Raw genomic sequence first — 56,778 nt, 5'->3', positions numbered from 1 at the left:
CCTCGAACTCGCCTTCCACGGTGCGGGTTTGCGCGCCCTGGAGCTGGGCGGTGCCGAAGTCGGTGACGACGACGCGACGGTCCGGGCCGAGCAGAACGTTGGCCGGTTTCACGTCCCGGTGCACGATCCCGACGGCGTGGGCCGCGCGCAGGGCGCCGAGTACGGCGAGGCCGATGCGCGCGGCCTCGGCGGGTTCGAGGCGCTCCCGGCCGAGGAGCTCGTGCAGGGACTCGCCGCGCACCAACTCCATGACGGTCCAGGGGAGTCCGTCCTCCCCCTCGCCCTCCACCACCACGTCATGGACGAGTACGGCGGACGGGTGCTCGACGCGGGCCGCGGCACGGGCCTCGCGGTAGAGCCGGTGGGCCGCCCGCCGGTACACCTCGTCCCCTGGCACCCCGGGCAACCTCGGCCGTTTGAGCGCTACTTCACGGTCCGTCAGTTCGTCGGCGGCCCGCCATACGGTGCCCGCGCCGCCCGAGCCGATCCGTTCGAGCAGCCGGTAGCGGCCGCCGACCAGACGTCCCTCGCGCACCCGTTCGCCGACTTCGCTCATGCCCCATCAGTACCGCGCCGGAGACAACCTTGTCGACGCCGGACCCACCGGTGCGTGAGGGGTGCGCCGCCCTCCCGGCGCACCTCGGCCATCGGCATCGCGCCGAAGCGCGCCGGAATCCGGCACAGCGGAGGATGACCTCAACTGCCGTCATTGACAACCCGGTTGCGGGCGCAGGGCCCCGGCTCACTGGGCCCCGGCTCACTGGGTGTCGACGTCCAGGTTCGCGATCGCCGCCCGCGCCACTTCCCGCCCGCGCGCCACGAAGTCGCCGTCGCCGGGATAGCTGACCGTGAGCTTGTACATGTCGCCGTTCGAGGTCCGGTAGTAGAAGAGCCGGACCTCACGGGGGCGGGGGTCGAGACTGTCGTCGGTCGTGTACCTGATCGTGTTCTCGGCGGACGGCCTGCCCCGGTAGGAGCCGGTCGACCGGGGGGCGGTGTGCGGGTTCTTCGGCATGTCGAGGCTGACGCTGCCACTGTCCGTGAAGTCGCCGTTGTCGTCGTACATCTGGGCGGCGGCGGAGTCCTTGACGCTGTCGAGGGTGTCCTCGGACTTCTTCTCCAGCGAGAGGCCGATCCAGATGCTCCCGCTCCAGTCGGTGTACGTGATCCAGTGCCCCTTGTCCGAGGAACGGTCGGGCAGACCCGGCTGGTACTTGGCGGGCACCGCGAGCGTCGCGGCGACATCCGCCACATGGTGCTTCTTCCAGCCGTCCGGCAGTGGCCCCGCGAACGGGTCCGCCAGCACCAGATACGCCGCCACCGCCGCCGCGGCGGCCACCGCGCCGGCCGCCGCGGCGAGGCCGGCCCGCGCCTTGCGGCCGAGGCGGGCGCCTCCCCCGGGCGCCGTCACGTACCGCACCTCCTGCGTCGGCGCGGCGGCCGGCGGGTTCGCGATCGCCGCCAGCCGCGCGCGGACCTCGGCGGCGTCCGGGCGGCGCGCCGGGTCCTTGGCCAGCAGGGCGGTGATCAGCTCGGCGAGCGGGCCCGGCGCCGAGGCGGGCGGCGCGGGGGTGGCGTTGAGGACGGACTGGAGGGTGGCGGGGGTGTTGCTGCGGCGGAAGGGCGAGACGCCCTCCGTCGCCGCGTACAGGACCACGCCGAGCGACCACAGGTCCGACGGCGGGCCGGGTCGCTGGCCCAACACCCGTTCCGGCGCGATGTATTCGGGCGAACCGACGAACCCGCCGGTGGCGGTCAGATCGGTCTCGCCGTCGATCTGGGCGATGCCGAAGTCGGTGAGGACGACGCGGTCGTGGCGGCCGAGCAGCACGTTGTCCGGTTTGACGTCACGGTGCAGGATGCCCACCGCGTGCGCGGCCTCCAGGGCGCCCAGCACCTCCAGGCCGATCCGGGCCGCCGCGCGCGCGTCCAGCGTGCCCTCTTGGAGCGCGTCGCCCAGCGACCGGCCGGTCACCAGTTCCATCACGATCCACGGCCGTCCGTCGACCACCGCGACGTCGTGGACGTTCACCACCGCCGGGTGGTCGAGCCGGGCCGCCGCGCGCGCCTCCCGGCGCATCCGCTCGAAGGCGTTGGCGCGTTCGCGCTCGGAAAGGTGGTCGGGGACGCGAGGTTCCTTCACGGCGACCTCGCGGTCCACCGTCTCGTCCTGGGCCCGCCACACCGTGCCCATCCCGCCGTGCCCGAGTTTGGCGCGCAACCGGTACCGCCCGGCTATGAGCCGGCCGGTGCCGGGTTCCGTCGGCGGTACGGGGGCCGCGTACGGATTGTTCGGGTGCGGCACCGCCGCCTGCGGGTGGGGCGGTTGCAGAACGAAACTCGTCGGCTCGTCGACTCCGTGTCGGGCTCCCCCGTCGCTGCTCATGAGTCCATCCCTATCGCGACCGGGACGGCCGCATCCACCTCTGACGGTTTTCGGTCACAGACCCGTGACCCGAGCCGTCACCTATCTCCGCTATGTCCCATATCGCTGACGCATCCACGGTCTCCGGTACGCCCGATGCCCACCGGTCAGGTGAGGACGAACGTGTCGAGCGCCACGTCGAAGTACTCCTTCGCCTCGCGCACCTTGCCGACCGGCGCCGACACCCATACGTCGTACATCCGGCCGCCCTCCTCCCAGCACAGGTCGTAGGTGTGCCGGGGGCCCTCCGCCGCGCTGAAGCCGTTCCAGCTGAACTGCCAGAGCGCGGCGGGGTGTCCGTAGTGGGTGGTGTCGGTCACCTCACCGTCGTGGTAACCGGGGTTGGTGACCGCCCCCTTGGCGGCCGCGCGCCGCATCACGCCGAGCGGGCCGCCCGTTCCGGGCGCGGCCACCTTGACGCCGAGGCGGAAGGCCGCGCCGGGTGACATGTAGAAGACGCGCTCGCCCTGCGGTTCGCGGGTGAAGTCCTCCGGTACGGCGAGCGAGAAGCCGTTGGGGTCATGGGCTACGCGGTAACCGGAGGGAGCTGAGGGCGAGTTCACGTTCCGCGACGAGGACGAAGAGGTCGAGGTCGAGGAGGTCGAGGAGGTCGAGGACGCCGAGGACGCTGAGCGGCTCGGGGCGGCCGGAGCGTCGGCGGAGACCGGCTCGCCGCCGCCCGGCGCGGTGTGCGACGCCGAACTCGTCGTAGCGGCGCCGCCGTTGTGGCCGTCGCCGTCGCCCCGGACCAGGAGCGCCGCCGCCGACACGCCCGCGCCGGCCATGGCGGCGACCAGCAGTCCCGCGACGAGCACCCCGCGCGTGGAGCGCTGCGCGGATGGTCGCTCCGCCGAGCCGCCGTCGGTCGCCGACGGCATCGACGCTGCCAAAAGCCTTCTGGGTACGTCCAGTTGGGTCGGCGTGTAGCCGCCCGGCCGCTTCGGTGTACGGCCGGTGTCCAGGTAGGCGCGCAGCATCCCCTCCGCCTGCGCGGTGTCCAGCCGCCGGTCGGGATCCCGCTCCAGCAGCCCCAGTACGACGGGAAGCAGCGGTGCGGCCTGCGCGGGCGGCCGGATGTCGTCGGTCACGACCGCGTGCAGGATCCCGCCCAACGAGTCGCGCCGGAACGGTGATTCACCGCTCAGGGCCGCGCAGAGCAGCGCGCCCAGCGACCACAGATCGGCCTCGGGGCCGGTCCGCGCGCCCGACATCCGCTCGGGCGCGGTGTACTCGGGCGAGCCGACGAACACCCCGCTCTCGGTGAGCGTGGTCGCCCCCGCGACCCGGGCGATCCCGAAGTCGGTGAGGACGACCCGGTCGGTGCCCGCCTCCATCAGCACGTTCGCCGGCTTGATGTCGCGGTGCAGGATGCCCGCCTCGTGCGCGGTGCGCAGCGCGCCGAGCAGGGCGATCCCGATCCGGGCGGCCTCCGCGGCGCCGACCGGGCCGCGCCCGGAGATCCGGTCGGCGAGCGAGCCGCCGTCGATCAACTCCATGACGATGTACGGGCGTTCGTCCTGTACGACCACGTCGTGCACGACGATGATGTGCGGGTGCCGCAACTGCGCGACGGCGCGCGCCTCGCGCAGCGTCCGGTCGCGGTGCGTCCGGGCCTCCGCGTCCGGGAGGGAGTCGTCGCGGGCGAGTTCCTTGACGGCGACCCGCCGCTCCAGGAGTTGGTCCTCCGCCTGCCAGACGACGCCCATCCCCCCGCGCCCGAGCCGCGCCTGAAGCCGGTAACGCCCCGCGATCACCCGGACGCTGTCCCCCTCGATCCCCATGCGCCCCATCATGACGCACCCGGACCGAACGGGTCCGGCGCCGGTGCGGCGCCGGACCGGATCAGGACACGTACGTCAGGTGTGCTTCGGGCGCCAGTTCTGCAGGACCGTCTTGAACTGCTCGTACGTCGTCGCCCAGTCCGCCGCGGGCGCCGAGACGTAGATCGCGTACTCCACGCCGTCCCGGGTGAAGTACGTCTCCTCGATCGCCCGGCGCGGCCCGGGGAACGAGGTGTCCTTGGCCAGCGCGGTCCAGGTGTAGTCCCACTCGGAGCCGGGGCGGTCGCGATAGATGTTCTCCTCCAGGGTCACCCGGTGGTAGTCGACCAGCCGCTGGAGCTGCACCTCCAGGTCGATCTGGTGCTGGTGGGGGTCGTTGTCGTCGGGCGCGGTGTCGACGGCGATACGGACGAAGTGCTCGCCCTCGTCCGGGGAGTAGTCGATCTGCGTGAGGCCGCCCTTGTCGCCGAAGACCGTCCGCTGCCAGCCCTTGGGCAGCGAGAGGCCGAAGCCGGCCGAGTCGTCGATCCGGACCCAGCCGTCCGGGGCGGAACCCGCACCGCTGTCGCTCGCCTTCGGTGCGGCCGTGGGGCTGTGCGAGGCGCCGGAGGAGGCGGTGCCGCCCTGGCGGTCCTGGTCCCACTTCTGCAGCGCGGCCACCGTGCCCCCGCCGGCGAGCGCGGCGAGGACGACGACGAGAGCCAGCGTGCGCCGCCTGCGCCGCTTCGCCGGGACCGGCCCGAGGCCGGAACCCGCCCCGGTCGTCTGGTGGGAGGGAAGATGGGTGGTCGCGTGCGAGGTCGGATGGGCGCCCTGCGGGTACGCCGGCCCGTGCGCCGGCGGGTACGGGGTGGAACCGGCGCCGTCCGGCCGCGGGCCCTGGTCCGTACCGCTCGCGTAGGGCGAACCGGTGCCGAACGCCCCGGTGTGCCGCGGACCGGCGTGCTGGGTCGGCACATACGCCTGCGCGGAGTTCGGCCGGCGCCCCTCCGCCGCCTCCGCGAGCATCTGCTCGGTCTCGGAGGCGTCGGGCCGGGCGGCGGGGTCCTTGCGCAGCAGCGCGGTGATGACCGGTTCGAGCGGGCCCGCGTTCAGCGGCGCGGACGGCTCCTCGTCCACGACGGCCTGCATGGTGGTCAGCGGTGAGGTGCGGCGGAACGGCGACCGGCCCTCCACCGCCGTGTACAGCGTGGCACCCAGCGCCCACAGGTCGGAGGAGGGGCCCGGGTCGGCACCGCGGACACGCTCGGGGGCGAGGTAGTCGACGGAGCCGACGACCTCCCCGGTACGGGTGATCGTGGAGTCGCCCTCGATCTGCGCTATGCCGAAGTCGGTGAGCAGGACCCGCCCGTCCTGCGACAGCAGCACGTTGCCGGGCTTGATGTCACGGTGCAGGACGCCCGCGGTGTGCGCGGCCCGCAGGGCGCGCAGCACCCACAGACCGATGCGGGCGGCCTCGGCCGGTTCGAGCCGGCCCTGCTCCTTGACCTCGTCGGCCAGGGAGTTGCCCTCGACCAGCTCCATCACGATCCACGGACGGCCGTCGTGTTCGAGGACGTCGTGCACGGTGACGACGGCGGAGTGGTTGATCCGCGCGGCGGCGCGCGCCTCGGCCCGGGTGCGGGCGAGCAACCGCGGCTGGTCGCTCTCGGAGACATAGAGCGCGGCGGTCAACTCCTTGATGGCGACCGTCCGGTGGAGCACCTCGTCGTGCGCCCGCCACACCCGGCCCATACCTCCGCTGCCGATCGTTTCGGCCAGCCGATAGCGCCCCGCGAGGAGCAGGCCCTGCATCTGATTCACGTTTCCCCGCAATGCTCTTGACAGGGTCAGCGTAAGGACCGGCCCACGCCCAGGGAACCAGCGGGGTGCCAAGGAGACCGCACTGTGACGGTTGTCGCTTCTCCCTCCGACCGGGAACCGAACTGCCCCCTCGTCGCTGACCAGGTGACTCGCCCGCAGTCGGCTCGCGGTCAGCCCGTGTACTCGTACGTCGACGAAGCCTGCGTGAACAGCGCCGTCACCTGGTCCCGTTGGGACTCCGGGCCGAGCACCTGCACCACGTGGTAACGCCCGCCGATGAGGATGGCGACGTTCCGCACGAACAGTTCGCGTCCCTGGCCGTCGGTCCAGGTGAACTGCCCCTCGGCGCTGACCCGCGCGCCCACCGTGACGGTGTTGAGTCCGGTGGCGGTGGCCCAGCTGGAGTCGCGGTAGGGCTGCAACTCCCGTTCCTTGTCACGCTGGTAGACCATCGGGTCGCTGCCGTACTTGGAGGCGCTGTCCCGGCCTGGCACCACGATGAGCTCGAAGTCGCCGTGCGCGTAGACGACTTGGCCGTTCCCGTTCTTCGGCGTACGGGACCAGCCCTTGGCCACGGCGATCTGGAAACCGGCGGCGTCCTTGCGCAGGGCGTAACCGTCGGCGGCGTCCGGAGCGGTGGTCTGCGTCTGCGCCGAACCGGACGACTCCGAGGGGCTGTTGGTGCCGCCCGGCGTGGTCCGGCCGGAACCCGGAACGCTGTCGGCGCCCGCACTCGACCGCGCCGGGGCCGGACCGGCTCCTCCGGCGCTCCCGGTCCGGGCAGTCGCTCCGTCCTCGCCGGTCTTCGGCATGTAGAGCACCGCATAGGCGACCGCGGCGGCCAGCACGACCAGGATCAGCAGAAGCAGCGTGCGGCCCAGCCTGCGAGGCGACGGCGCCTCCTCCCTGGCCCGCTTGTGCCGCCCGTGCGGACTGTTCGCGGGCAGCCCGGCCCGCCGCCTGCGCACCAGCTCGCCCCGCCGCCGTACGATCGGCAGCCGGCGTGGGTCGGCGGGGGGCACCGCTATCACCTCGGTGCCGGCTTCCGGCTCGGGCGCGGAACGCACCAGCGACCGCAGCCAGCCGCGCGCCTCCTCGAACTCCAGCCGGTCGGTGGGGTCCTGCCGCAGCAGCGACTCCACGACCGGCCGCAGCGGACCGCACTCCTCGGCGTAGGCGGGCGGCTCCGCGCAGACGAGCTGCACCAGCTCGGCCGTCGACTCCTCCGGATACGGCGCGTGCCCCTGTACGGCCCTGAAGAGCAGCGCGCCGAGCGCCCACAGGTCGGTCGCGGGGCCGATCGGCGCCGCCAGCTGCCAGTTCTCGTGGACGGGCCCGGCCTGCTCGGGCGCCCACCGCTCGGTCACCGGCCCCACCACGGTCATCCGCACCTGGCGGGCCCGCTCCGCGTCCAGCGCGGTGGCCGGCCCGCGGCGCACCGGCACCCCGGCGCCGAGGTCGTCCCAACGGGCGCGCGCGCCAGGCGTGTTGGCGTCGGCCGCGGTGCGCGCGGACGGAGTTCCGGTCCCGTTCTCACCGGGCGGCAGGGCCATGCCGTGCTCCCGGGGCGACAGCGCGACCCCGCCGCTCTGCGCGGGCGGAAGCACCGGACGCTGCTGCTGGGCACCCGGAACCGGTGCCTGAGCCTGAGGCGGTACGGCACCGGGTCGAGGGGTGGCGCCGGGCCGGGGGGTGGCGCCGTACCAGGTGCCGGCGCCGGCCACACCGTAGGGATCGGCTATCTGACCGGGCGGCCCGGAGGGTGTGGTCCCAGGGGTCCCGGACAGGGTCCCCGGTGTGATGGCGGGGGTGTTCGCGGGTGCGTTCCCGGGTGCTGTTCCGGACGGGGTGCCGGACGCAGTGCCCGGCGGGTACGGCGCACCGGGCCCGGTGGCGTACGGCGACCGCGGTGCCGAACCGCCCTCGTACGCACCGCCGTTGTACGCGCCGCCGTCGTTCGCGCCGCCGTGGTCCCCCTCGGCGGCCGGCCGGCCCCCGGGCAGTGCGGGCCGGCCCGCCTGCTGGGTCTCCTGCACCCGGGCGGCGGCCCGCGCACCCGCCCGGTACGCCGCTATCGCACCGGCCCGCGCGGCCCGGACGTCCCCGCCCGGCTCCAGCGCGCGCCGGGCGACAGTGCCAGGACTCCCGCCCTCGGCCGGCGACTCCACACCCGCGGGCGGCAGCCCTCCGGACGTCCGCGCCTCGATCGCGGCCCGCCGAGCGGCCTCGGGATCCCCCTCGGCCGGACCCGCCCCGCCGGCAGCGGGAACGGGGCCGGAGCCAGGTCGTGCCGCGCCGCCGGTTCCCGGCCGGGCACCCGCGTCGGCCCCGACGACTCCTCCGCCGCCGAAGCCGACGGCCCCGCCGGAGAAGCCCCCGCCGCCCCGCGTGCCCGCCCCACCGAAGCCGGGCGCACGGCCCGGGCCGTCCTGGCCGCCCGCACCGCTCGGGTCGAATGATCCGGCGCTTCTCCGGCCGTCTCCGGGGCCGGGACCCGGCGCGCCCGGGCCGTCCTCCACGTCCTGCGTCGGCACCGGGTCATACCCGCACAGTGCCTCCTCCGCCGCGCCCACCGCGAGCCCGGTCAGCATCACCCGGCCGTCGTCGCAGACGAGGACCGTGCGTGCGGTGATGTTCCGGTGCACCCAGCCGTGCGCGTGCAGCACCCGCAGCGCCATCAGCACGTCGGAGGCGACCTCGGCCGCCCGGTACGGCGACAACGGGCTCTCCGCGAGCAGCGCCGCCAGCGGCCGGGCGGACACCAACTCGCTCACGATCCACAGCGACCCGCCCTCGGCGAACACGTCGAAGACCTGGTCCAGCCGGGGATGGTCGGGGATCCGGGCGGCGGCCTGCGCGGCCTCGACCGCCCGCCGGACCGCCGGGTCGGCGGGCCGCCGGGTGGCCGCCCGCCCCGCCGGGGACCGCCGGGTCCCGCGCTCACGCGCGGTGAAACCGTCGGGCAGCCCGTCCGCGTCGAGCACCTCGGCCTCGACCACCTCGGGCAACGGCACCTGCCGTACGAGGACTTCCTGCCCGCTGTAGGTGTCGAAGGCCCGGGTCTCGGTGAGTTCGTACTCGTCGGACGGCGGCAGCGGCAGGCGGTAGCGGTCGGCGAGCACCCGTCCCGCGTAGTCGTCCACGTTGCCTCCCCCGGCCGCCCGGTTCCGCCCGGTTGGTCAAATCCGTTCGTCTGGCGCACCGTTCCGGCTGCGTACGGTCCGCGGCCACTCACGATACGTGCCGGAGGCAACCTGCAAAGAGGGGATGACACATCTCGCGTCCCAAACCCGGGACGGCCCACTTCACGACCGCGGTTCGAACGTCTTCGTCAGCGTCTTCCAGGTGTCCTTACGCAGTTCGGTGTTCCAGTTCGAGGCTTTCGCGGTGTACATGAGCGCATAGCCGAGATGGTCGTTGACGACGAACCCGCGGTCGATGGTCCGGTATCCCGTACCACCGTCCTGGTAGGTGAACTCCCAGTCGGCCGCGTTCCAGCCGCGGTAGCTCACCTTCTCGATGCCGATCTTCTGGTACTGCGAGCGCGTCATGTACCGCTCTTGGTTCTTCCAGTCCGCGACCGGGTCGCCCTTGGGCGTGCTCGTCCACGCGACGAGCAGCTTCTGGCCGTCGGGGCCGGTCAGCCTGGCCCCCGCCGAGTCGGTCGACTGGTACGACCAGCCGGCCGGCAGCCCGATCGAGAACCCCTGGCTTCCCTGGTACGTCTTCACCACCGGGGCCGCCTCGGAGCCGCTCGCGTCGTCGTCGGACTTGCCGGACCCGCTCCCCCCGGAACCCGGCTCGGCCTCCTTCACCGAAGCCGAAGCCGAAGCCGAGGGGCCGGTCCCGGCGCCACCGGTACTGCCCGAACCGGTGCCCGTCCCGCCCTTCTTCGCCCCGGCGCTCGCACTCGCGCCGGCGCTCGCGCCGGTACCCCCACTGCTCCGGGAGTCCTTCGACTTCTTGTCGTCACCACCGCCGAGCGTGAGCGCCAGCACCGTGCCGATCACCGCCAGCACGACCACCACCGCGATGACCACCAGCGTGCGGCGCGGCACCACGTCGGTGAGCGGGGCCCGCCGCACCGGCCGCGGCGGCAGGTCCGGCGGCGTCATCACGGGCCAGCCCGAACTCCGTTTGCCCGCACCGGAGTCGGAGCGCAGATCGGCACTCACCTCACGGGTCCGCGCCTCGTGCGCCGACGCCGCGGAACCGGTCGCCTCCCCGGCACCCGCCGTCCCCGCACCGGAGCGGGCCGCGGGCACCTGGGGTGTCCGGGGCTCCGCCACCGGCGCACCGCCGGCACCGGCCTTGTCGGCGTCCCCGGCACGCGTCCCGGGGCTACCTGCGGCGACACCGGCGTCCGCGGCGGGACCGGCGCCGGCTGTGGCCCGCACGTCCGACCCGGAGCCCGTGTCGGAAGTCGTCGCCCCGGACCCCACGGCCGCGGTGGACCCAGCGGCGGCGTCACCGGCACCGCCCGTGTCCGCGCCGACGGCACCCGAAGTACCCTCCGCGGCACCGGACTTGGTGCGCCCGGTGACCACCGAGGTCACCGCTCCCGCCGACACCGCCGCCTTCCGTACGGAGCGCAGCGCCCCCCGGAACCGCTCGCCGCTCCCCGAACTCCCCTTGCCGCCGCCCCCGTCGGGCTGCGCCGGCAACGGCACCACCCGGGTCGCGTCGACCGCCGGCTCCGGCTCGGCCGGCCTGGGCGCCGGTGTGTGGAGCACGGCGTTGAGCATCGCCCGGGCGCCCGCGTCGTCCAGCCGCTGGGCGGGATCCTTGTTCAGCAGGCCGTAGATGACGTCCCTGAGTGGGCCCGCGTTCTTCGGCTCCTCCAACGGCTCGGTCATCACCGCCGTGAGCGTGGCGATCGCGGAGCCCTTGTCGTACGGCGGCGCTCCCTCGACCGCCGCGTACAACAGGCCGCCGAGCGACCAGAGATCGGCCGCCGGACCCGGTTTGTGGCCACGGGCCCGCTCCGGGGAGATGTAGGAGGGCGCGCCGACGAGCATGCCGGTGGAGGTGATGGAGGGGTCGCCCTCGACCTGCGCGATACCGAAGTCGGTCAGCACGACCCGGCCGTCCTCGGCGATCAGCACGTTCGACGGCTTCACGTCCCGGTGCAGGATGCCCTCACGGTGCGCGGACCGCAGCACGTCGAGGACGGCGAGCCCGACCTCCGCCGCGCGCTTGGGCTGGAGCAGACCGTCCTCGCGGATGACCTCGGCGAGCGACTTGCCCTCGACCAGTTCCATCACGATCCACGGCCGGTCGTCCTCGTCGACCACGTCGAAGACGGTCACCGCGCTGGTGTTGCGGATCCGCGCGATCGCCTTCGCCTCACGCAGCGTCCGCGTGATCAGCCGGCGCTTCTCGTCCTCGTCGATGCTGGACGGGAACCGCAGCTCCTTCACAGCGACGGTCCGCCCGAGGGTTTCGTCCTCCGCACGCCACACGGTGCCCATGCCGCCGCGGCCGAGCACCTCTCCCAACCGGTACCGCCCGGCGAGGAGACGTTCGCTCTTGTCCTGACGGGATGTCCCCGCCCGCTCCGCCTCCGACATGCGTCCCCTCATGCAACCCGCCCTGACAGAGCCTCCATTGTCCCTCACCCGACAAGTGCCCAACGCCCAGGGGCCCTCTCGCCCGCCCCGTGTGTACCGCCCGGCCCGCCGCCGGAGCGGCACGGGTCGGACATCGGACGTCGCGCACAACCGACCGTGACCGCCTCGCACCCCCGGCGACCTGGCACGGGACCCCACAGACAGGTCCTGCATCATGTGCCGGAACGAGCCGGAACCGACCGGAAACAGAAGGAGAAAGAAAGGATCGCGATGCGCATGTCGCCGGCCGCACTGTCCACGCTTCGGACACTGTCGGCGCTTTCGCTCTCCCTGCTCCTCCTCTGCGCGGCCACGAGCGGCTCCTCGGCCCAGTCGGCGCCCACGGTGGACGGTCTCCTTCCGCTGCTGATCACGCGGGGCGAAGTCCCCGCCGCGGCGCTACTGTTCCGAGACGGAACGGGTTCCCGCGCCTCGACGAGCTACGCCCGGGCCGGCACGGGAATCTCCCGCGCCGACCACTTCCGCGCCGGCAGCATCACGAAGACCTTCATCGCCACGATCGTCCTCCAACTCGCCGCCGAACAACGGCTCTCGCTCTCCGACACCGTGGAGCGGCACCTGCCCGGCCTGGTGCGCGGAGCTGGCAACGACGGTCGCGCGCTGACCCTCCGCTCCCTGCTCACCCACACCAGCGGCCTCTACGACTTCACCGCGGCCAGCCGAGGCAGCGTCCCGCTGACTCCGCTTCAGGCCGTACGCCTCGCTCTCACCCACTCCCCGGCCCCCATCGGCCTGTTCTCCTACTCCAACACCAACTACGTGCTGCTCGGCATGGTGATCCAGCAGGTCACCGGCGCCTCCTACGCCACCGAGGCCGAGCGCCGCATCATCGCTCCGCTGCGCCTGACGGGCACCTCCTTCCCGGGCTCCCGCACCACTCTCCCCGCGCCGCACGGCCGGGCCTACGCCACCGACGGCTCCGACGTCACCGACCTCGACCCGCGGGTGGCCGGGGCCGCGGGAGAGGTGGTGACCACGCTCGCCGATCTGGACCGCTTCTACGCGACCCTGCTCGGCGGTGCGCTGCTGCCCCCGCGCCGGCTGCGCGAGATGCTCAACACCCGTACCGCACATGGCTCGTACGGCATGGGGCTGTTTCCGGTGAAGCTGTCGTGCGGCACCACGGTGTGGGGACACAACGGCCGGATCTCCGGCAGCTACGTGCGCACCGCGGCCACCGTCGACGGCCGACGCGTCCTCACCTTCCGCGTGAACACGACGGCGATCGCAGATCCCGGCCTCGAACCGGCCCTGCTCGCCGCCGAGTTCTGCCCCCGCACCTCGTAGAACGGCCGGGTTCCGCGCGAAGATCCCGGTTTGTGACACTCGTTCGAGTGAAGCCGGGCGGGGTGGCGCCCGGCTCCCCGCACAGCGGCTTACCGCGGCTACAGCGGCACTATGTCCGGCGCGCCCAGGCGTGCCGCGTCCGCCGTCAGGTCGTCGGGCTGGCGCTGCGACTCCCGCTCGGCCTCCACCCGCTTCTCGTAGTGCTCCACCTCGCGCTCGATCTGGCCCTTGTCCCAGCCGAGCACCGGTGCCATCAGTTCGGCGGCCTCGCGGGCGCTGCGGGTGCCCCGGTCGAAGGTCTCGATCGAGATGCGGGTGCGCCGGGTCAGCACGTCGTCGAGGTGCCGGGCGCCCTCGTGCGAGGCGGCGTAGACGATCTCGGCGCGCAGGTAGTCATCGGCGGCCTGGAGGGGTTCGCCGAGGGAGGCGTCCTTGGCGATGAGGTCGAGGACCTCCTCGGCCATCGACCCGAAACGGTTCAACAGGTGCTCCACGCGCACCACATGGAGACCGGTCCGGGCGGCGATCCGCGCTCGCGCGTTCCACAGCGCGCGGTAGCCCTCCGCGCCGAGCAGCGGCACGTCCTCGGTGACGCACTCGGCGACCCGCATGTCGAGCCCGTGCACCGCCTCGTCCACCGCGTCCTTGGCCATCACGCGGTACGTCGTGTACTTGCCGCCCGCGACGACGACGAGACCGGGTACCGGGTGCGCGACGGTGTGCTCGCGGGAGAGCTTGCTGGTGGCGTCCGACTCGCCGGCCAGCAGCGGCCGCAGTCCGGCGTACACACCTTGGACGTCGTCCCTGGTCAATGGAACGGCGAGGACCGAGTTCACATGTTCCAGCAGATAGTCGATGTCGGCGCTGGACGCCGCGGGGTGGGCCTTGTCGAGGTCCCAGTCGGTGTCGGTGGTGCCGACGATCCAGTGCCGGCCCCAGGGGATGACGAAGAGCACGGACTTCTCGGTACGCAGGATCAGCCCGGTCGAGGAGTTGATGCGGTCCTTGGGCACCACCAGGTGGATGCCCTTGGAGGAGCGGACGTGGAACTGTCCCCGCTCCCCCACCATCGCCTGCGTGTCGTCGGTCCACACGCCCGTGGCGTTCACGACCTGCTTGGCGCGGATCTCGTACTCCCCGCCCCCCTCCACGTCCTGCACCCGGGCACCGACCACCCGCTCGCCCTCCCGCAGGAAACCGGTGACACGCGCGCGGTTGGCGACCTTCGCGCCGTACGACGACGCCGTGCGCACCAGGGTCGCCACATAGCGGGCGTCGTCCATCTGGGCGTCGTAGTACTGCAACGCTCCGACCAGCGCGTCCTTCTTCAGTGCGGGGGCGACCCGCAGGGCGTGACGGCGGGTCAGGTGGCGGTGCCCGGGCAGGCCGCGTCCATGGCCGCGGGCCATCGACATCGCGTCGTAGAGCGCGACGCCCGATCCGGCGTAGAGGCGCTCCCAGCCCTGGTGCTGGAGCGGATAGAGGAACGCGACGGGCTTCACCAGGTGGGGTGCCAGCCGCTCCAGCAGGAGTCCGCGCTCCTTGAGCGCCTCGCGGACGAGGGCGAAGTCGAGCATCTCCAGATAGCGCAGACCTCCGTGGATCAGTTTGCTGGACCTGCTCGACGTGCCCGACGCCCAGTCACGGGCCTCGACCAGCCCTGTGGACAGGCCCCGGGTCACGGCGTCCAGCGCGGTCCCCGCGCCGACCACCCCCGCGCCCACGACCAGTACATCCAGTTCACGCTCGGCCATCGCCGCCAGTGCCTCGGCCCGCTGCTCCGGACCCAGTGTCGCTGTCCTCACCGCTGCCACCCGCTCTCGGTCGCGCCGGCCGCACCCGTACGGCGAAGCCCGGTTCGTATCGCTCCTGCCCAAATTCTGACCGGGTTGCCTGACTTCAGCCACCACTCGCTCCCAGCCTGTGGACAACCGTCACGGGAGCGCCGAGAAACACAGCCCTCCAATCCCGCATATCGGTCATATTTACTCCTAGTCTGACATTGCGCTCGCTCGTTCTGTCCACAGGGCTTGCGCACCTGTCCCGATTCGGTTACTGGGAAGGACGGCCCACGCCATGCCCGCAGATCTCGCCGTCATCGGACTCGGTCCTCTCGGCCTGCCCCTGGCCCAGGCCGCCGTCGCCGCCGGCATCCCCACGGTGGGGTTCAAGACCGGGCCCGAGGCGGGCTCCCTCAGCCCCGCCGAACTGCGCCGGATGCTCTCGGGGGGCTTCCGGACGGCGGCCGGCCCGGCCGAGCTGGGCCGGGTCCGCACCGCGGTCATCTGTGCCCCCACCCCGCGCGCCGCGGACGGCGGGCTCGACCTCGGCCAGGTCGCCTCGGCGGCCCGGACACTCGGCGCGCAACTGCGCCCGCACACCACGGTGATCCTGGAATCGCCGGTCCACCCCGGCACCACCGAGGACTTCCTGCGCCCCCTCCTCGAAGAGGGCTCCGGGCTCCGCGCGGGCCGCGACTTCCACCTCGCCTACTCACCCGGCCGCGTCGATCCCGGCAACCGGGACTTCACCCCGGCCAACACGCCGAAGGTCATCGGCGGACTCACCCCCGCCTGCACCGAGTCGGCAGCCGCCTTCTACGGCCGGCTCACCGACAAGGTCGTCCGCGCGCGTGGCCTGCGCGAGGCGGAGACCGTACAACTGCTGGAGACCAACTTCCGGCACGTCAACATCGCCCTCGTCAACGAAATGGCCGTCCTCTGCCACGAGTGGGGCGTCGACCTGTGGGACGTCATCCGCTGCGCCGAGACCAAACCCTTCGGCTTCCAGGCCTTCCGGCCCGGCCCCGGCGTCGGCGGCCACACCGTCCCCCAGGACCTGACCGGCCAGGGCGGCCGCACCCTGCGCATGGTCGAACTCGCCCAACAGGTCAACAACCACATGCCCCGCTACGTCATCCAGCGCGCGGCGGCGCTCCTCAACGAGCACGGGAAGTCGGCGCGCGGGGCACGGGTGCTGCTGCTCGGTGTCACCTACAAGGCCGACCTGGCCGACCAACAGGCCACCCCCGCCCAGGAGATCGCGGTCCGCCTGATGGAACTCGGCGCCTCCGTCAGCTACCACGACCCCCACATCCCGAGCTGGAGCGTCCTCGACCGCCCGGTCCCCCGCGTCGACTCCCTCTACGAGGCCGCGGCCGACGCCGACCTGACGATCCTTCTCCAGCAGCACCGCACGTACGACCTCCAGGGCCTGTCGGTGAAGGCCCAACTGCTGCTCGACACCCGGGGGGCGACACCTACGGGGGCGGCGCACAGGCTGTGACGGGGGCGCACGGGGCGGCCCGGGCCCCGGTGGCTGGTGGCTGGTGGCTGGTGGCTGGTGGCTGGTGGCTGGTGGCTGGTGGCGTACGGGATGCTCCGCCGGTACCGTAAGAAGTAGGTGGAGCCCACCGCAGCGGTCACTGCGGCAGGCTCCTGATGGTTCACGGAGTGTCCGCCCCTAGTGTGTGTGGGGGGGGGTGGCCGCTCACCATCCAAAGATCCGCAAGATCCACCTCCTCCGGCACTTCACCATCCACAGATGGATTCGGTCCCAGCGGGTCAGACGCAGAGGGGCCCGAGCCGTATCGGCTCGGGCCCCTCTGCGGTGTCGTACGGGTGCGGCTACCGCTTGTGCTGGGCGTCCGCGACCGTCACCTCGACGCGCTGGAACTCCTTCAGGTCGCTGTAGCCGGTCGTGGCCATCGCGCGGCGGAGGGCGCCGAAGATGTTCATCGAGCCGTCCGGGATGCGCGACGGGCCGGTGAGGATCTCCTCGACCGTGCCGACCGTGCCGAGGTCGACCTTCTTGCCGCGCGGCAGCTCCTCGTTGACCGCCTCCATGCCCCAGTGGTGGCCCTTGCCGGGCGCGTCCGTGGCGCGGGCCAGCGGGGATCCCATCATCACGGCGTCCGCGCCGCAGGCGATCGCCTTGGGGAGGTCGCCGGACCAGCCGACGCCGCCGTCCGCGATCACGTGCACGTACCGGCCGCCGGACTCGTCCATGTAGTCGCGGCGGGCCGCCGCCACGTCCGCGACCGCCGTGGCCATCGGGACCTGGATGCCCAGCACGTTGCGCGTGGTGTGCGCCGCGCCGCCGCCGAAACCGACCAGGACGCCCGCCGCGCCGGTGCGCATCAGGTGCAGGGCCGCCGTGTACGTCGCGCAGCCGCCGACGATCACCGGGACGTCCAGCTCGTAGATGAACTGCTTGAGGTTCAGCGGCTCGTGCGAACCCGACACGTGCTCCGCCGACACCGTCGTACCGCGGATCACGAAGAGGTCCACGCCCGCGTCGACGACCGCCTTGGAGAACTGCGCCGTGCGCTGCGGGGAGAGCGCGGCGGCGGTGACCACGCCCGAGTCACGCACCTCCTTGATGCGCTGCCCGATCAGCTCCTCCTGGATCGGCGCGGAGTAGATCTCCTGGAGGCGGCGGGCCGCGGTGTCCACGTCCAGGCCGGTGATCTCGTCGAGCAGCGGCTGCGGGTCCTCGTACCGCGTCCACAGCCCTTCCAGGTTCAGCACGCCGAGGCCGCCGAGCTCCCCGATGCGGATCGCGGTGGCCGGGGAGACGACCGAGTCCATCGGGGCCGCCAGGAAGGGCAGCTCGAAGCGGTAGGCGTCGATCTGCCAGGCGATCGAGACCTCCTTCGGGTCCCGCGTACGGCGGCTGGGGACGACGGCGATGTCGTCGAAGGCGTACGCCCGGCGGCCGCGCTTGCCGCGCCCGATCTCGATCTCAGTCACGTGTGTGGCCTTTCCTTCTGCGTCTCAGCGTCTTCCAGTATCGCCGACGGGTACGACAGAAGCGGCCCCGGAACCCCGGGACCGCTCCTGTCCACACCTCACGCGCGCGTGCGGCTCACTTGCCGCGGCTGTAGTTGGGGGCTTCGACCGTCATCTGGATGTCGTGCGGGTGGCTCTCCTTGAGACCGGCCGACGTGATGCGGACGAACCGGCCCTTGGTCTCCATCTCCTCGATGGTGGCGGCACCCACATAGCCCATGGTCTGGCGCAGACCGCCGACGAGCTGGTGCAGCACGTTGCCCAGCGGGCCCCGGAAGGGCACCTGACCCTCGATGCCCTCGGGCACGAGCTTGTCGTCGGAGGCGACCTCGGCCTGGAAGTAACGGTCCTTGGAGTACGACCGCGCCTGGCCGCGGGACTGCATGGCACCGAGCGAGCCCATGCCGCGGTACGACTTGAACTGCTTGCCGTTGATGAACTGCAGCTCCCCCGGGGACTCCTCGCAGCCCGCCAGGAGGCTGCCCAGCATCACCGTGTCGGCACCGGCGGCGAGCGCCTTGCCGATGTCGCCGGAGTACTGCAGACCACCGTCGCCGATCAGCGGGACACCGGCCGCGCGGGCGGCGAGCGACGCCTCGTAGATGGCGGTGACCTGGGGGACGCCGATGCCGGCGACGACCCGGGTCGTACAGATCGAGCCGGGGCCCACGCCCACCTTGATGCCGTCGACGCCGGCGTCGACGAGGGCCTGGGCGCCGTCGCGGGTGGCGACGTTGCCGCCGATCACGTCGACGGCCACGCTCGACTTGATCTTCGACATCCAGCTGAGGGCGTTGCTGTTGTGCCCGTGCGAGGTGTCGACGACCAGGAAGTCCACACCGGCCTCGGCGAGGGCCTGCGCGCGCTCCAGCGCCTCGGGGCTGGCGCCGACGGCCGCGCCGACGAGCAGCCGGCCCTCGGCGTCCTTCGCGGCATGCGGGTACTGCTCGGCCTTGACGAAGTCCTTGACCGTGATGAGGCCCTTGAGGACGCCCGCCTCGTCGACCAGGGGAAGTTTCTCGATCTTGTGGCGGCGCAGCAGCTGCATGGCGTCTGCGCCGGAGATGCCCACCTTGCCGGTGACCAGCGGCATCGGGGTCATGACCTCGCGCACCTGACGGGACCGGTCCGTCTCGAAGGCCATGTCGCGGTTGGTGACGATGCCCAGCAGCTTCTTGTTGCCGTCGGTCACCGGGACGCCGCTGATGCGGAACTTGGCGCAGAGCGCGTCGGCCTCGCCGAGCGTGGCGTCCGGGTGCACGGTGATCGGGTCGGTGACCATGCCGGACTCGGAGCGCTTGACCAGGTCGACCTGGTTGACCTGGTCCTCGATGGAGAGGTTGCGGTGCAGTACGCCGACGCCGCCCTGCCGGGCCATCGCGATCGCCATGCGGGACTCGGTCACCTTGTCCATCGCCGCGGAGAGCAGCGGGATGTTGACCCGGACGTTGCGGGAGATGCGGGACGAGGTGTCAACCGCGCCCGGGAGCACCTCGGAGGCGCCCGGCAGCAGCAGCACGTCGTCGTAGGTCAGCCCGAGTGTCGCGAACTTGGCGGGCACTCCGTCGACGTTGGCAGTCATGACACCTTCCCCAAATGGCCTTGATCGGTGCGGATGTCCATGCTAACGGGGAACACGGTCCCCGAATTCCACGATTCCACGGCTCGGCGTGACATCGGGCTTCGTACGTTCGTACGGGTCCGGTCGGCCGCCTGTTCAGGGGAGGCGCCGCGCCGACGGGTGTTACTGCTCGGCGAGCGCGCGCAGTCGGCTCAGGGCGCGGTGCTGGGCCACCCGGACCGCGCCGGGTGACATTCCCAACATCTGGCCGGTCTCCTCGGCCGTGAGGCCCACCGCGATGCGCAGCAGCAGCAGTTCGCGCTGGTTCTCCGGCAGGTTGGCCAGGAGTTTCTTGGCCCATTCGGCGTCGCTGCTGAGCAGGGCGCGCTCCTCGGGGCCCAGCGAGTCGTCGGGGCGCTCCGGCATCTCGTCGGAGGGGACCACCGTGGAACCCGGGTGCCGCATCGCCGCCCGCTGGAGGTCGGCGACCTTGTGCGCGGCGATGGCGAAGACGAACGCCTCGAAGGGCCGGCCGGTGTCCTTGTAGCGCGGCAGCGCGAGGAGGACGGCGACGCAGACCTCCTGGGCCAGGTCCTCCACGAAGTGCCGCGCGTCGCCCGGGAGCCGGGACAGACGGGTGCGGCAGTAGCGCAACGCCAGAGGGTGGACGCGGGCGAGCAGGTCATGGGTGGCCTGTTCGTCACCGTCGACCGCGCGGAGGACGAGCGCACCGATCGCCCCGTGGGCACAGGCAGCCTCGTCGTCACGCATCGGTCCATGGTGCCCTGGGGCCGTACGGTCCGTGGCACCGCGTCCGTCGTTGTGCACCGAAGCGTTATGAGCAGGTGCGCCGGAACTCATCCCCTGCGCCCTCCCCTTCCGCTCGACCGAATCGTCCCCGAGGAACTCCACACCTCAAGGATGCGGCATCCGCGCCGAAACGAGCAGCGGGCATCCGGCGGACCCTTGTGCCACCCCCGCCCGCCTGGTGGCAGGCGGGGACTTCCCTGCCCCCGCTACGACCCACGCGACCACCTCGGGGCCGCTTCAGCGCACCAGGCCCCAGCGGAAGCCGAGCGCCACGGCGTGCGCGCGGTCCGAGGCGCCGAGCTTCTTGAAGAGCCGCCGGGCGTGGGTCTTGACGGTGTCCTCGGAGAGGAAGAGTTCACGGCCGATCTCCGCGTTGGAGCGGCCGTGGCTCATGCCTTCTAGAACCTGGATCTCGCGCGCGGTGAGCGTCGGCGCGGCGCCCATCTCGGCGGAGCGCAGCCGGCGCGGGGCCAGTCGCCAGGTCGGGTCGGCGAGGGCCTGGGTGACCGTGGCCCGCAGTTCGGCGCGCGAGGCGTCCTTGTGCAGGTAGCCGCGGGCGCCGGCCGCGACCGCGAGGGCCACGCCGTCCAGGTCTTCGGCGACCGTGAGCATGATGATGCGGGCGCCCGGATCGGCGGAGAGCAGTCGCCGCACGGTCTCGACACCGCCCAGGCCGGGCATGCGCACGTCCATCAGGATGAGATCCGAGCGGTCGGCGCCCCAGCGGCGGAGGACTTCCTCGCCGTTGGCCGCGGTCGTCACGCGCTCGACACCGGGCACGGTCGCGACCGCCCGGCGGAGCGCCTCTCGGGCAAGCGGGGAGTCGTCACAGACGAGGACGGATGTCATGGCCGCCCTCCGCAGCTGATGCGCGTCACCTTGAGCCTCCAGGCTGGTACGAAATCGTCACCTGTGCGGTCGACCGCCTCGGACGCGTGTCCGAGCGCTTGTGTTCTCAACCGCCTCGCACTCTCAACGATGGTCACTCGAAAGAGTTACGGGGCCGTGCGTCCTCTTCGGCACTCTACGTGAGGGTGCGGACACGGTGCAGACATGCGACGCGGACGCACAACGTTTCATCACAAGCAATGCCCCATCTGGACCCATTTCTTCCCATTTACTGGTGTCTGAGGCTAGATTCGCAATGAGTCATATTTTCATCTCCTTAGATCGTAGATGTACGGTCGTGGACACCGTATCCGCCCAGAACGGCTACAAGGGGTCACGCAATGGCAGATTTCTCCCGGCTTCCCGGACCGAATGCCGACCTGTGGGACTGGCAGCTGCTGGCCGCCTGCCGTGGGGTCGACAGTTCGCTCTTCTTCCATCCCGAGGGCGAGCGCGGTGCGGCACGGAGCGCTCGCGAGAACTCGGCCAAGGAGGTCTGCATGAGGTGCCCGGTCCGCGCCCAGTGCGCGGCACACGCGCTGGCGGTGCGAGAGCCGTACGGCGTCTGGGGCGGCCTGACCGAGGACGAGCGCGAAGAACTCATGGGGCGGGCCCGCAACCGGCTCGTGTCGGCGTCGACAGTCGGCGGGAACACCGTCTCGAACAACTGAAGGAACGTTTCTCCAGTGCCGGCGCCTCCACGCGTGCCCCGGTTCCGGGCGCCCCGCGCGCCTACTTCTTGTGTGCCACCCGCGCCAGCTCGTCCAGCGTCGCCGCCACGGCCGGCACCCGGGCCAGGTCCGGCAGGGTCAGCGCGACGATCTCCCGCCGCACCGCCGGCTCCAGCGTCAGCACCCGCGCACCCCTCGGCCGTACGGACTCGACGGCGAGCTGGGGCAGCACCGCGACGCCCAGACCCGCGCCCACCAGGCCGACGACCGCCGGATAGTCGTCGGTCGCGAAGTCGATGCGCGGGGTGAAGCCCGCGCTCTCGCACACCTCGACCAGCCGGCCCCGGCAGCGCGGGCAGCCGGCGATCCAGGGCTCCCGGGCGAGTTCACCGATGGCGACGGAGCCCGAGGACCCCGTACGGGCCAGCGGGTGCCGCTCCGGCACCAGGGCGACGAGACGGTCGCTGAGCAGCGGCCGTACCACCAGGTCGGCCCACTCCCCGGTGGCGGCCGCGGCCTCGTAGCGGAAGGCGAGTGCCACGTCGCAGTCGCCGTCGCGCAACAGGCGCACGGAGTCCGGCGGTTCGGCCTCCTCCAGGGAGACCCGGGTGCCGGGGTGGGCGGCACGGAGGGCGGCCAGCGCGGTGGGGACGAGCGTCGAACTGCCGCTGGGGAAGGAGACCAGCCGGACCCGGCCGGCCCGCAGGCCGGCGATCGCGGCCACCTCCTCCTCGGCCGCGGTGAGTCCGGAGAGGATGCCGGCCGCGTGCCGCACCAGGGCCTCGCCGGCCTGGGTCAGCCGCATCGCGCGCCCGCTGCGGACCAGCAGCGGGGTCCCGACCGAGTTCTCCAGGGCCTTCATCTGCTGGCTCACGGCGGGCTGGGTGCAGCCCAGTTCCCGCCCGGCGGCCGAGAAGGAGCCGGTGGCGGCGACGGCGCGCAGGACGCGGAGATGACGGGCCTCGATCACTCGTCGAGCATAAGCGAACCTTGGGCACGGCGACGGATATCGCGTCGACACTATGGGGTGCCGTCGCCTACCGTGCCGTCATGAAGCTTCTGTCGCTGAACGTGGGCAGCGCCCGTGCCGTGCCCTACACCCAGCAGCCCGAGGGCCTGACCGGCATCGACAAGCGGCCCACGCACGCGCCCGTACGGGTGGCCGCGCCCGGGCCCAAGGGCGTCGGCGGGAGCGGCCTGGCCGGGGACGCCGTCTGCCACCGGCGCCATCACGGCGGCGACGACCAGGCCGTGTACGCCTTCGCTCGCGAGGAACTCGACGCGTGGGAGCGGGAGTTGGCGCGCCCGCTGACGAACGGATCGTTCGGGGAGAACCTGACGACCGAGGGCGTCGACGTGTCCGGCGCGCGGATCGGCGAGCGCTGGCGGGTCGGCTCCGAGCTGCTCCTGGAGGTCACCTCGGGACGCATTCCCTGCCTCGTCTTCCAGGGTCATCTGGGTGAGAAGGGGTGGGTGCGACGGTTCACCGCGAAGGCCGCGCCGGGGGCCTATCTGCGGGTGATCGAGCCGGGGGAGATACGGGCGGGCGATCCGATCGAGATCGTGCACCGGCCGGACCACGCGGTGACGGTCGCCGTGCAGTTCCGCGCCGTGACGACCGAGCGTGAGCTGCTGCCCGGGCTGCTCGCGGCGGGCGACGCGCTGCACACGGAGGTGTTGGTCACCGCCCGGGAGTACGTCGAGAAGTACGGGGGCCACCGGGGGGCCTGACGCGGCCCGGGGTGCTCCTCGCCGGCCGCCCGGTCGCCGTCGGCACGACCCCCGTGGGGGCATCGTTTCCGGCCGTCCGGGGTCATTAATCTTGCGCCATGACAACGGCATTGATTACGGGATCCACCGCGGGGATCGGTGCCGCGTTCGCGCGGCGCCTCGCGGCGGACGGGCACAACCTCGTCCTGGTGGCGCGGGACACCAAGCGACTGCGCGAGCAGGCGACCGAACTGCACGACCGGCACGGCATCGAGGCGAAGGTGCTCACCGCCGACCTCGCCACGGACGACGGCATCGAGACGGTCGCCGCCCGGCTCGGTGACCGCAGGGCCCCGGTCGACCTGCTGGTCAACAACGCGGGCTTCGGCAACAAGGGCCGCTACCTCGACGTGCCGATGGCCGACGAGCTGAAGATGCTCAAGGTGCACTGCGAGGCGGTGCTGCGGCTGACCGGCGCGGCGGCCGAGGCGATGCGGGAGCGCGGGCGCGGGGGCGTCGTCAACGTGGCTTCGGTGGCGGCTTTCGTGCCGCGCGGGACGTACGGCGCGTCCAAGGCGTGGGTCGTGCAGTTCACGCAGGGCGCGGCGCTGGACCTGGCGGGCAGCGGCGTACGGCTGATGGCGCTGGCGCCCGGTTTCGTGCGGACCGAGTTCCATGAGCGGGCCGGCATGGGCACGGACAACATCCCGAACTGGATGTGGCTCGACGCGGACAAGCTGGTCGCGGCGGCGTTGCTGGATCTGGCCCGCGGCAAGTCGCTGTCGATCCCGGATGTGCGGTACAAGGCGCTGATGGGCCTGGCGAAGATCGCTCCGCGGGCGGTGCTCGGCGGGTTCACCTCGAAGACCGGGCGGAAGTACGGGCCGCGGTGACGGCAGCGCGAAGGCCCGGCGCCCCGCGAGGGGTGCCGGGCCTTGCGACTTCCGCGGTTCACCGACCGGAGTCGGTGTCACCGGCCTGGGTCAGTGCGAGTGACCGTGGCTGTGCCCGGCGCCGGCCGGCTCCTCCTCTTCCTTCTTCTCGACGACCAGGGTCTCGGTCGTGAGGAGCAGGGAGGCGATGGAGGCGGCGTTCTCCAGGGCGGAGCGGGTGACCTTGACCGGGTCGATGACGCCGGCCTTGACCAGGTCGCCGTACTCGCCGGTCGCGGCGTTGAAGCCCTGGCCCTTTTCGAGCTCGGCGACCTTGGAGGTGATGACGTAGCCCTCCAGGCCGGCGTTCTCGGCGATCCAGCGCAGCGGCTCGACGACGGCGCGGCGGACGACCGCGACACCGGTGGCCTCGTCGCCGGTCTTGCCGAGGTTGCCCTCGAGGATCTTGGCGGCGTGCACCAGCGCGGAACCGCCACCGGAGACGATGCCCTCCTCGACCGCGGCGCGGGTCGCGGAGATGGCGTCCTCCAGGCGGTGCTTCTTCTCCTTCAGCTCCACCTCGGTGGCGGCGCCGACCTTGATCACGCACACGCCGCCGGCCAGCTTCGCGAGGCGCTCCTGGAGCTTCTCGCGGTCCCAGTCGGAGTCGGTGTTCTCGATCTCGGCCTTGATCTGGTTGACGCGGCCCACGACGTCCGCCGAGTCGCCGGCACCGTCGACGACGGTCGTGTCGTCCTTGGTGACCGTCACGCGGCGGGCGGAGCCGAGCACGTCCAGGCCGACCTGGTCGAGCTTGAGGCCGACCTCCTCGGCGATGACCTGAGCGCCGGTGAGGGTGGCGAGGTCGCCGAGCATCGCCTTGCGGCGGTCGCCGAAGCCGGGGGCCTTGACGGCCACCGCGTTGAAGGTGCCGCGGATCTTGTTCACGACCAGGGTCGACAGGGCCTCGCCCTCGACGTCCTCGGCGATGATCAGCAGCGGCTTCGAGGCGTTGGCCTGGATGACCTTCTCCAGCAGCGGCAGCAGGTCCTGGATGGAGCTGATCTTGCCCTGGTGGATGAGGATGTACGGGTCTTCGAGGACCGCTTCCATGCGCTCCTGGTCCGTCACGAAGTACGGCGACAGGTAGCCCTTGTCGAAGGCCATGCCCTCGGTGAAGTCCAGCTCCAGACCGAAGGTGTTGGACTCCTCGACGGTGATGACACCGTCCTTGCCGACCTTGTCCATGGCCTCGGCGATGAGCTCGCCGACCTGGCTGTCCTGGGCGGACAGACCGGCGACGGCGGCGATGTCGGCCTTGTCCTCGATCGGGCGCGCGGTGGCGAGAAGCTCGTCGGAGACGGCCTTGACGGCGGCGTCGATGCCCTTCTTCAGGGCGGCCGGGGAGGCGCCCGCGGCAACGTTGCGCAGACCCTCGCGGACGAGCGCCTGGGCCAGCACGGTGGCGGTGGTCGTACCGTCACCCGCGATGTCGTTGGTCTTGGTCGCCACCTCCTTCACCAGCTGGGCGCCGAGGTTCTCGTACGGGTCGTCGAGCTCGACCTCGCGGGCGATCGTGACACCGTCGTTGGTGATGGTGGGGGCACCGAACTTCTTGTCGATGACGACGTTGCGGCCCTTGGGGCCGATCGTCACCTTGACCGTGTCGGCAAGCTTGTTGACGCCGCGCTCAAGGGCGCGACGGGCGTCCTCGTCGAACTTCAGAATCTTCGCCATGGGAGCGGTTCAGCCCTCTCGGAAAACGTGGGTGAAACGAACCGCGCCCCTGACGCCCGGCTCTGTGAGGTCGCGGGGGCCAGGGGCGCAGTTCACTGCAAAACTGGGTGGAGCTGGTGGCGCTGGGTGAATTACTTCTCGATGATCGCGAGCACGTCGCGAGCGGAGAGGACGAGGTACTCCTCGCCGTTGTACTTCACCTCGGTGCCGCCGTACTTGCTGTAGAGCACGATGTCGCCGGTCTTGACGTCGAGCGGCAGGCGCTCGCCGTTCTCGAAGCGGCCCGGGCCCACGGCGAGGACGACGCCCTCCTGGGGCTTCTCCTTCGCGGTGTCCGGAATGACCAGGCCGGAGGCCGTGGTCTGCTCGGCGTCGAGCGGCTGGACCACAATGCGGTCCTCAAGCGGCTTGATGGCAACCTTGGAGCTGGTGGTCGTCACGATCCGACCTCCCCCTTCGGAGATCTCGGGGTCATCTGTCTGAGGTGGCGACCAGGTCGATCCGTCGTCGCGGGTGCCGGACCTGCCCGTCGCTACTGGCACTCTCCCTGGGGGAGTGCCAGAACTGAGACTATGACCGCGGTTAGCACTCGGTCAAGCGGAGTGCCAGTTGCCTGCGGCGCGGCGGCGGGTTTTCGGGCTCCCCGAGGGGGTTTCCGGGCGGTTCGTCGGTGGCGTCGTCTCCGGGGGCTGCCGCCCCGGGCCCCCGCCTTCGGCCTGGACGGCCTCGTCCTCAAGCGCCGGACGGGCTGATATCGCCGACCGGCGCCGGCGGGTTCCCCGGGGGAAGGCCGAGACAGTTCTTCAGGCGTCCCACCGGCAGCGAAGTTCCCGCCGGCCCGTCCGGGCTGAGATTGCCGACCGGCGCCGGCGGGTTCCCGGGGCGGGGGCTAGAGATAGTCCTCCAGCCGTCCCACCGTCAGGCCCTCCCGCTGGACCCGCCGCAGCAACCGCGCCGTCCGTTCCGGCAGCGGGGTTCCCGCCGGCTCGTCCGGGCCCACCGCCACGATGTCGCCGGGGCGCAGGCGGTGGACGCCATGGGTGTAGGCGAGGCCGGCGGGGCCCATGGCGGCGCGCCAGAGCACGATCGCCGAGACCCCGCAGGCGGCGGCGGCCCGGCGGGTGACCGTGCCGTAGGTGCCGTAGGGCGGGCGGAGGAGGCGGGGGCGGTGGCCGAAGCGGGAGCGGAGTCTGCGTTGCCGGCCGCAGATCTCGGCGCGCTGGCCGGCGTAGGGGAGGTCGCGCAAGGAGGGGTGGCCGAGGGTGTGGTTCTGGACGGTCGCGCCGACCGACTGGAGGCGCGAGAAGTGGCCGTGCCCGGGTCCGAGGGCACCGTCCGTGAGGAACACGCTGACGGGCAGGCGCAGTTCACGCACCATCTCGATGAGCCGCAGGTCTTTCTGGGCGCCGTCGTCGTAGGTCAGGAAGACCACCTTGTCGGTGGTGTGGACGTGGTCGAGGACCGGCGCGAGGCCGGGGCCCGCCGTCCGGGGCGCCGGGCGGGCGGGGACCGGGGGCAGGGACGGGGACGGAGTGGGCGACGGGGCCGATCTCGGGGCGGGGCGGAGCGGGGTGTCCAGGCCCCAGCGGCGGTACGGCTGCGAGGCGGACGGGGTGTGGCGTACGCGTTGGGCGGCCTTCTTGCCGAGCCGTTCGATGGGGTCCACGGACTGCGCGCAGCCGCCGAGGAGAACGGCCGCCAGGACGACGGACGCCGGGACCCGCGGCCTCACAGGTAGTCCTCCAGGCGGGCCACCGAGTACCCGTCCGCCGTGACCCGGTCGAGGAAGCGGCGCATGTCGTCGACCATGGTGCCCTTCCAGTCCTTGCGGCCCCGGAAGTGGGTGAGGACGATGTCGCCGGGGTGCAGGTCCTGGTCCCACTCGCGGTACTCCCAGTGGTCGACGAAGACCTCCTCGTCCCAGATGGGGGCGTACTTGATACCGCACGACTTGGCGGCCCGCAGGGTGTCCTGGTTGTAGTTGCCGTAGGGCGGGCGCAGGACGGTCGGGCGCTTGCCGAACTGCTTCTGCATCACGTCCTGCATGTCGCAGATCTCGTGCCTCTGCTGCTCGTAGGTGAGCCCGGGCAGGTAGGGGTGGTGGAGCGTGTGGTTGTTGAGGGTGACGCCCTCGGACTGCATCTTGCGGAAGTAGCCGTAGTCGTCGTTGATCAGGTAGTCGCTGAGGAAGGCGGTGTACGGGATCTTCAGGTCGCGCATCATCCGCAGGAACGCGGGGTCCTTCTCCTCGCCGTCGTCGATGGTGAGGAAGACGATCTTCTGCTTGGTGGGGATCGTCGTGAAGACCGGCGGCAGGCCCAGCTCCTCCTGGTCGTCCACCTCGAAGCCCTGGCGCGCGCTGATCTCCGGCTTCCTGGCCGGGGCGGGCGGGGCGGTGAGCGGCACCTTCGACAGGCCCCAGCGCTTCGCGGCGGCCGCCCGGACCAGGGAGGCGGCGCGCAGCCTGGTGGCGTAGGAGTCGAGGGCTCGGGCCTGCGGCGCGTGCAGGGGCTGTTGGCCCGCGGCCGGCGGGGTGGCCGGGTGCGGGCGGTCCGGGGCGCAGCCCGCGACGGCGACGGCGGCGAGCGCGAGGGCGGCGACCGTGCCGCGGACACCCGTGCGCCGATAGACCCCACTATGGTCATTTTGTACGACTACTCGCATGGTGTCGGATCCTCCCAGCCCCGGCGCGCGATCCCGGAGCGACACCGCCACCGCACGCACACCGTCCACCGACTGGCCCACAATGATCCGGTGAACGACCCCGTACTCGCCTTCGCGTCGCTGCTCACCCCGGCCGGCCGCCGCCTCCTCGACGAGGTCCGCGCCACCGACCCCGCGCGGGAACTCGCCGTGGCGACCCGGCTGCGCCGCTCCCACCCCGCCGGGCTGGTGTCGGCGGCGCTCGGCCAGGCGCGGCTGCGGCAGCGGGCCGCGGCGAAGTTCGCGCCCGAGGACGCGGCGGCGATGTTCTTCACCCCGGACGGGGTCGAGCAGTCGACCCGGGCGAGTGTCGCCGCCCACCGGGCCGCCCGGATGCGGGACCTGGGGATCACCTCCGTCGCCGACCTGTGCTGCGGGATCGGCGGTGACGCCGTCGCCCTGGCCCGGGCCGGCATCCGGGTCCTCGCGGTCGACCGCGATCCGCTCACGGTCGCGGTCGCCCGGGCCAACGCGGACGCGCTGGGGCTCGACGGCCTGATCGAGGTGCGGGAGGCCGACGTCACCGAGGTGGACACCGGCCCCTACGACGCCGTCTTCGTGGACCCGGCGCGGCGCGGCGGCCGGGGGCGCGTCTTCGACCCGGAGGCGTACTCGCCGCCCCTGTCCTGGGCGGTGGGCGCCGCCGCCAAGGCCCGCTTCGCCGCGCTGAAGATCGCGCCCGGTGTGCCGCACGAGGCGATTCCCGCCGGGGCCGAGGCGGAGTGGATCTCGGACGGCGGGGACGTGAAGGAGGCGGTCCTGTGGTTCGGGACCGAGCCGGGACGGGTGTGCGCCACCCTGCTCCCCGGCCCGCGCGTCCTCTCCGGCCGCCGCCTGCCCGACCCCGGAGTCCGGCCCGTGGGACGGTACTTGTACGAGCCGGACGGCGCCGTCATCCGCGCCCACCTCGTCGCCGAGGTCGCCGAGGAGCTCGGCGGGGGCCTGATCGACGAGACCATCGCCTACGTCACGGCCGACGAGGCGCGGCCGACACCGTACGCCTCCGGTTATGAGATCACCGATCAACTCCCGTTCAACCTGAAGAAGTTGAGGGCGCTGCTGCGGGAGCGGGAGGTCGGGGTGCTCACCGTGAAGAAGCGGGGGTCGGCGGTCGAACCGGAGGAGCTGCGCCGCAAGGCCCTTCCCAAGTCCGGGGGACCCCACTCGGCGACCGTGTTCCTCACCCGGGTCGCGGGGGCGCCGACCATGCTGCTGGGGCGTCCGCTCTGAGCGCACGCCGACCCGGCCGGGCGGTCGGGGGGTCAGCCGCCGTCCGCCGACTCGGCTCTGGCCAGCAGCAGTTCACGCTCCCGCGCGTTGCGGGCGAGCGCCGCCGCGCGGACGAACTCCGCTCTCGCCTCCGCCGTACGGCCGAGCCGCAGCAACAGGTCGCCACGGACGCTGGGCAGCAAGTGGTAGTCGCGCAGGGCGGGTTCGGCGGACAGGGTGTCGACGAGGGCCAGGGCGGGGGCCGGGCCGTCCGCCATCGAGATGGCCACCGCGCGGTTCAACTCGACGACGGGAGAGGGGGTTCGGGCGGCGAGCAGGCCGTAGAGGGTGGCGATGGTGCGCCAGTCGGTCTCCTCGTAGGTGTACGCGTGGGCGTGGCAGGCGGCGATGGCGGCCTGGAGGGCGTAGGGGCCGGGGGCCCCGGTCGCGACGGCGTCGGCGCGGCCGAGGGCGGTGACGCCGCGGGCGATGAGCATCCGGTGCCAGCGGCGGCGGTTCTGGTCCTTGAGGAGGACGGGTTCGCCGCTCGGGCCGGTGCGGGCGGCGGAGCGGGACGCCTGGAACTCCAACAGGGCGGCCAGCGCGTGCACTTCGGGTTCCTTCGGCATCAGAGCGGCGAGCAGCCGGGCCAGCCGCAGCGCGTCCTCGCAGAGGGACGGGCGCAGCCAGTCGTCGCCGGCCGTCGCCGTGTACCCCTCGTTGAAGACGAAGTAGATGACATCGAGCACCGAGCCGAGGCGGGCCTCGCGGTCGGGGCCGTAGGGCACCTCGAAGGCGACGTTCCTCGTGGCCAGGGTCCGTTTGGCGCGGACGATGCGCTGGGCGACGGTCGCTTCGGGGGCGAGGAAGGCGCGGGCGATCTCGGCCGTGGTCAGGCCGCCGAGCAGGCGCAGGGTGAGGGCGACGCGGGCCTCGGCGGAGAGCACCGGGTGGCAGGTGGTGAAGACCAGCCGGAGCAGGTCGTCGTCGATGTCGTCGGGGCCGGCCGGCTCCTCGGGCGGGGCGGTCGTCTCCAGGGTGCGGCCGATCTGCTCCAGCTTGCGGGCGTACCGCTCCCGGCGCCGGACCAGGTCGACGGCGCGGTGCCTGGCGGCGGCCATCAGCCAGGCGCCGGGGTTGTCCGGCACCCCGTCCCGGGGCCACTGCTCCAACGCGGCGACCAGCGCGTCCTGCGCGAGTTCCTCGGCGATCCCGATGTCCCGGACGATCCGGGCGACACCGGCGACGACCCGAGGGGACTCGATACGGAAGACGGTTTCGATGGCGCGCCCGGGGTCGGCGGCGGCCGGGCCGAGGCCGGCGGTGGGCTGCGGTTGCGAGGTCACAGCCCACCATGCAACATCCAGGGCGGCGCCGGGCCGAGGAGGGCCGGGCCTACTCGGCGATCTGCCGCAGCTCGCAGGTCACCGTCCAGAACTCCTCGTGCACGCGCAGGAAGCGCTCGGTCCACTCCAGGGCCTCGGCGTGGTCCTTGCACTGCATGATCGAGTACCCGCCGACGACCTCCTTGGACTCGGTGAAGGGCCCGTCGGCGACGGAGATTTTCCCGTCCTCCCAGTGGACCCGGCTGCCCTGCGCGGACGGTGTCAGCCCGGCGGTGTCGAGCATCACCCCGGCCTTGGTGATCTCCTCGATCAGCTCGCCCATCCGCCGCATCAGCTCGGGGCTCGGGCCCTCGGCGGGGACGGTCCTCTCGTCGATCTTCACGAGTGACAGATAGCGCGGCATGGTGACTCCTCGGGTGCGGCGGGCCGGGTCCCTCCCGGCCCCGCAACCATGCGTCGAACGGGGGGCCGCCGGATCGACATCCTCGCCGGAATCTTCGAGAAGTTTTTTCCGCGAGCCCGTTCCCGCAGGTCAGGCATGGGCCCGCGGGCGCCCGGCGAGCGGCCGATCAGCGCAGGGAGTCCCACAGCCGGCTCGCCGCGGGTTCCTTCGCGATCACCCGGTTGGGGTCGGACGGTGCCGTGACCACCGGCATCATGACCGTCTTCGTGCCGGTCGCCGACAGCCCCTCGAGGCTCTGTCCGAGGCCGATCAGTTCGCTGAGGGAGTCGAGCCCGGTGTCCGTGGTGAGGCTGTCGGTCACCGCGTCGGTGACGTCGTAGAGCTTGGCGGGGTCGGTGAGGAGGTCGTTGGCGGCGATCTGTCCCAGGAGGGCCTTCACCAGTTTCTGCTGGAGACCTATGCGGCCGAGGTCGCTGCCGTCGCCGATGCCGTGCCGGGTGCGGGCCATCGCGAGGGCCTGCTTGCCGTCGAGGTGGTGGGTGCCCTTCTTGAGGTTCAGGTGGCTCTTGTCGTCGTCGATGTCCTGGTCCGTGGTGACGGTGACACCGCCGAGGGCGTCGACGAGCTTCGCGAAGCCGGAGAAGTCGATCTCGACGTAGTGGTCCATCCGGACGCCGGTGATCGACTCGACGGTCTTCACCGCGCACACCGGTCCGCCCACCGAGTAGGCGCTGTTGAACATCACGTTGTGGGCGACGGGTGTCGAACCGCCCGACGACAGCGGGCAGGAGGGCCGGGTGACCAGGGTGTCGCGCGGGATGCTGACGACGGTGGCCCCGGTGCGGCCCGCGTCGATGTGCACGACCATCGCCGTGTCGGAGCGGGCACCCGAGCTGTCGCCGCCGCCGAGTTGCTGGTTCGCCTTGCCGCTGCGCGAGTCCGAGCCGAGGACCAGGATGTTCAGGGAACCGGTGGGCAGCGCGGCGGAGGCCGAGGCGGGGGCGGAGGGCGTGACCACCGCCTTCGCCGGCCGGTCGTCGCCGAGCGCGCTGTTGATGTCGACGCTTCTGATGTTGTCGTTCAGGTGCCAGTAGGCCCAGCCCGCCGTGGCGACACCCACCACGAGAGCTCCGGCCAGAGTGAGGCCGGCGGCCCTCAGCACTCTCGACCGCCGGCCCACTCTTCTGTCGTCGTCGGTCTTCCCGTCGTGTCCGATCACGGAGGGAACATAGGTCCGAATTATTAGGGGACTGTTAGGACCGGGGGCATGCGGGCGTTTTCTTCGGAAACTCTCACGCTTCTCAGCTCCGGCTCAGCCCAGAGTCACCGTGGGCACCGAATTGCCGCCGCTCCAGGTCCCGTTGAACCCGAACGTCACCGAACCCCCGTCCGGGACCGACCCGTTGTAGGACGCGTTCGCACAACTCACCGCCGCACCCGACTGGGTGCAGGTGGCGTTCCAGGCCTGGGTGATCCGCTGACCCGCGCCATAGGTCCAGTTCGCCTTCCAGGACGAGAGGGAGGCCCCGGAACAGGCGATCGTCACCTGCCCGGTGAAGCCTGTGTTCCACTGACTGCTCACGCTGTACGTCGCGGTGCACGCGCCGTTCGTCGGCGGCGGGGTGGTCGTCGTCCCGCCGAGCGCCTCCGCGATCCCGTAGTACGCCGGTTTCGGCGCGTAGTTCTCGTCGTACGGTGTCGCCGCCCCGTACCCCGGGAACGTGCTCGGCACCCAGGAGTCGGAGTCGGTGAAGCCCCACACGGTGACGTTGACGCACCGCGTGACGGCGGCACAGGCCGCGACGACGCTCTTGTAGTCGGCCTTCTGCTGGGCCAACGAGGCGTTGGTGGCGGGCAGTTGCATCCGTACGTCGAGTTCGGTGATGGCCACGTCGACGCCCAGGTCGGCGAAGCGCTGGATGTTCTGCTGGAGCGTCGAGGGCACCTGGCCGAGGACGAGGTGGGCCTGGAGTCCGACGCCGTCGATCGGAACACCCTGCGCCTTGAGGGACTTGACCAGGTTGTACAGGGCGGTGCTCTTCGCGTTGACGCCCTCGACGTTGTAGTCGTTGATGTACAGCTTGGCGTCGGGATCGGCGGCGTGGGCCCAGGTGAGGGCCTGCGCGATGTAGCCGGAGCCGAGGCCGTTGGACCAGAGCGTGGGGCGGAGGGTGCCGTCCTCGTTGAACGCCTCGTTGACGACGTCCCACGCGGTGATCGCGCCCTTGTAGCGCCCCACCTCCGTACTGATGTGGTTCTGCAGCAGAGTGCTCAACTGGGCTGTCGTCCAGCTGCCGTTGGTCAGCCAGCCCGGGTTCTGGTTGTGCCAGACCAGGGTGTGGCCGCGCACCTGCTGGTGGTGGGCCTGGGCGAACGCGACGATCTGGTCGGCCTCGCTCCAGTCGAAGGAGCCCTGCGTGGGCTCCACCGTCCCCCACTTCATGGCGTTGCCGGGGGTGAGCGAGCTGAACTGGGTTCCCGTGACCGAGCCGTAGGTGCCGGTCAGCTTGGAACCGGTGACCGCTGTGCCGATGACCTTGCCCTGGGCGGCGGCGAGATCGCGCAGCGGGGTGTCGGCGGCGTGCGCCGCCGGTGCGGTGAGGAACATCGCGGCGCCGGTGAGGAGCGCCGCGAGGGACAAGCCGGTTCTCAGAGATCTCATGCGGGTGCCTCCGAAAGTTTCGGTCGGATAACCGATTGGCTTCGGAGGAGTGTGGAGGCGTTCACCCCACCCGTCAATACGTCAGCTTCCGGCCACCCCGGTCACTCCGGGCGTGGGACCGGAGCGGGCGGCACGGCTGGTGCGGACGTGCTGCTGCGCACCACCAGGCTCGTCGCCAGCTCCACCCGGGTGGCCGCCGAGGACTCCTGCTCCCGGCCGAGGTCCAGCACCAGCTTCGCCGCCGCCTCGGCCATCTCGGTGAGCGGCTGCCGTACGGTCGTCAGCGGCGGCCCCACCCAGCGGGCCACCGGCAGATCGTCGAACCCGACCACGCTCAGGTCCTCCGGGATGCGCAGGCCCAGCTCGCGCGCCGCCTCGTAGAGACCGAGCGCCTGGAGGTCGTTGCCGGCGAAGACGGCGGTGGGCCGGTCCGGGCGGCGCAGCAGTTCGAGGCCGAGCCGGTAGCCGGCCTCGTGGTGGAAGTCGCCGGTCCGGATCAGCGAGGGGTCGACCGGCAGTCCGGCCGTCTCCAGCGCGGCCCGGTAGCCGTCCACGCGGGCCCGGCTGCACATGATCCGGGAGGGTCCGCTGATCGCGCCGATCCGGGTGTGGCCCAGTTCGACCAGGTGCCGGGTGGCGGCGAGCCCGCCCTGCCAGTTGGTGGCGCCGATCGACGGTACGTCCGCGCCCGGGTCGCCGGCCGGGTCCATCACCACGAACGGGATGGAGCGGCTGGTCAGCAGGGCGCGCTGGGACTCGTCGAGACCGGAGAGCACCAGGATCACCCCGTGCGGCCGGCGGGCGGCGACCTGGTCGGCCCAGGTGCGGCCCGGGGTGAGCCGTCCCGCGCTCTCGCTCAGCACCACGCTCAGCCCGGCGTCCCGGGCCACGTTCTCCACGCCTCGGATGACCTCCATCGCCCAGGCGCTCTCCAGCTCGTGGAAGACCAGGTCGATCAGGGGCGAGCGGGACGCCTCGGCGCGGCGGCGCCGGTAGCCGTAGGCGCGCAGCAACTCCTCGACCCGGCTCCGGGTGCCGGGGGCGACGTCGGCGCGGCCGTTGAGCACCTTCGAAACAGTCGGAGCCGAGACTCCGGCCTCGCGGGCGATCTCGGCGAGCGTCGCGGTCCGCGCCGCCCGACCTGCCGTCTGGGTTTCACCGGATTCCGAGGCTGTCATGCCCGCGATCGTATCCCCGTCGGCCCGCCGAACGAACCCCTTGCCGCACCCTGACCGCTCTGAACATTCGAGACGTGACGCGAAACATTCGAGTGGGCGAGGCGGTCAGGAGCCCTGCTCCCCCACCGACTCGAACCGCCAGCGGTGCACCGCCCGGGTCACCAACTCCGCGTCAGGCTCCGGGAGTTCGGGCAGCTCGTCGTCGTAGGAGGCGTCCCACCAGGTGATGACGAGGACGCGGTCCTGGGGTGCGCGGAGGGTCTCCCGGCGCAGGGGTTCGGCCGGGAGGCGCCGGTCGCGCGCCCAGGCGAGGAGGTCCGCACCCCGGCCGGGCAGGGCGCGGGCCTCCCACATCAGCGCGACCGTCATGAGTACAGGTTCTCCATGCTGACCTCGTGCACCTGGTCGTGCCCGGGCCGGTGGGCGCTGCCCGGCACATGCGGCTCCGTCACCGGCAGCGAGGAGTCCGCCGACAGGTCCCAGTCGGAGGCGGCGCGGTCGCGCGCCACCATCTCCGCGCCGAGGGCCGCGACCATCGCCCCGTTGTCCGTGCACAGCTTCGGGCGGGGCACCCGCAGCCGGATGCCGGCCGCCTCGCACCGCTCCTGGGCCAGCGCCCGCAGCCGCGTGTTGGCGGCCACCCCGCCGCCGATCATCAGGTGGTCGACGCCCTCGTCCTTGCAGGCCCGCACCGCCTTGCGGGTCAGCACGTCCACGACCGCCTCCTGGAAGGAGGCCGCCACATCGCGCACCGGCACCTCCTCCCCCGCCGCCCGCTTCGCCTCGATCCACCGGGCGACGGCGGTCTTCAGCCCGGAGAAGGAGAAGTCGTACGCCGGGTCGCGCGGCCCGGTCAGCCCGCGCGGGAACGCGATCGCCGTGGGGTCGCCCTCCTTCGCGTACCGGTCGATGACCGGGCCGCCCGGGAAGCCCAGGTTGAGCACCCGGGCGATCTTGTCGAAGGCCTCGCCCGCCGCGTCGTCGATGGTCGCGCCCAACGGCCGGACGTCGGCGGTGATGTCGGTGGAGAGCAGCAGCGAGGAGTGGCCGCCGGAGACCAGCAGTGCCATCGTCGGCTCGGGCAGCGCGCCGTGCTCCAGCTGGTCCACGCAGATGTGCGAGGCGAGGTGGTTCACGCCGTAGAGCGGTTTGCCGAGCGCGTAGGCGTACGCCTTCGCCGCCGAGACGCCGACCAGCAGCGCGCCGGCGAGTCCGGGCCCGGCGGTGACGGCGATGCCGTCCAGGTCCCGGGCGCTCACCCCCGCCTCCTTCAGCGCGCGCTCGATGGTCGGGACCATCGCCTCCAGATGCGCCCGGGAGGCCACTTCGGGGACGACCCCGCCGAAGCGGGCGTGTTCGTCGACGCTGGACGCGATGGCGTCCGCCAGCAGCGTGGTGCCGCGCACGATGCCGACGCCGGTCTCGTCGCAGGAGGTCTCGATCCCCAGGACCAGGGGTTCGTCAGCCATCGATCTCGGTTCCTTGTACGGAGGCGGGGCCCGCGGCGATGCCGCCGTCGGACTCGGTGGTCAGTCGCATCACCAGGGCGTCCACGTTGCCCGGCTGGTAGTAGCCGCGCCGGAAGCCGATGGGCGCGAAGCCGTGGCGCTCGTAGAGCTTCTGGGCGCGGACGTTGTCGACCCGGCATTCGAGCATCACCTCTACGCACTCGAACTCGCTTGCCGCGCTGAGGAGTTCGGTGAGCAGAGTGGAGCCGAGGCCGGTGCCCCAGTGGTCGCGGGCGACGGCGATCGTCTGGATGTCGGCCTGGTCGCCCGCGGTGGCGAGGCCCGCGTATCCGACGAGCCGGCCGCCGGCCAGGGCGACGAGGTAGCGCCGGGTCGCCGTGGTGCCCCGCGCGTGGGCGAGTTCGGACCAGAACATGCCCCGGGACCAGGCGTCCTCGGGGAAGAGGTCCCTCTCCAGCTCCAGTACGGGATCGATGTCCCACCAGCGCATCTCGCGCAGCCGAGGAGTCGCGGAATCGGTCACTTGGGGGTGACCACCTTGTAGTTCTTGGGCACCTGCGCGTCGGGACGGCGCAGGTACAGCGGCCGGGGCGCGGGCAGTTCGACGCCCGCCGCGAGTCTCTCGGCGGCCAGCGCGGCGAGCGCGCCGGCGGAGACGTGCCGCGGCTCGCGCGCCTCGGGGAAGGTGTCGGGGTAGAGCAGCGCGCCCGCTCCGACGGCGGGCACCCCGGCCACCTCGGCGGCGATGTCGGCGGGCCGGTCGACGGCCGGCTCGGTCACCCGGGTGCGGGGATCGGCGTAGCGCGCCCAGTAGACCTCCTTGCGCCGCGCGTCGGTCGCCACGACGAAGGGGCCGTCGATGTCGGCTGCGTGGGCGAGTCCGTCGAGCGTGCACACACCGTGCACGGGCACCCCGAGCGCGAGCCCGAAGGTGTCGGCGGTCATCAGCCCGACGCGCAGCCCGGTGTAGGGGCCGGGGCCGATGCCGACGACGACGCCCGTGACGGCGTCGAGCCGCAGCCCCGCCTCGGCGAGCACCCGGTCGACGGCGGGCAGCAGCAGCTCGCCGTGCCGGCGCGGGTCCACCTGGCTGGACGAGGCGATGACGGACTCGCCGTCGTGCAGGGCGACGGTGACGGCGGGCGTGGCGGTATCCAGAGCGAGCAAGAGCACGCAAACAGCCTACGGCTCCGAGGGCTCCCGCACGGCCGCCCCGGTCAGCCCGGTCCCGGCTGCTAGCGTCACCGGGAGTCACCACAGGTACCGCACACAGCACGGAAAGGCGGGCGCTGATGGCCGGCACCAGCTCGGGAATCGTGGCCGGGCTCACCGTGGCCGCCGTCGCGACGGTCGGGGTCCTCACCTTCCAGGCGTCGGCGAACGTACCGGGCGGCCCGGGCACGGCCCGCGCGAGCGCCTCACCCTCGGCGGCCACCTCGAAGGCGCCCCGCGACCGGCGGAACCCGGCCGCCCTGCCCGCCGGTTCAGGGAAGGGCGAACGGGTCGTGTACTCCGTGGACGACGACCGGGTGTGGCTGGTCGGCCCCAGCGGCCGGCCCAAGCGGACCTTCGCGGTGACCCCGGGAACCGTCGACCCGGCCCCCGGCACCTACTACGTCACCTCCCGCGCCAACTCCGTCACCGGCACCGACGGCACCCCCATCGAGCACGTCGTCCGCTTCACCAGTACGGGCGGTGTCGCCATCGGCTTCAGCGCGGCCGTGCACGGGACGGCCCCGGACACCGAGAGCACCGCGCGGACGGGCGGTATTCGCGAGTCCCGCGAGGACGGCGAGGCCATGTGGGAGTTCGCGACGATCGGGCAGCAGATCGTCGTGATCCGGTAGCGGGCGTAATTCCGTGGGCGTCGCGACCCAGGAGGGGGGCGTGACGCGTAGCGGGCGTCCACCGACGGCGGTCGTCCACCGGCGGGGCGGGTAGGGGGGCCTGGACGAGCCGGAGGCCTGGACAGGTCCCGGGTTTCGCGTCTCAGGTCTAGGCGGCCCGGCGTTCGCCGGTTCGGCGCCGCTCGGCCGGTGCCTCCTCGGGAGCCGCTGGACGGGGTGGCGTGGAGATCGCACGGGCCGCGGCGCCCGCCGCCAGCAAGTCGCGCACGGAGACGCCGACGGCCCCGGCCGACCGCGCCCGGGCGGCGTTCGGCAAGGCCGAATCGGTCGTCGCCGTCGTCACGTTCGTCGCGGACTGCGCGTCCGTCGCGGACTGCGCGGTCGTCGCGGACTGCGCGGTCGTCGCGTTTCCCGGGTGCTCCGAGATCGACATGGACGCCTCCTGGGACCCTGGGGGCGGGCGTGGTTAGGCAGCCCTAACCACGGATTGGGTACCATGTGAACACGGTTGACACGCCGGGCGCAATATCTTGCCGACACCTTGTCGGGACCCGCTCCGCGGCGGTGGCCCCCGGCCCGCTCAGCCGGCCAGCGTCTCCAGCCGGGCCGCCACCCACCGCGCGCCGAGCCCGGTCGCGGTCACGTGCCGCACCTCGTCCGTGGTGTCGCCCTGCGCCCGGTGGATGACGACCTCCAGCCGGTCCTCGGTCAGCTCCTCGACCTTGCCCTCGCCCCACTCCACGACGATCACCGACTCAGGCAGCGACACGTCGAGATCGAGGTCCTCCATCTCGTCGAGTCCGCCGCCCAGGCGGTACGCGTCGACGTGGACGAGCGGCGGCCCGTCGCCGAGCGAGGGGTGCACACGGGCGATGACGAACGTCGGAGAGGTCACCGCGCCCCGGACCCCGAGGCCCTCACCGAGCCCCCGGGTCAGGGTCGTCTTGCCGGCGCCCAGCTCCCCGGTGAGCATCACCAGGTCGCCGGCGCGCAGCAGTCCGGCGAGTCGGCGCCCCAACTCCCGCATTTCTTCAGGCGAGTTGACGGTGATCGCCACGGACAGGGGCTCAGCCGCGCGGTGCGGTGCTGCTGGTACTTCCATAGCCGCTTACGGTAGCCCCTGCGGGGACGGCGCCCGCGCGGGTGAGCAGGTCGGCGAGGCGGTCGGTGACCACCTCGGGGTGCTCCAGCATGACCAGGTGCCCGGCGTCCGGCACCAGGACCAGTTCGGCCTCCGGGAGCAGGTCGGCGATGGCCTCGCTGTGCTCACTGGGCGTGACGAGATCGCCGATCCCGGCCAGCACGAGGACCGGCATGTCCTGGAAGCGGGCGAGCGCCTCGGTCTTGTCGTGGTCGCTGAAGGCGGGGTAGAACTCGGCGACCACGTCGATCGGCGTCCCCTCGATCATCCGCTCGGCGAACCGCGCGACCGCCGGATCGACGTCCCGCGACGCGAACGAGTACCGCTTGATGATCCCGGTGAACAGGTCGGCGGTGGCCCGCCGTCCGCGCTCCACCAGCGCGGCCTGCGTGCCGAGCGCCTTGAGGACGCCGGGCAGCACCCGTCGTACCGCGTTGACCCCGGCGACCGGCAGCCCGAAGCTGATCTCGCCGAGCCGCCCCGACGACGTCCCCACGAAGGCGGTGGCCACGACCCGGTCGGGGACCAGTTCCGGGTACTGGTCGGCCAGGGCCATCACCGTCATGCCGCCCATGGAGTGCCCGACGAGCACGATCGGCCCCTCGGGCACGGCCGCGTCGAGCACGGCCTTCAGATCGCGGCCCAGCTGGTCGATGGTGACCGGTTCCCCGTCCCGGATCTGGGTGGCGCCGCGCGCGGACCGGCCGTGGCTGCGCTGGTCCCAGTAGACGGCCCGTACGACCCCGCGCAGCGCCGCCCGCTGGAAGTGCCAGGAGTCCTGGTTGAGGCAGTAGCCGTGGCTGAAGACGACGGTGACGGGGGCGGGCGCCTTGCGTCCGAAGAGCCGGCGCCGGCGCGGGGTCACGTCCGCGTCCTGCTCGACGTCGTCGACCTCGTAGTACAGCTCGGTGCCGTCGTCGGCGTACGCCTTGCCGGGCGTGCCGCGCAGCGAGCCGTAGGGGCCGGTGGAGTCGAGGGCGAGCCGGGCCCTCCTGCGCATGCCGCGGCCGACGGTCATCCGCTCTATGGCGACGCCGGCCGCCGCTCCCGCGGCGACCACGCCTATCGCGGCGCCCGCGATCCCGGTGGCCTTGCGCCAGCTCCCGGCCGCCCCCACGACGGCGGAGGCGGCCGAGGCGGCCGTCTCCGCGCTGCTCTCGCTCACGTACCGCTCCTCTTCGCGTCCCGGCCCGGGACCGTACCCGTCCCGGAGGTCCCGCGGTTGTCGTCGGGATAGACGCGGGGAACGCGCGTACCGATGCGGGTGACGATCTCGTAGGCGATGGTGCCGGCGGCCTGGGCCCAGTCCTCGGCGGTGGGTTCGCCGTCGGCGCCGGGTCCGAAGAGGATCGCCTCGGCGCCCGCCTCGGGTTCGTCACCGCCGAGGTCGACGACGAACTGGTCCATGGCGACCCGCCCCGCGACCGTGCGCCACTTGCCGCCGATCAGCACCGGCCCGCTGCCGGAGGCGTGCCGGGGGACGCCGTCCGCGTAGCCGACGGGGACGAGCCCGAGCGTCGTCTCGCCCGGGGTGACGTAGTGCTGCCCGTAGCTGACGCCGTGCCCTCCGGGGACGTGCTTCACCAGCGCCAGGGACGCCTTCAGGCTCATCACCGGGCGCAGTCCGAAGTCGGCCGGGGAGCCCAGCTCGGGGCTGGGCGAGATGCCGTAGACGGCGATCCCGGTGCGGACGAGGTCGAAGTGGCTGTCCGGACGGGTGAGCGTGGCGGCCGAGTTGGCGATGTGCCGCACCTCGGGCCGTACGCCGTTCCGCTCGGCGTGGGAGACCATCTCGCGGAAGACGGCGAGCTGGGCGTCGACGGAGGGGTGGCCGGGTTCGTCGGCGCACGCGAAGTGCGACCAGAGGCCGGTGACGCGGAGCAGTCCTGCGGCCTCGGCCCGCACGGCCGCGCCGACCAACTCGGCCCAGTCGTCCCCGGGTTGGCATCCGTTGCGCCCCAGCCCGGTGTCGCCCTTGAGCTGCACGCGCGCGGGCGCACCGGCCGCGCGGGCGGCGGCGGTGACCTCACGCAGCGCCCACATCGCGCTGACGGAGACGTCGAGGCCGGCCTCGATCGCCTCGCGCCAGGGCCCGCCGGGCGTCCACAGCCAGCACATGATCCGGACGTCGTCGGGCAGCCCGGCGTCGGCCCGCAGGGTGAGCGCCTCCTCGGGCGTGGCCGTGCCGATCCAGGTCGCGCCCGCGTCGACGGCGGCGCGGGCACAGGGCACGGCCCCGTGGCCGTAGGCGTCGGACTTCATGACCGCCATGAGGGCCGCGCCCGGCGCGAGGGCGCGCAAGGCTCGCACGTTGGCCCGCAGGGCGGCCAGGTCGATCTCGGCGCGGGCGCGCAGGGGCGCGGTCGGCGGCAGTGCAGTTTCAGTCATGGCGCCCCCAGTCTCTCAGAGACGACCGACAGCACCGGGAGGCCGCCCGGCCCTCCTACTTCCCCGACCGGTGCCCCCACACGTACACGCGGTCGCCGTTCCTCAGCACGTTCCAGAGCGCGCGGGCGTCGCCGAACTGGAGGTTGACGCAGCCCCAGGAGCCGACGGAGGTGTAGAGGCTGCCGTAGACGGCGTGGAAGGCGATGCCCTTGTCGAAGAACTGGGCGTACGGCATCGGGCTGTTGTACAGCGTCGACCAGTGGTTCTTGTGCTTCCAGTAGATCCGGTGCCAACCCAGCCGGGTGGGGTGGGCGTTCCGGCCGCTGCGTACGGGCACCGGCCCGAAGACCACCTTCCGGCCCCTCTGCACCCAGGTCAGCTGCCGGTCGAGATCGACGCACGCGACCTGGTAGGAACGCACCGGGCACCTCCCGGCCGCGTTCGGGTTCTTCCGCGCGCCCCGCAACTGCATCCGTGCCCAGGTGACCGGCCCGGCGAACCCGCTGCTGGGCTTGATCCCCTCCCGCAGCTGGAAGGCCCGCACGGCCCGGCAGTCGGCCGCCGACTGCCTCCCGTCCGCCTTGAGCCGCAACCACCGCTCGACTTCCCACTGATAGGGCCCGGTCCGCTTGCTGCACGCCACCTTCCCCACGGCGTCACCGAGCGGCACGTACTCGACCAGGTCGTACGTCCCCTCCGCCGCGTCCCGGGGTTCGACGGCGTCCTCCGCGGCGCTGGGCCGGTACACGATCGGCGCGAGCCCCTGGTCGGGGGTGTCGATCTGCCAGGGCTGGTACGGCCCCGGCGGCACCCCGGGCACGAGTTCGCCCTCGGCGGGTCCGGAGGCGGGCGCCACGGGCCGCGGGGCCCCGGCGGTCTGAGCCCCACCGACGGTCTCCACGCCCCCGGCGGCACCGGTGGCACCGGTGGCCCCGGCGGATCCGGCGGTCCCGATCGGGAGGGCGATCATCGCCGTGAGCACCACCGCGAGGCTTCTGCGCGCGATTCGTCTGCTGATCATGCGATCAGAGAAACGCGGGAGCGGGACCCGCGCGGGGTGGCGCGCGGTGGGGTCACTCGTCCTGCCGAGCGATTCGATGCCGACGCGGCGCCACGGATCGCTACGAATCGCCACGTATCGCCAGAGAGCTCAGCGGACCAGTACGGCAGCTTTGGCCGCCGGGCGAGCGGAGCCTCCCGCGCCCGTCACCCCCTCATCCCCTCACCCCCGTACGCCCCGCCACGCCTCCGGAAGCGCCTCCGCCACATCGTGCGCCCCCACCGGCGCCCCGTCCGCCGCCAACCGCCCCGCCAGCCCATGCAGATACGCCCCCGCGCTCGCCGCGTCGAACGCCGGCAGCCCGGCCGCCAGCAACGACCCGGTCAGCCCCGACAGCACGTCTCCGCTGCCCGCCGTGGCGAGCCACGCCGTGCCGGTCGGATTCACCCGCACCGGGCCGCCCGCAGGCGAGGCCACCAGCGTCGTCGACCCCTTGAGCAGCACGGTCGCCCCGTACCGCCCCGCCAACTCCCGTACGGCGTCCAGCCGAGCGCCCTCGACCTCCTCGCGCGCGACGCCGAGCAACGCGGCGGCCTCTCCCGCGTGCGGGGTCATCAGCGTCGGCGCCGTACGGGCCCGTACGGCCTCCCGCCCGGCCAGCCGCAGCCCGTCCGCGTCGACGAGCACCGGTACATCCACGGTGAGCACCTCCGCCACCACCCCGGCGTCGTCCCCGACACCCGGCCCGACGACCCATGCCTGCACCCGTCCCGCCTTGCGCGGTCCGAGGTCGGAGACGAGCACCTCGGGGAAGCGCGCGATCACCGCGTCCGAGGCCGGCCCGGCGTACCGTACGGCCCCCGCCCCGCCCCGCAGCGCCCCCGCGACGGCGAGGACGGCCGCGCCCGGATAACGCCCGGACCCGGCGGCGATCCCGACGACCCCCCGCCGGTACTTGTCGCTCTCGGCCCCCGGCACGGGCAACAGCCGTGCCACGTCCGCGTGTTGCAACGCCTCCAGCTCGGGCGGGCCGGGCAGTTCGAGCCCGATGTCGACGAGCCGCACCAAACCGGCGTACTCCCGCGCGGGATCGATCAGCAGCCCCGGCTTGTGGGTGCCGAAGGTGACGGTGACGTCGGCACGGACGGCGGGCCCGCGCACCTCGCCGGTGTCCGCCTCGACCCCGCTCGGCAGATCGACGGCGACGACGGCGGCCCGGCCGCCGGCCACCAGCTCCGCGAGCCGTGCCGCGTCCGGCCGCAGCCCGCCCCTGCCGCCGATCCCGACGATTCCGTCGACGACGAGATCGGCCCGCGCCAGTACCGGACCGGCATGCGCCGGGGAGACCGTACGGCCCCCCGCGCGCCGGAGCGCGGCGAGGCCGCCCGGGTGGGTGCGCTCGGGCGAGAGCAGTACGGCCGTGACGCCGGCGCCCCGCCGGGCCAGCCGGGCGCCCGCGTAGAGGGCGTCCCCGCCGTTGTCCCCGCTGCCGACCAGCAGGACGACCCGGCCGCCGTAGACCCGCCCCAGCAACTGGGCGCAGACGGCGGCGAGTCCGGCGACCGCCCGCCGCATCAACGTCCCGTCCGGGAGCGACGCCATCTGCTCCCGCTCAGCCGCCCTGACCGTCTCCACGCTGTACGCAGTACGCATGGCACCGAGTCTGCCCCGGAACCCGCCCCCGACGCACCCGCGGCCCGCCCTCAACCCTCCGCGATCACCACGGCCGACGCCACTCCGGCGTCATGGCTCAGCGAGACGTGCCAGGACCGCACCCCCAGTTCCGCCGCCCGCGCCGCGACCGTCCCGGTCACCCGCAGCCGGGGCTGCCCACTCTCCTCGACGTACACCTCGGCGTCCGTCCAGTACAGCCCGCCCGGCGCGCCCAACGCCTTGGCGAGCGCCTCCTTCGCGGCGAACCGCGCGGCGAGCGAGGCGGTCCCCCGGCGCTCCCCGCTCGGCAGCAACAACTCGCTGTCCAGGAAAAGCCGTTGGGCCATCCCGGGAGTACGCTCCAGCGACGCCGCGAACCGGCCGATCTCGGCTACGTCGATACCGACGCCGATGATGCTCATACCGGGCAGCCTAGAGCCGGGGCCGGGGCGCTGCCGTGCCCCCTGCTACGGAGCGGACTGTGCGGTGAACAGATCCCTGGCGTCCTCGACGGTGGCGGCCAGTCGCAGCCAGTGGGTGAGCGTCGCCAGGTCGGAGCAGTCCGTGACGCGCGTTCCCAGTCGGTGCCGGTGAGATGCACGCCTCTGCTCTGCAGGATCCTCAGGACCGCCGTCGCCCGCCCCTCGGCGAAGCCCGCGGACCAGCCCTCCGTGAACTCCTCGGACCAGCTTTCCGCCGTGGAGCGCAGATAGGTGACCTCGTGCAGCGCGAGGGACTCGTCTCGGCTGTATTCGTTCAGGAGGGTGCGGTGATGGGCGATCGCCGCCTCCGGGGCCAGGGCGATGGCCATGGAGAACAGCCCGACCATGGCGCGGCACTCCAGCCGCTCCCGCAGTTCCGGACTCAGCTGGCCGAACCGGTCGTCAGGCCGGTGGTCGAGAGTCACGGCGCGGCACCTTCGGCGACACCGGGGGCACCGGGGACGTCAGGGACATCAGGGACGCTGACGAACAGGTCTTCCACGCCGTCGACAGTTCCGGCCCGGTCGAGCCAGTCGTTGAGGCGGTCGAGATCGGTGCAACCAACGATGCGCTCACGGGCTTCGTCCGAGACCGGAAGACCCCGCACTTCCAGCACACGCAGAACCCCCTTGGCCTCCCCGGCGACCTCACCTTCGGCTTTGCCCTCAGCCTTGCCTTCGAGGTAGGCCCTCTCCATGACCGTGCCGCGACCAGGGAAGTAGTTGACCATCGCGGGTTGCTCGGCGATGGTCCTCTCGTCGGCGATCACCGGAAGATTGTCCGGTCCCACCACCAGGGGATACGTCCGCTGGGCGGTCCAGCCACGCGCCCCGCAGTCGAACGGCCCCGCGGCCCATGCACAACGGGCGCGTACGCCTCGTGGTCGAGCCCGCGGCCCGTGGGCCGGTTCCTCTCCGCACCGCCACTTCCCGCGCACGTATGCGCCGTCACCGTCCCGCGGTCCCGCACACCCCCCGCACCAGGCGGAAGCCGTTCCCCTACTCCACCGTCACCGACTTCGCCAGGTTCCGGGGCTGATCGACCTCGTTGCCGCGCGCCGTGGCCAGTTCACAGGCGAAGACCTGCAACGGGACCGTCGCGACCAGGGGTTGGAGCAGCGTCGGGGTGGACGGGATACGGATCAGATGGTCGGCGTACGGGACGACCGTCTCGTCCCCCTCCTCCGCGATGACGATCGTCCGCGCACCCCTCGCCCGGATCTCCTGGATGTTGGAGACGATCTTGTCGTGGAGCACCGAACGGCCGCGCGGCGAAGGGACGATGACGACCACCGGCAGGTCCTCCTCGATCAGTGCGATCGGTCCGTGCTTCAACTCGCCCGCCGCGAAGCCCTCGGCGTGCATGTACGCCAACTCCTTCAGTTTGAGGGCGCCTTCGAGCGCAACGGGATATCCGACGTGCCGGCCCAGGAACAGCACCGTGTTCTTGCCGGCGAGCGAACGCGCCAACTCCCGTACCGGTTCCATCGTTTCGAGGACGCGCTCGACCTCGACCGAGATCCGCGACAGGTCACGGATCACCGCCCGGATCTCGTCACCCCACTTCGTCCCGCGCACCTGGCCCAGATAGAGGGCGACCAGGTAGCACGCCACCAGCTGCGTCAGGAACGCCTTCGTCGAGGCGACCGCCACCTCGGGCCCGGCGTGCGTGTACAGCACGGCGTCGGACTCGCGCGGGATCGTGGAACCGTTGGTGTTGCAGATCGCCAGCACCTTGGAACCCTGCTCACGCGCGTGCCGCAGCGCCATCAGCGTGTCCATCGTCTCGCCCGACTGCGAGATGGCGATCACCAGCGCACGCGAACCGAGGATCGGATCCCGGTACCGGAACTCACTGGCCAGCTCCACCTCGCAGGGGATACGCGTCCAGTGCTCGATGGCGTACTTGGCGATGAGCCCCGCGTGGAAGGCCGTACCGCAAGCGACGATGACGACCTTGTCGACCTCGCGCAGTTCGTGGACCGGGATGCGGACCTCGTCCAGCGACAGTGAGCCGGAGGCGTCGATCCGGCCGAGGAGGGTGTCGGCGACCGCCTTGGGCTGCTCGGCGATCTCCTTGAGCATGAAGTAGTCGTAGCCGCCCTTCTCCGCGGCGGAGGCGTCCCAGTCGACGTGGTAGGAGCGGACCTCGGCCGGAGCGCCGTCGAAACCCGTCACCGTGACACCGTCCCGGCGCAGCTCGACCACCTGGTCCTGGCCCAGCTCGATCGCCGACCGCGTGTGGGCGATGAACGCGGCGACGTCGGAGGCGAGGAAGGCCTCGCCCTCGCCGACACCCACCACCAGCGGCGAGTTCCGCCGCGCGCCGACGACCACGTCCGGCTCGTCCGCGTCCACCGCGACCAGCGTGAACGCGCCCTCCAGCCGCCGGCAGACCAGCCGCATCGCCTCCGCCAGGTCCGCGCAGGCCGAGAACTCCTCGGCGAGCAGATGCGCGACCACCTCGGTGTCCGTCTCGGAGGCGAGCTCGTGCCCGCGCTCCGCCAGCTCGGCGCGGAGCTGGGCGAAGTTCTCGATGATGCCGTTGTGGACGACGGCCACGCGTCCCGCGTTGTCGAGGTGCGGATGGGCGTTGGCGTCCGTCGGACCCCCGTGGGTGGCCCACCGGGTGTGCCCGATCCCCGTCGAACCCGTCGGCAGCGGCCGGTCGACCAACTCCTTCTCCAGGTTGACGAGCTTCCCGGCCTTCTTGGCCGCCGCCAGCCCACCGTCCGCGAGCACGGCGACACCCGCCGAGTCGTACCCCCGGTACTCCAGCCGTTTCAGCCCGGCCATCACCACGTCAAGTGCCGACTGCGACCCCACGTATCCCACGATTCCGCACATGTGCGGCAGCCTAGGCGCCGAAGGCCGCCCCAACCCGGCACCGCGTGCCCGGTTTCGGAAATCACGGCCATGATCGAGAGCGGGACCTGAGAACGGCCCGCCAGGAGGCCCGCTCCCCGGAGGCACCCCTACAACCCGGCCGGCCACCCCTTGCGTGACGTACTCCACCCGCCGGGCCGTTCAAACTCCGTTAACAATGGAGGGTGATCTCTCCGGTCTCCCCGTTGCCCCGGAGCGCCCACCGGCACAAGCCGGAGGCGACTCCCTACGTCGACCTCACCCGCGCCGAATGGAAGGCGCTGCGTGAGAAGACGCCGCTGCCGCTGAACGCGGCGGAGGTGGAGAAACTGCGCGGCCTCGGCGACGTCATCGACCTCGACGAGGTACGGGACATCTACCTGCCGCTCTCCCGGCTGCTCAACCTCTACGTCGGCGCCACGGACGGCCTGCGAGGCGCACTCAACACCTTCCTCGGCGAGCAGGGCTCGCAGGCGGGCACCCCGTTCGTGATAGGCGTCGCCGGTTCCGTGGCCGTCGGCAAGTCGACCGTCGCCCGGCTGCTCCAGGCGCTGCTCTCCCGCTGGCCCGAGCACCCCCGCGTCGAACTGGTCACCACGGACGGCTTCCTGCTCCCGACCCGCGAACTGGAGACCCGCGGGCTGATGTCGCGGAAGGGTTTCCCCGAGTCCTACGACCGCCGTGCGCTGACCCGGTTCGTCGCCGACATCAAGGCGGGCAAGGACGAGGTCACGGCACCCGTCTACTCGCACCTCATCTACGACATCGTCCCCGACCGGCGGCTCACGGTCCGCCGCCCCGACATCCTGATCGTCGAGGGGCTCAACGTCCTCCAGCCCGCCCTGCCCGGCAAGGACGGCCGCACCCGCGTCGGCCTCGCCGACTACTTCGACTTCAGCGTCTACGTCGACGCCCGCCCCGAGGACATCGAGCGCTGGTACCTCAACCGGTTCCGGCGGCTGCGCGAGACCGCCTTCCAGAACCCCTCCTCGTACTTCCGCAAGTACACCCAGGTCTCCGAGGAGGAGGCCCTCGACTACGCCCGCACCACCTGGCGCACCATCAACAAGGTGAACCTGCTGGAGAACGTGGCCCCCACCCGCGGACGCGCCACGCTCGTCGTCCGCAAGGGCCCCGACCACAAGGTCCAGCGGCTGAGTCTGCGCAAGCTGTGACGGCTACCCTCCCCCCATGCTGCACCTGCGCCTGATCTCCCCCGCCGACACCACCGACGACGTGGTCCGGCTCATCGAGTCGACCGTCGGCACCACGCACCTCGTCGTCGTGCCCGGTGCCGCGCGCGACCCCGCCGGGGACCTCGTGCTGTGCGATGCGGCGCGCGAGACGGGGGACGAACTCATCGGCGCGCTGCGGGCGTTGAAGCTCGACCGGACCGGTTCGATCGCCGTCGACGACATCGGTCTGTCGCTCTCCGCGCACGCCGACAGGGCGGAGGACGAGGCGCCCGGCGAAGGCGCGGACGCGGTGCTGTGGGAACACCTGGCGGACGCGACCCACGAGGAGTCGACCCTCACCGTCACCTACATCGCGTTCCTGTCCGTCGCCACGATGCTCGCGGCCTGCGGTGTGATGCTGGACAACGCGATCCTGATCGTCGGCGCGATGGCCGTGGGACCGGAGTTCGGGCCGCTCGCGGGGATCTCGACGGGACTGGTGCGGCGCTCGGCGCGGTCGGTGGGGCGGTCGCTGTGGGCGCTGCTCGCCGGGTTCGCGGCCGCCATGACGCTGACCATCGGGTTCAGCTGGCTGATGGACGTCTTCGGTCTCTTCCAGCAGTCGATGGTGGAGGCGGGCCGGCCCAACACCGCCTTCATCTGGAAGCCCGACTGGATGTCCTTCGTCGTCGCCCTGCTGGCCGGCGTCGCGGGCACCCTGTCACTGACGTCCGCGAAGTCGGGCGCCCTGATCGGTGTGGCGATCTCGGTGACGACCGTCCCGGCCGCCGCCAACGCGGCCGTCGCCCTCAGCTACCGGGACTACTCCCAGACCTGGGGCTCCAGTTGGCAGCTGCTCGCCAACCTGGGCGGGATCGTGCTGGCGGGCACGCTCACCCTGCTCGCCCAGAAGTGGTTCTGGGCCAGGCACCGCGAGCGCACCCGCCAACTGTCCTAGCCGAGCGCCGACTTGACGGCGTCCGCGAGCCGGCCCGCGACCGACCGCGCCTGGTCGATGTCGGCCGCCTCGACCATCACCCGTACCAGCGGCTCCGTACCCGAAGGACGCAGCAACACCCGCCCGGTGGAACCGAGTTCACGCTCGGCCTCGGCGACCGCGGCCGCCAGGTCGGCGGAGGTGTCGACCCGGGTACGGTCCACGTCGGGCACGTTGACCAGCACCTGCGGCAGCCGCTCCATCACGGACGCCAGATCCTTGAGCGTACGGCCGGTCGCGGCGACCCGCGCCGCCAGCATCAGGCCGGTCAGCGTGCCGTCGCCGGTGGTGGCGTGGTCCAGGATGATGACGTGCCCGGACTGCTCGCCACCCAGCGCGTAGCCGTGCGCCTTCATCTCCTCCAGCACGTAACGGTCACCGACGCCCGTCTGAATGAGCGTCAGGCCCTCGCGTTCCAGGGCGAGTTTGAAGCCCAGGTTCGACATGACGGTCGCGACGACGGTGTCGGAGCGCAGTGCGGAACGCTCCCGCATCGCCAGCGCGATCACGGCCATGATCTGGTCGCCGTCGATCTCCTCGCCGGTGTGGTCCACGGCCAGGCAGCGGTCGGCGTCGCCGTCGTGCGCGATGCCGAAGTCGGCGCCGTGCTCGACGACGGCGGCCTTGAGCAGCCCCAGGTGCGTGGAGCCGCAGCCGTCGTTGATGTTGAGGCCGTTGGGGTCGGCGCCGATCGTGACGATCTCGGCCCCGGCCCGCGAGAACGCCTCGGGCGAGACCCGGGACGCGGCCCCGTGCGCCTCGTCCAGGACGATCTTCAGCCCTTCGAGCCGGTTGGGGAGCACACCGACGAGATGGGCGACGTACCGGTCGAAGCCCTCGGAGTAGTGCCGGACCCGGCCGACGCCCGAGCCCGTCGGACGGTCCCAGGGGGCGCCGGTGCGGTGCTCCTCGTAGACGGCCTCGATCCGGTCCTCCAGGACGTCGTCGAGCTTGTGGCCGCCGCGGGCGAGGAACTTCACCCCGTTGTCGGGCATGGCGTTGTGGCTGGCGGAGAGCATCACGCCGAGGTCGGCGCCCAGCACGCCGGTGAGATACGCCACCGCGGGGGTGGGCAGCACGCCGACGAGCAGCACGTCCACACCGGCGCTGGCCAGGCCCGCCACCACGGCCGCCTCCAGGAACTCCCCGGACGCGCGCGGGTCCCGTCCGACCACCGCCGTCGCCCGGTGGCCCGCGAAGGTGCCCGCCTCGGCGAGCACGTGCGCCGCCGCCACGGAGAGACCGAGAGCCATCTCGGCCGTCAGATCCGCGTTGGCGACACCGCGCACGCCGTCCGTGCCGAAGAGTCGTCCCACTTGTCCTCCTTGAGGAAGCCGTCGGTTTCCGCGTCCAGCCATAAAATGCCTGGTCATCCGATCACACAAGCCTTTGAGCGTCTTGTGCCGTTATACGCCCCAGGCTGTGATAAACGAACGCCCCGGCGGCACTGTGGCGTGCCGCCGGGGCGTTCGGGGTACGTACGAGCGGGCTCGTAAGACGTACGTGCAGCAGCGGAGCTTAACGCTTGCTGTACTGCGGGGCCTTACGGGCCTTCTTGAGACCGGCCTTCTTGCGCTCGACCGCACGGTCGTCACGACGGAGGAAGCCGGCCTTCTTGAGGGCGCCGCGGTTGTTGTCCACGTCGGCCTCGTTCAGCGCACGGGCCACGCCGAGGCGCAGGGCACCGGCCTGACCGGAGACACCGCCACCCGAGATGCGGGCGACGACGTCGTAGCGGCCTTCGAGCTCCAGCACCTTGAAGGGCTCGTTGACTTCCTGCTGGTGCACCTTGTTGGGGAAGTAGTCCTCAAGGGTGCGACCGTTGATCTTCCACTTGCCGGAGCCCGGGACGATCCGGACGCGGGCGATGGCGTTCTTGCGCCGGCCCAGACCGGCGGCCGGCTGCGGGTCGCCGAAGCGGCCCGCGAGCGACTCCGAGGTGTACTCGCCCTCGACGGGCACCTCGGACTCGGTGGTGTAGCTCTCGATGTCGACAAGCTCGGTCTCGTTCTCTTCGACCGGCTGCTCAACGGTGGTCTCGGCCACGGTTCTCCTCAGATTCTTTTCTGTCTTAGGGGGGTGTGGCCGGAACTACTGCGCGACCTGGGTGATCTCGAACGGCACCGGCTGCTGGGCAGCGTGCGGGTGCTGGTCGCCCGAGTAGACCTTGAGCTTGCCGAGCATCTGACGGCCCAGGGTGTTCTTGGGGAGCATGCCCTTGACGGCCTTCTCGACGGCCTTCTCGGGGTTCTTGGCGAGCAGCTCGTCGTAGCGGACCGAGCGCAGACCACCCGGGTAACCGGAGTGGCGGTACGCCATCTTCTGGGTCCGCTTGTTGCCGGACAGGTGCACCTTGTCGGCGTTGATGATGACGACGAAGTCACCGGTGTCGACGTGCGGGGCGTAGATCGGCTTGTGCTTGCCCCTGAGAAGGGTCGCTGCGGTGGTGGCGAGACGGCCCAGGACGATGTCCTGAGCGTCGATGACGTGCCACTGGCGCGTTACATCGCCGGGCTTGGGGCTGTACGTACGCACGGTTCGTAGCCTTCGCTTCTTCAGTGAATGGTCCTGACAAGGTCACCGAAGACGATCACGACAGCCCTGACCGCACTGCGGTGACGCATTCCGCGTGCTGGTCGCTGGTCATCGGCCCGGTGGACCGGTGTAAGGGCCCCTCACGTGAGAATGAGCAAGCCAATACACATAACGAACAAGCAGGATACCTGCGCTGGCCCGGACGGGTCAAAACGGGGTTACGGGCCCATGCCGACCTGGGTGAGCCGGACCGCCGTGGCGGCGGCCCCGCCAACCCTGACGACCGCGGATCCTGCGTGTTCCTGGTTCCAGTATGACCGATCCGCCCCGGAACCCGTACGGCCGCCATCGGACGGAACCGGGACCTCCGGCCGGCAGGTGTGGCGGATGTCTCGGCCCACGGCGGGACACGGGCGTCGAGCGGCGGCCCGGCGGCCGACCGGACGGACGGTGACCGCGCCCGGCAGCGGCGCCCGGGGCGCGGCGGGCGGGGTCGGGCGCGGAAGCGGCGGGAGGGCGGGAAGACGGTCACACGCACGGACACCCCGGTCAGCCACGCGCGGGCGGTCCCCGCGACGAGCGCGCGGGCCGTCCTCCGGGCCGGGCGCCGCCCTCAACCCCGGGACACGGGAGCCGGCGGTCACGTCCGGCGACACCACGCGGACCGCCCGCCGACCCGGACCGCCCTCTCGCACCAACCACCCTGAGTTAGGGCTTTTGTCCGTGCTCCTTGTCTCAACCCCGGCCGCGACAGAGCACCTTGAGGCGGGCCGGTACCCCCCTCACCCCGTCTAAGATGCGGCCCATGAGCTTTGGGCAGGGGGGACCCCAGTCCCAGTGGGATCCCTGGAAACCGAATTCACAGCAGCCGTGGACCGGCAGCGACGGCCGGACCCCTGACTGGGCGGCGCTCGCCGAAGCGTCCGAGACGCGCAACAAACGGCGTCGAGTGCTGCTCGTCGGCGGTGGCGCACTCGCCACCGTCGCGATCGGCGCTGCCGTGGCGGTGGCCGTCGTCTCCGCCAACAACGGCGACAGTCAGGCGTCCAACAAGCCGGCCTCACAGCTGCCCGGGGCCTCCGGCCTCCCGGGAGGGAGCACCGGTCCCTCCTTCGCGCCGACCAGCGCCCCGCCGCCGCTGGACCCCAAGGAGTTCATCTCCAGCAAGGCGAAGGACACCGCGCCGCTGAGCGCGGACACCCTCTTCCCGGGCACGCAGCTCACCATGGGCTCGACCGTGTACAAGAAGGGGCCCACCGCCTCCACCACCAGCTGCGCGTCGGTCGCCCAGGCGACCCTCCCCAAGGTGCTCACGGCGAACGGCTGCACCCGTCTCATACGCGTCACCTACACCAAGGACGACGTCGCCGTCACGGTCGGCGTGGCCGTCTTCGACACCGAGGCCGGGGCCACCAGGACCAAGGACCAGGCGGACACCAGGAGCGTCGTCAAGTCCCTTTCCGGCAAGGGCGTCAAGCCGTTCTGCGACAGCGCGGTCTGCCGCACGACGACCAACTCCTACGGCCGCTACGCCTACTTCACGACCGCCGGCTTCACCACCGGCAAGGACGTCACCACGAAGGACACCAAGGTGTTCACCACCGGCGACGACCTGGCGGAGTTCGCGTTCCGCCAGATCGGCCGGCGCGGCGAGGCCCAGGCCTCGGCCGCCGCCAACGGATGACCTCCAACACCACGGGCTAGGAACAGGTTTCGCACGGCCCCCCGGGCAACGACCGCTTGTTCCGCGCCTCCTTGCTCCGCGCGGCGAGCAACTCGTCGGCGGGATAGCCGACTTCCTCCAGCGTCAGCCCGTGCGGCCGTACGACGTGCACGGCCGAGTCACGCACCCCGGCCGCCAGCACCTTCGCCGGCCAGTCGGGGCCGCGGTGCCCGTCCCCCACGAAGAGCAGCGCGCCGATCAGCGAGCGCACCATGTTGTGGCAGAAGGCGTCGGCCCGCACGGTCGCGGTGACGATCCCGTCCTCGCCCCGCACCAGGCTCAGTTGCTGGAGCGTGCGGATGGTGGTCGCGCCCTCGCGCCGCTTGCAGTAGGCGGCGAAGTCGTGCTCCCCCAGCAGCTGTTGGGCCGCCTCGTTCATCGCGTCGACGTCGAGCGGCCAGTCGTGCCACAGGACGTGGCCGCGCAGCAGCGGGTCGACACCGCCGGGGCGGTCGGTGACGCGGTAGGCGTAGCGCCGCCAGACCGCCGAGAAACGGGCGTTGAACCCCGCCGGGGCCACCGCGACAGACCACACCCGCACGTCCCTCGGGAGCCGCCCGGCGAGCCGCTTCAGCAGCTTCTCGCGGTGCTCCGCCCACAACGCCTCGGGCAGGTCGACATGGGCCACCTGCCCCCGCGCGTGCACACCGGCGTCGGTCCGCCCGGCCACGGTCAGTTCGTACGTCGTCGCCCCCGACCGCGTCACGGTGCGCAGCGCGTCCTCGATCTCCCCCTGCACGGTCCGCCGTCCCCCGGCCTGCTTGGCCCACCCGGAGAACGCGGTCCCGTCGTAGGAGAGGTCGAGACGGACACGGACGTCACCGGGCTGCACTTCGTCACTCACCCTGGATCCTCTCAGGTACGGGAAAGCGGGCCCGCCCCCGAAGGGACGGGCCCGCTTCCGCCAACGACGGTGTTACGCGTCCTTGGACTCCTCGGCGCCAGCCTCGGGCTTGGCGTCCTCGACGACCTCGTCGGACTTGGTGTCCTCGGCCTTGGTGTCCTCGGCCTTGGTCTCGACGGGGGCCTCGGTGTCCTTGGCGGAGCGCTTGGTCGCGGCCTCGGCCTCGCCCGTCGCCTGCTGCGCGACGGTCAGCGCCTCGACCAGCTCGATGACGGCCATGGGCGCGTTGTCGCCACGGCGGTTACCGATCTTGGTGATACGGGTGTAACCACCCGGACGGTTCTCGTACCGCGGGCCGATCTCGGTGAAGAGCGTGTGCACGATGCTCTTGTCCGTGATCACCTGGAGCACCTGACGGCGGTTGTGAAGGTCGCCCTTCTTCGCCTTGGTGACCAGACGCTCGGCGTACGGCCGCAGCCGGCGCGCCTTCGCCTCGGTGGTGGTGATGCGGCCGTGCTCGAAGAGCGCCTTCGCGAGGTTCGCGAGGAGCAGCTTCTCGTGCGCGGCGCCGCCGCCGAGACGGGCACCCTTGGTGGGCTTCGGCATGTGTCTTCTCCTTGGTATCTGCCCCGGCCGTATCAGGTACCGGGGTCAGGACCCGGTGGGCGGACGCCCACCGGCAACAACCGATCAGTACTGCTCGGTCTCCACGAAACCCGCGTCCGCGTCGTCGTCGGCGCCGAAGGCGTCGGCGGCGGCGGTCGGGTCGAATCCGGGCGGGCTGTCCTTGAGCGCGAGGCCCATGCCGGCCAGCTTCGCCTTGACCTCGTCGATGGACTTCGCGCCGAAGTTGCGGATGTCCAGGAGGTCGGCCTCCGAGCGGGCGACGAGCTCACCCACGGAGTGGATGCCCTCACGCTTGAGGCAGTTGTACGACCGGACGGTGAGCTCCAGCTCCTCGATCGGCAGCGCCAGATCGGCGGCGAGGGCGGCGTCCGTGGGCGAGGGGCCCATGTCGATGCCCTCGGCGTCGATGTTCAGCTCACGGGCGAGACCGAACAGCTCGACCAGCGTCTTGCCCGCGGAGGCCATGGCGTCACGCGGACGCATCGCCTGCTTGGTCTCGACGTCGACGATCAGCTTGTCGAAGTCGGTGCGCTGCTCGACACGGGTCGCCTCGACCTTGTACGTGAC

Annotated in this window: 51 protein-coding genes (1 of these 51 only partly in view); 11 read left to right on the top strand and 40 right to left on the bottom strand. The window is 72.0% G+C overall.

What is annotated here, in order from left to right:
• From ABZT12_RS06535 to ABZT12_RS06510, 6 genes are all read right to left on the bottom strand, one after another.
• A protein-coding gene (locus ABZT12_RS06535) for a serine/threonine-protein kinase (RefSeq protein ID WP_356378275.1) crosses the window boundary here: on the bottom strand, positions 1-556 show its beginning. 713 nt of this gene lie to the left of the window's left edge; the window shows 556 of its 1,269 coding nt (coding positions 1-556); the start codon lies at positions 554-556; the stop codon falls past the left edge of the window.
• 201 nt (positions 557-757) lie between these two features.
• Positions 758-2,386 carry a serine/threonine-protein kinase gene (locus ABZT12_RS06530; RefSeq protein WP_356378272.1) on the bottom strand — a complete coding sequence of 543 codons (1,629 nt, stop codon included), beginning with the start codon at positions 2,384-2,386 and terminating at the stop codon, positions 758-760.
• A gap of 146 nt (positions 2,387-2,532) precedes the next feature.
• Complete coding sequence (locus ABZT12_RS06525; RefSeq protein ID WP_356378268.1) at positions 2,533-4,206, bottom strand: serine/threonine-protein kinase; 1,674 nt, start codon at positions 4,204-4,206, stop codon at positions 2,533-2,535.
• 75 nt (positions 4,207-4,281) lie between these two features.
• Positions 4,282-6,000: a serine/threonine-protein kinase gene (locus tag ABZT12_RS06520; RefSeq protein WP_356379012.1), complete on the bottom strand. Its 1,719-nt coding sequence runs from the start codon at positions 5,998-6,000 to the stop codon at positions 4,282-4,284.
• Positions 6,001-6,179: 179 nt separating this feature from the next.
• Entirely contained in the window at positions 6,180-9,152 is a 2,973-nt protein-coding gene (locus ABZT12_RS06515; protein WP_356378265.1) for a protein kinase, read from the bottom strand.
• 162 nt (positions 9,153-9,314) lie between these two features.
• Positions 9,315-11,579, bottom strand: a complete 2,265-nt coding sequence (locus tag ABZT12_RS06510; RefSeq protein WP_356379009.1) for a serine/threonine-protein kinase — start codon at positions 11,577-11,579, stop codon at positions 9,315-9,317.
• A gap of 291 nt (positions 11,580-11,870) precedes the next feature.
• On the opposite strand from ABZT12_RS06510, the gene ABZT12_RS06505 reads away from it, so the two are divergent.
• A complete protein-coding gene (locus ABZT12_RS06505) occupies positions 11,871-12,926 on the top strand; it encodes a serine hydrolase domain-containing protein (protein ID WP_356379006.1) in 1,056 nt (351 codons plus the stop codon).
• A gap of 98 nt (positions 12,927-13,024) precedes the next feature.
• Here the strand turns inward: ABZT12_RS06505 and ABZT12_RS06500 are convergent, their stop codons facing one another.
• Positions 13,025-14,731, bottom strand: coding sequence for a glycerol-3-phosphate dehydrogenase/oxidase (locus ABZT12_RS06500; RefSeq protein WP_356378262.1), 1,707 nt, complete (start codon positions 14,729-14,731; stop codon positions 13,025-13,027).
• A 271-nt stretch (positions 14,732-15,002) separates the two neighbouring features.
• On the opposite strand from ABZT12_RS06500, the gene ABZT12_RS06495 reads away from it, so the two are divergent.
• Positions 15,003-16,211: a nucleotide sugar dehydrogenase gene (locus tag ABZT12_RS06495; RefSeq protein WP_356378259.1), complete on the top strand. Its 1,209-nt coding sequence runs from the start codon at positions 15,003-15,005 to the stop codon at positions 16,209-16,211.
• Positions 16,212-16,552: 341 nt separating this feature from the next.
• On the opposite strand, the gene ABZT12_RS06490 is transcribed toward ABZT12_RS06495, so the two are convergent.
• The 4 genes from ABZT12_RS06490 to ABZT12_RS06475 form a co-directional block, all read right to left on the bottom strand.
• The gene (locus ABZT12_RS06490) at positions 16,553-17,677 is read right to left on the bottom strand and encodes a GuaB3 family IMP dehydrogenase-related protein (RefSeq protein WP_356378255.1); all 1,125 of its coding nucleotides are present in this window, start codon (positions 17,675-17,677) and stop codon (positions 16,553-16,555) included.
• Positions 17,678-17,792: 115 nt separating this feature from the next.
• Positions 17,793-19,298, bottom strand: coding sequence for an IMP dehydrogenase (gene guaB, locus ABZT12_RS06485; protein WP_356378252.1), 1,506 nt, complete (start codon positions 19,296-19,298; stop codon positions 17,793-17,795).
• A 162-nt stretch (positions 19,299-19,460) separates the two neighbouring features.
• A complete protein-coding gene (locus tag ABZT12_RS06480; protein WP_356378248.1) occupies positions 19,461-20,048 on the bottom strand; it encodes a sigma-70 family RNA polymerase sigma factor in 588 nt (195 codons plus the stop codon).
• A 276-nt stretch (positions 20,049-20,324) separates the two neighbouring features.
• On the bottom strand, positions 20,325-20,936 hold the full coding sequence (locus ABZT12_RS06475) for a response regulator transcription factor (protein ID WP_003948568.1): 612 nt from the start codon (positions 20,934-20,936) through the stop codon (positions 20,325-20,327).
• Between the two features lie 380 nt (positions 20,937-21,316).
• On the opposite strand from ABZT12_RS06475, the gene ABZT12_RS06470 reads away from it, so the two are divergent.
• Positions 21,317-21,646, top strand: coding sequence for a WhiB family transcriptional regulator (locus ABZT12_RS06470; protein WP_356378245.1), 330 nt, complete (start codon positions 21,317-21,319; stop codon positions 21,644-21,646).
• Positions 21,647-21,707: 61 nt separating this feature from the next.
• On the opposite strand, the gene ABZT12_RS06465 is transcribed toward ABZT12_RS06470, so the two are convergent.
• Complete coding sequence (locus tag ABZT12_RS06465; protein WP_356378242.1) at positions 21,708-22,616, bottom strand: LysR family transcriptional regulator; 909 nt, start codon at positions 22,614-22,616, stop codon at positions 21,708-21,710.
• Positions 22,617-22,696: 80 nt separating this feature from the next.
• Here ABZT12_RS06465 and ABZT12_RS06460 point away from each other — a divergent pair, with 80 nt between their 5' ends.
• Together ABZT12_RS06460 and ABZT12_RS06455 are read left to right on the top strand one after the other, a co-directional pair.
• Positions 22,697-23,377 (top strand): MOSC domain-containing protein, encoded by a 681-nt coding sequence (locus ABZT12_RS06460; RefSeq protein WP_356378239.1) that lies wholly within the window; start codon positions 22,697-22,699, stop codon positions 23,375-23,377.
• Positions 23,378-23,475: 98 nt separating this feature from the next.
• Entirely contained in the window at positions 23,476-24,249 is a 774-nt protein-coding gene (locus ABZT12_RS06455) for an SDR family oxidoreductase (protein WP_356378236.1), read from the top strand.
• Positions 24,250-24,339: 90 nt separating this feature from the next.
• On the opposite strand, the gene groL is transcribed toward ABZT12_RS06455, so the two are convergent.
• The 4 genes from groL to ABZT12_RS06435 form a co-directional block, all read right to left on the bottom strand.
• Positions 24,340-25,965, bottom strand: a complete 1,626-nt coding sequence (groL, locus tag ABZT12_RS06450; RefSeq protein ID WP_356378234.1) for a chaperonin GroEL — start codon at positions 25,963-25,965, stop codon at positions 24,340-24,342.
• Positions 25,966-26,096: 131 nt separating this feature from the next.
• On the bottom strand, positions 26,097-26,405 hold the full coding sequence (groES, locus tag ABZT12_RS06445; protein WP_003998759.1) for a co-chaperone GroES: 309 nt from the start codon (positions 26,403-26,405) through the stop codon (positions 26,097-26,099).
• Between the two features lie 449 nt (positions 26,406-26,854).
• Positions 26,855-27,697 (bottom strand): polysaccharide deacetylase family protein, encoded by an 843-nt coding sequence (locus ABZT12_RS06440; RefSeq protein ID WP_356378231.1) that lies wholly within the window; start codon positions 27,695-27,697, stop codon positions 26,855-26,857.
• Entirely contained in the window at positions 27,694-28,629 is a 936-nt protein-coding gene (locus ABZT12_RS06435; protein WP_356378228.1) for a polysaccharide deacetylase family protein, read from the bottom strand. The genes ABZT12_RS06440 and ABZT12_RS06435 overlap by 4 nt, the downstream gene beginning before the upstream one ends.
• Between ABZT12_RS06435 and ABZT12_RS06430 the strand changes: the two genes are divergently transcribed.
• Complete coding sequence (locus tag ABZT12_RS06430; RefSeq protein ID WP_356379004.1) at positions 28,612-29,898, top strand: methyltransferase domain-containing protein; 1,287 nt, start codon at positions 28,612-28,614, stop codon at positions 29,896-29,898. The genes ABZT12_RS06435 and ABZT12_RS06430 overlap by 18 nt on opposite strands.
• A gap of 32 nt (positions 29,899-29,930) precedes the next feature.
• On the opposite strand, the gene ABZT12_RS06425 is transcribed toward ABZT12_RS06430, so the two are convergent.
• From ABZT12_RS06425 to tsaB, 9 genes are all read right to left on the bottom strand, one after another.
• Entirely contained in the window at positions 29,931-31,223 is a 1,293-nt protein-coding gene (locus ABZT12_RS06425) for a sigma-70 family RNA polymerase sigma factor (protein WP_356378225.1), read from the bottom strand.
• Between the two features lie 49 nt (positions 31,224-31,272).
• The gene (locus ABZT12_RS06420; protein ID WP_356378222.1) at positions 31,273-31,626 is read right to left on the bottom strand and encodes a YciI family protein; all 354 of its coding nucleotides are present in this window, start codon (positions 31,624-31,626) and stop codon (positions 31,273-31,275) included.
• Positions 31,627-31,792: 166 nt separating this feature from the next.
• On the bottom strand, positions 31,793-32,845 hold the full coding sequence (locus ABZT12_RS06415) for an LCP family protein (protein WP_356378219.1): 1,053 nt from the start codon (positions 32,843-32,845) through the stop codon (positions 31,793-31,795).
• Between the two features lie 93 nt (positions 32,846-32,938).
• Positions 32,939-34,288, bottom strand: a complete 1,350-nt coding sequence (locus ABZT12_RS06410; RefSeq protein WP_356378216.1) for an endo-1,4-beta-xylanase — start codon at positions 34,286-34,288, stop codon at positions 32,939-32,941.
• A gap of 101 nt (positions 34,289-34,389) precedes the next feature.
• Complete coding sequence (locus ABZT12_RS06405; protein WP_356378213.1) at positions 34,390-35,466, bottom strand: LacI family DNA-binding transcriptional regulator; 1,077 nt, start codon at positions 35,464-35,466, stop codon at positions 34,390-34,392.
• Between the two features lie 105 nt (positions 35,467-35,571).
• Positions 35,572-35,835: a hypothetical protein gene (locus ABZT12_RS06400; RefSeq protein ID WP_356378211.1), complete on the bottom strand. Its 264-nt coding sequence runs from the start codon at positions 35,833-35,835 to the stop codon at positions 35,572-35,574.
• On the bottom strand, positions 35,832-36,935 hold the full coding sequence (gene tsaD / locus ABZT12_RS06395; protein WP_356378208.1) for a tRNA (adenosine(37)-N6)-threonylcarbamoyltransferase complex transferase subunit TsaD: 1,104 nt from the start codon (positions 36,933-36,935) through the stop codon (positions 35,832-35,834). The genes ABZT12_RS06400 and tsaD overlap by 4 nt, the downstream gene beginning before the upstream one ends.
• Complete coding sequence (gene rimI, locus ABZT12_RS06390; protein ID WP_356379001.1) at positions 36,928-37,425, bottom strand: ribosomal protein S18-alanine N-acetyltransferase; 498 nt, start codon at positions 37,423-37,425, stop codon at positions 36,928-36,930. The genes tsaD and rimI overlap by 8 nt, the downstream gene beginning before the upstream one ends.
• A 29-nt stretch (positions 37,426-37,454) precedes the next feature.
• Positions 37,455-38,108, bottom strand: a complete 654-nt coding sequence (gene tsaB / locus ABZT12_RS06385) for a tRNA (adenosine(37)-N6)-threonylcarbamoyltransferase complex dimerization subunit type 1 TsaB (RefSeq protein WP_356378205.1) — start codon at positions 38,106-38,108, stop codon at positions 37,455-37,457.
• A gap of 119 nt (positions 38,109-38,227) precedes the next feature.
• On the opposite strand from tsaB, the gene ABZT12_RS06380 reads away from it, so the two are divergent.
• Together ABZT12_RS06380 and ABZT12_RS06375 are read left to right on the top strand one after the other, a co-directional pair.
• The gene (locus ABZT12_RS06380; protein WP_356378202.1) at positions 38,228-38,782 is read left to right on the top strand and encodes a hypothetical protein; all 555 of its coding nucleotides are present in this window, start codon (positions 38,228-38,230) and stop codon (positions 38,780-38,782) included.
• Between the two features lie 221 nt (positions 38,783-39,003).
• Positions 39,004-39,252, top strand: a complete 249-nt coding sequence (locus ABZT12_RS06375; protein WP_356378199.1) for a hypothetical protein — start codon at positions 39,004-39,006, stop codon at positions 39,250-39,252.
• Positions 39,253-39,362: 110 nt separating this feature from the next.
• On the opposite strand, the gene tsaE is transcribed toward ABZT12_RS06375, so the two are convergent.
• From tsaE to glmS, 9 genes are all read right to left on the bottom strand, one after another.
• Positions 39,363-39,884: a tRNA (adenosine(37)-N6)-threonylcarbamoyltransferase complex ATPase subunit type 1 TsaE gene (gene tsaE, locus ABZT12_RS06370; RefSeq protein WP_356378196.1), complete on the bottom strand. Its 522-nt coding sequence runs from the start codon at positions 39,882-39,884 to the stop codon at positions 39,363-39,365.
• On the bottom strand, positions 39,850-41,088 hold the full coding sequence (locus ABZT12_RS06365; RefSeq protein ID WP_356378192.1) for an alpha/beta hydrolase: 1,239 nt from the start codon (positions 41,086-41,088) through the stop codon (positions 39,850-39,852). Before ABZT12_RS06365 ends, tsaE begins: the two co-directional genes overlap by 35 nt.
• Positions 41,085-42,311 carry an alanine racemase gene (gene alr / locus ABZT12_RS06360; RefSeq protein ID WP_356378189.1) on the bottom strand — a complete coding sequence of 409 codons (1,227 nt, stop codon included), beginning with the start codon at positions 42,309-42,311 and terminating at the stop codon, positions 41,085-41,087. Before alr ends, ABZT12_RS06365 begins: the two co-directional genes overlap by 4 nt.
• A gap of 55 nt (positions 42,312-42,366) precedes the next feature.
• Positions 42,367-43,332, bottom strand: a complete 966-nt coding sequence (locus tag ABZT12_RS06355) for a L,D-transpeptidase (protein ID WP_356378187.1) — start codon at positions 43,330-43,332, stop codon at positions 42,367-42,369.
• Positions 43,333-43,533: 201 nt separating this feature from the next.
• On the bottom strand, positions 43,534-44,964 hold the full coding sequence (locus ABZT12_RS06350; RefSeq protein ID WP_356378184.1) for an NAD(P)H-hydrate dehydratase: 1,431 nt from the start codon (positions 44,962-44,964) through the stop codon (positions 43,534-43,536).
• Between the two features lie 50 nt (positions 44,965-45,014).
• Positions 45,015-45,386: a holo-ACP synthase gene (locus ABZT12_RS06345; RefSeq protein ID WP_356378181.1), complete on the bottom strand. Its 372-nt coding sequence runs from the start codon at positions 45,384-45,386 to the stop codon at positions 45,015-45,017.
• On the bottom strand, positions 45,383-45,871 hold the full coding sequence (locus ABZT12_RS06340; RefSeq protein ID WP_356378178.1) for a hypothetical protein: 489 nt from the start codon (positions 45,869-45,871) through the stop codon (positions 45,383-45,385). The genes ABZT12_RS06345 and ABZT12_RS06340 overlap by 4 nt, the downstream gene beginning before the upstream one ends.
• Positions 45,868-46,215: a hypothetical protein gene (locus ABZT12_RS06335; protein ID WP_356378176.1), complete on the bottom strand. Its 348-nt coding sequence runs from the start codon at positions 46,213-46,215 to the stop codon at positions 45,868-45,870. Before ABZT12_RS06335 ends, ABZT12_RS06340 begins: the two co-directional genes overlap by 4 nt.
• 229 nt (positions 46,216-46,444) lie before the next feature.
• Positions 46,445-48,292 carry a glutamine--fructose-6-phosphate transaminase (isomerizing) gene (gene glmS, locus ABZT12_RS06330; RefSeq protein ID WP_356378173.1) on the bottom strand — a complete coding sequence of 616 codons (1,848 nt, stop codon included), beginning with the start codon at positions 48,290-48,292 and terminating at the stop codon, positions 46,445-46,447.
• A gap of 203 nt (positions 48,293-48,495) precedes the next feature.
• On the opposite strand from glmS, the gene coaA reads away from it, so the two are divergent.
• Both coaA and ABZT12_RS06320 read left to right on the top strand, forming a co-directional pair.
• Positions 48,496-49,485 carry a type I pantothenate kinase gene (coaA, locus tag ABZT12_RS06325; protein WP_356378170.1) on the top strand — a complete coding sequence of 330 codons (990 nt, stop codon included), beginning with the start codon at positions 48,496-48,498 and terminating at the stop codon, positions 49,483-49,485.
• Positions 49,486-49,501: 16 nt separating this feature from the next.
• Positions 49,502-50,443, top strand: coding sequence for a DUF389 domain-containing protein (locus tag ABZT12_RS06320; protein WP_356378167.1), 942 nt, complete (start codon positions 49,502-49,504; stop codon positions 50,441-50,443).
• On the opposite strand, the gene glmM is transcribed toward ABZT12_RS06320, so the two are convergent.
• From glmM to rplM, 3 genes are all read right to left on the bottom strand, one after another.
• On the bottom strand, positions 50,440-51,798 hold the full coding sequence (gene glmM, locus ABZT12_RS06315; RefSeq protein ID WP_356378164.1) for a phosphoglucosamine mutase: 1,359 nt from the start codon (positions 51,796-51,798) through the stop codon (positions 50,440-50,442). The two genes, ABZT12_RS06320 and glmM, sit on opposite strands and share 4 nt — an antisense overlap.
• A 202-nt stretch (positions 51,799-52,000) precedes the next feature.
• Complete coding sequence (gene rpsI, locus ABZT12_RS06310) at positions 52,001-52,528, bottom strand: 30S ribosomal protein S9 (RefSeq protein WP_356378161.1); 528 nt, start codon at positions 52,526-52,528, stop codon at positions 52,001-52,003.
• Positions 52,529-52,573: 45 nt separating this feature from the next.
• Positions 52,574-53,017 carry a 50S ribosomal protein L13 gene (gene rplM / locus ABZT12_RS06305; RefSeq protein ID WP_356378158.1) on the bottom strand — a complete coding sequence of 148 codons (444 nt, stop codon included), beginning with the start codon at positions 53,015-53,017 and terminating at the stop codon, positions 52,574-52,576.
• Between the two features lie 805 nt (positions 53,018-53,822).
• Between rplM and ABZT12_RS06300 the strand changes: the two genes are divergently transcribed.
• Positions 53,823-54,701 (top strand): hypothetical protein, encoded by an 879-nt coding sequence (locus tag ABZT12_RS06300; RefSeq protein ID WP_356378155.1) that lies wholly within the window; start codon positions 53,823-53,825, stop codon positions 54,699-54,701.
• A gap of 16 nt (positions 54,702-54,717) precedes the next feature.
• Here ABZT12_RS06300 and truA read toward each other — a convergent pair whose 3' ends face one another.
• From truA to ABZT12_RS06285, 3 genes are all read right to left on the bottom strand, one after another.
• Positions 54,718-55,584, bottom strand: a complete 867-nt coding sequence (gene truA, locus ABZT12_RS06295) for a tRNA pseudouridine(38-40) synthase TruA (RefSeq protein ID WP_356378152.1) — start codon at positions 55,582-55,584, stop codon at positions 54,718-54,720.
• Positions 55,585-55,656: 72 nt separating this feature from the next.
• Positions 55,657-56,190 carry a 50S ribosomal protein L17 gene (rplQ, locus tag ABZT12_RS06290; RefSeq protein ID WP_356378149.1) on the bottom strand — a complete coding sequence of 178 codons (534 nt, stop codon included), beginning with the start codon at positions 56,188-56,190 and terminating at the stop codon, positions 55,657-55,659.
• 84 nt (positions 56,191-56,274) lie between these two features.
• Positions 56,275-56,778: DNA-directed RNA polymerase subunit alpha C-terminal domain-containing protein (locus ABZT12_RS06285; protein WP_302828514.1), on the bottom strand; the 504-nt coding region annotated here is incomplete at its 5' end.

Source organism: Streptomyces sp. NPDC005423 (assembly GCF_040606415.1).
GTDB lineage: Bacteria > Actinomycetota > Actinomycetes > Streptomycetales > Streptomycetaceae > Streptomyces.
Note: the sequence above shows the minus strand (reverse complement) of the source record. Positions and strands in the feature narration are given on the sequence as shown.

Excerpts from the sequence above, each read along its gene's own strand:
- ABZT12_RS06420 (WP_356378222.1), bottom strand. The coding sequence starts at position 31,626 with ATGCCGCGCTATCTGTCACTCGTGAAGATCGACGAGAGGACCGTCCCC.
- tsaE (WP_356378196.1), bottom strand. The coding sequence starts at position 39,884 with ATGGAAGTACCAGCAGCACCGCACCGCGCGGCTGAGCCCCTGTCCGTG.
- tsaD (WP_356378208.1), bottom strand. The coding sequence starts at position 36,935 with ATGGCTGACGAACCCCTGGTCCTGGGGATCGAGACCTCCTGCGACGAG.
- ABZT12_RS06530 (WP_356378272.1), bottom strand. The coding sequence starts at position 2,386 with ATGAGCAGCGACGGGGGAGCCCGACACGGAGTCGACGAGCCGACGAGT.
- ABZT12_RS06345 (WP_356378181.1), bottom strand. The coding sequence starts at position 45,386 with ATGAGCATCATCGGCGTCGGTATCGACGTAGCCGAGATCGGCCGGTTC.
- rplQ (WP_356378149.1), bottom strand. The coding sequence starts at position 56,190 with ATGCCGAAGCCCACCAAGGGTGCCCGTCTCGGCGGCGGCGCCGCGCAC.
- ABZT12_RS06510 (WP_356379009.1), bottom strand. The coding sequence starts at position 11,579 with ATGTCGGAGGCGGAGCGGGCGGGGACATCCCGTCAGGACAAGAGCGAA.
- rimI (WP_356379001.1), bottom strand. The coding sequence starts at position 37,425 with ATGCGCTGGTGGGACATCGATCCCGTACTGGAGCTGGAGAGGGACCTC.
- alr (WP_356378189.1), bottom strand. The coding sequence starts at position 42,311 with ATGACTGAAACTGCACTGCCGCCGACCGCGCCCCTGCGCGCCCGCGCC.
- ABZT12_RS06300 (WP_356378155.1), top strand. The coding sequence starts at position 53,823 with ATGAGCTTTGGGCAGGGGGGACCCCAGTCCCAGTGGGATCCCTGGAAA.
- ABZT12_RS06525 (WP_356378268.1), bottom strand. The coding sequence starts at position 4,206 with ATGGGGATCGAGGGGGACAGCGTCCGGGTGATCGCGGGGCGTTACCGG.
- ABZT12_RS06350 (WP_356378184.1), bottom strand. The coding sequence starts at position 44,964 with ATGCGTACTGCGTACAGCGTGGAGACGGTCAGGGCGGCTGAGCGGGAG.
- ABZT12_RS06480 (WP_356378248.1), bottom strand. The coding sequence starts at position 20,048 with ATGCGTGACGACGAGGCTGCCTGTGCCCACGGGGCGATCGGTGCGCTC.
- ABZT12_RS06410 (WP_356378216.1), bottom strand. The coding sequence starts at position 34,288 with ATGAGATCTCTGAGAACCGGCTTGTCCCTCGCGGCGCTCCTCACCGGC.
- ABZT12_RS06460 (WP_356378239.1), top strand. The coding sequence starts at position 22,697 with ATGAAGCTTCTGTCGCTGAACGTGGGCAGCGCCCGTGCCGTGCCCTAC.
- ABZT12_RS06380 (WP_356378202.1), top strand. The coding sequence starts at position 38,228 with ATGGCCGGCACCAGCTCGGGAATCGTGGCCGGGCTCACCGTGGCCGCC.
- ABZT12_RS06470 (WP_356378245.1), top strand. The coding sequence starts at position 21,317 with ATGGCAGATTTCTCCCGGCTTCCCGGACCGAATGCCGACCTGTGGGAC.
- ABZT12_RS06400 (WP_356378211.1), bottom strand. The coding sequence starts at position 35,835 with ATGACGGTCGCGCTGATGTGGGAGGCCCGCGCCCTGCCCGGCCGGGGT.
- ABZT12_RS06320 (WP_356378167.1), top strand. The coding sequence starts at position 49,502 with ATGCTGCACCTGCGCCTGATCTCCCCCGCCGACACCACCGACGACGTG.
- ABZT12_RS06520 (WP_356379012.1), bottom strand. The coding sequence starts at position 6,000 with ATGCAGGGCCTGCTCCTCGCGGGGCGCTATCGGCTGGCCGAAACGATC.
- ABZT12_RS06405 (WP_356378213.1), bottom strand. The coding sequence starts at position 35,466 with ATGACAGCCTCGGAATCCGGTGAAACCCAGACGGCAGGTCGGGCGGCG.
- glmS (WP_356378173.1), bottom strand. The coding sequence starts at position 48,292 with ATGTGCGGAATCGTGGGATACGTGGGGTCGCAGTCGGCACTTGACGTG.
- groL (WP_356378234.1), bottom strand. The coding sequence starts at position 25,965 with ATGGCGAAGATTCTGAAGTTCGACGAGGACGCCCGTCGCGCCCTTGAG.
- ABZT12_RS06495 (WP_356378259.1), top strand. The coding sequence starts at position 15,003 with ATGCCCGCAGATCTCGCCGTCATCGGACTCGGTCCTCTCGGCCTGCCC.
- ABZT12_RS06455 (WP_356378236.1), top strand. The coding sequence starts at position 23,476 with ATGACAACGGCATTGATTACGGGATCCACCGCGGGGATCGGTGCCGCG.
- ABZT12_RS06355 (WP_356378187.1), bottom strand. The coding sequence starts at position 43,332 with ATGATCAGCAGACGAATCGCGCGCAGAAGCCTCGCGGTGGTGCTCACG.
- ABZT12_RS06475 (WP_003948568.1), bottom strand. The coding sequence starts at position 20,936 with ATGACATCCGTCCTCGTCTGTGACGACTCCCCGCTTGCCCGAGAGGCG.
- ABZT12_RS06435 (WP_356378228.1), bottom strand. The coding sequence starts at position 28,629 with ATGCGAGTAGTCGTACAAAATGACCATAGTGGGGTCTATCGGCGCACG.
- guaB (WP_356378252.1), bottom strand. The coding sequence starts at position 19,298 with ATGACTGCCAACGTCGACGGAGTGCCCGCCAAGTTCGCGACACTCGGG.